48 protein-coding genes, 2 pseudogenes and 1 riboswitch (1 of these 51 only partly in view) are annotated in these 56,847 nt (G+C 74.2%); of the genes and pseudogenes, 17 read left to right on the plus strand and 33 right to left on the minus strand.

Annotated features, from left to right (window positions below):
• From K7G60_RS22670 to K7G60_RS22690, 5 genes and pseudogenes are all read right to left on the minus strand, one after another.
• A pseudogene (locus K7G60_RS22670) lies at nt 1-2,569 on the minus strand (hypothetical protein); the annotation flags it as partial.
• A 73-nt stretch (nt 2,570-2,642) separates the two neighbouring features.
• Entirely contained in the window at nt 2,643-3,545 is a 903-nt protein-coding gene (locus K7G60_RS22675; protein WP_225802762.1) for a DUF4057 domain-containing protein, read from the minus strand.
• Entirely contained in the window at nt 3,542-4,345 is an 804-nt protein-coding gene (locus tag K7G60_RS22680; protein ID WP_225802763.1) for a hypothetical protein, read from the minus strand. The genes K7G60_RS22675 and K7G60_RS22680 overlap by 4 nt, the downstream gene beginning before the upstream one ends.
• Entirely contained in the window at nt 4,342-5,886 is a 1,545-nt protein-coding gene (locus K7G60_RS22685) for a hypothetical protein (protein ID WP_225802764.1), read from the minus strand. Before K7G60_RS22685 ends, K7G60_RS22680 begins: the two co-directional genes overlap by 4 nt.
• A gap of 88 nt (nt 5,887-5,974) precedes the next feature.
• Nucleotides 5,975-6,685, minus strand: a complete 711-nt coding sequence (locus tag K7G60_RS22690) for a GntR family transcriptional regulator (RefSeq protein WP_225802765.1) — start codon at nt 6,683-6,685, stop codon at nt 5,975-5,977.
• Nucleotides 6,686-6,848: 163 nt separating this feature from the next.
• Between K7G60_RS22690 and K7G60_RS22695 the strand changes: the two genes are divergently transcribed.
• The 5 genes and pseudogenes from K7G60_RS22695 (at nt 6,849) to K7G60_RS22715 (ending at nt 10,813) form a co-directional block, all read left to right on the plus strand.
• Nucleotides 6,849-8,129: an MFS transporter gene (locus K7G60_RS22695; protein WP_225802766.1), complete on the plus strand. Its 1,281-nt coding sequence runs from the start codon at nt 6,849-6,851 to the stop codon at nt 8,127-8,129.
• A 56-nt stretch (nt 8,130-8,185) separates the two neighbouring features.
• Nucleotides 8,186-8,512: pseudogene (locus K7G60_RS22700) on the plus strand (D-glutamate cyclase family protein); the annotation flags it as partial.
• A 59-nt stretch (nt 8,513-8,571) separates the two neighbouring features.
• On the plus strand, nt 8,572-9,336 hold the full coding sequence (locus K7G60_RS22705) for a LamB/YcsF family protein (RefSeq protein ID WP_225802767.1): 765 nt from the start codon (nt 8,572-8,574) through the stop codon (nt 9,334-9,336).
• Complete coding sequence (locus tag K7G60_RS22710) at nt 9,333-9,953, plus strand: allophanate hydrolase subunit 1 (RefSeq protein WP_225802768.1); 621 nt, start codon at nt 9,333-9,335, stop codon at nt 9,951-9,953. The genes K7G60_RS22705 and K7G60_RS22710 overlap by 4 nt, the downstream gene beginning before the upstream one ends.
• Nucleotides 9,950-10,813: a biotin-dependent carboxyltransferase family protein gene (locus K7G60_RS22715; protein ID WP_225802769.1), complete on the plus strand. Its 864-nt coding sequence runs from the start codon at nt 9,950-9,952 to the stop codon at nt 10,811-10,813. Before K7G60_RS22710 ends, K7G60_RS22715 begins: the two co-directional genes overlap by 4 nt.
• 3 nt (nt 10,814-10,816) lie before the next feature.
• Here the strand turns inward: K7G60_RS22715 and K7G60_RS22720 are convergent, their stop codons facing one another.
• The 6 genes from K7G60_RS22720 to K7G60_RS22745 all read right to left on the minus strand — a co-directional run bounded on the left by K7G60_RS22720 (nt 10,817) and on the right by K7G60_RS22745 (nt 20,115).
• A complete protein-coding gene (locus K7G60_RS22720) occupies nt 10,817-14,410 on the minus strand; it encodes a hydantoinase B/oxoprolinase family protein (RefSeq protein ID WP_225802770.1) in 3,594 nt (1,197 codons plus the stop codon).
• A complete protein-coding gene (locus tag K7G60_RS22725) occupies nt 14,407-15,381 on the minus strand; it encodes an SGNH/GDSL hydrolase family protein (protein WP_225802771.1) in 975 nt (324 codons plus the stop codon). Before K7G60_RS22725 ends, K7G60_RS22720 begins: the two co-directional genes overlap by 4 nt.
• Complete coding sequence (locus K7G60_RS22730; protein ID WP_225802772.1) at nt 15,378-16,562, minus strand: glycosyltransferase; 1,185 nt, start codon at nt 16,560-16,562, stop codon at nt 15,378-15,380. The genes K7G60_RS22725 and K7G60_RS22730 overlap by 4 nt, the downstream gene beginning before the upstream one ends.
• Complete coding sequence (locus tag K7G60_RS22735; RefSeq protein ID WP_225802773.1) at nt 16,559-17,680, minus strand: glycosyltransferase family 1 protein; 1,122 nt, start codon at nt 17,678-17,680, stop codon at nt 16,559-16,561. The genes K7G60_RS22730 and K7G60_RS22735 overlap by 4 nt, the downstream gene beginning before the upstream one ends.
• Before the next feature lie 370 nt (nt 17,681-18,050).
• Nucleotides 18,051-19,466 carry a HEAT repeat domain-containing protein gene (locus K7G60_RS22740; protein WP_225802774.1) on the minus strand — a complete coding sequence of 472 codons (1,416 nt, stop codon included), beginning with the start codon at nt 19,464-19,466 and terminating at the stop codon, nt 18,051-18,053.
• Between the two features lie 256 nt (nt 19,467-19,722).
• Nucleotides 19,723-20,115 (minus strand): ankyrin repeat domain-containing protein, encoded by a 393-nt coding sequence (locus tag K7G60_RS22745; RefSeq protein WP_225802775.1) that lies wholly within the window; start codon nt 20,113-20,115, stop codon nt 19,723-19,725.
• Nucleotides 20,116-20,424: 309 nt separating this feature from the next.
• Here K7G60_RS22745 and K7G60_RS22750 point away from each other — a divergent pair, with 309 nt between their 5' ends.
• Both K7G60_RS22750 and K7G60_RS22755 read left to right on the plus strand, forming a co-directional pair.
• Entirely contained in the window at nt 20,425-20,619 is a 195-nt protein-coding gene (locus K7G60_RS22750; RefSeq protein WP_030691317.1) for a hypothetical protein, read from the plus strand.
• Nucleotides 20,620-20,656: 37 nt separating this feature from the next.
• Complete coding sequence (locus K7G60_RS22755; protein WP_225802776.1) at nt 20,657-22,414, plus strand: hypothetical protein; 1,758 nt, start codon at nt 20,657-20,659, stop codon at nt 22,412-22,414.
• Nucleotides 22,415-22,486: 72 nt separating this feature from the next.
• On the opposite strand, the gene K7G60_RS22760 is transcribed toward K7G60_RS22755, so the two are convergent.
• Nucleotides 22,487-23,986 carry a PLP-dependent aminotransferase family protein gene (locus K7G60_RS22760; RefSeq protein WP_225802777.1) on the minus strand — a complete coding sequence of 500 codons (1,500 nt, stop codon included), beginning with the start codon at nt 23,984-23,986 and terminating at the stop codon, nt 22,487-22,489.
• A 108-nt stretch (nt 23,987-24,094) separates the two neighbouring features.
• Here K7G60_RS22760 and K7G60_RS22765 point away from each other — a divergent pair, with 108 nt between their 5' ends.
• The 4 genes from K7G60_RS22765 to K7G60_RS22780 all read left to right on the plus strand — a co-directional run bounded on the left by K7G60_RS22765 (nt 24,095) and on the right by K7G60_RS22780 (nt 27,662).
• Entirely contained in the window at nt 24,095-24,859 is a 765-nt protein-coding gene (locus tag K7G60_RS22765; protein ID WP_225802778.1) for a YitT family protein, read from the plus strand.
• Nucleotides 24,856-25,620, plus strand: coding sequence for a glycerophosphodiester phosphodiesterase (locus K7G60_RS22770; RefSeq protein ID WP_225802779.1), 765 nt, complete (start codon nt 24,856-24,858; stop codon nt 25,618-25,620). The genes K7G60_RS22765 and K7G60_RS22770 overlap by 4 nt, the downstream gene beginning before the upstream one ends.
• A gap of 41 nt (nt 25,621-25,661) precedes the next feature.
• Nucleotides 25,662-27,032, plus strand: a complete 1,371-nt coding sequence (locus tag K7G60_RS22775; protein WP_225802780.1) for an MFS transporter — start codon at nt 25,662-25,664, stop codon at nt 27,030-27,032.
• 255 nt (nt 27,033-27,287) lie between these two features.
• A complete protein-coding gene (locus tag K7G60_RS22780) occupies nt 27,288-27,662 on the plus strand; it encodes an RNA polymerase-binding protein RbpA (RefSeq protein WP_015032218.1) in 375 nt (124 codons plus the stop codon).
• Nucleotides 27,663-27,771: 109 nt separating this feature from the next.
• Here K7G60_RS22780 and fxsA read toward each other — a convergent pair whose 3' ends face one another.
• The 4 genes from fxsA to K7G60_RS22800 form a co-directional block, all read right to left on the minus strand.
• Complete coding sequence (fxsA, locus tag K7G60_RS22785) at nt 27,772-28,365, minus strand: FxsA family membrane protein (protein ID WP_225802781.1); 594 nt, start codon at nt 28,363-28,365, stop codon at nt 27,772-27,774.
• Between the two features lie 114 nt (nt 28,366-28,479).
• On the minus strand, nt 28,480-29,256 hold the full coding sequence (locus K7G60_RS22790; protein WP_225802782.1) for a polyprenol monophosphomannose synthase: 777 nt from the start codon (nt 29,254-29,256) through the stop codon (nt 28,480-28,482).
• A gap of 432 nt (nt 29,257-29,688) precedes the next feature.
• Entirely contained in the window at nt 29,689-31,317 is a 1,629-nt protein-coding gene (locus K7G60_RS22795; RefSeq protein WP_225802783.1) for an amidohydrolase, read from the minus strand.
• 76 nt (nt 31,318-31,393) lie between these two features.
• Nucleotides 31,394-31,834 (minus strand): Lrp/AsnC family transcriptional regulator, encoded by a 441-nt coding sequence (locus K7G60_RS22800; protein ID WP_030691308.1) that lies wholly within the window; start codon nt 31,832-31,834, stop codon nt 31,394-31,396.
• Between the two features lie 225 nt (nt 31,835-32,059).
• On the opposite strand from K7G60_RS22800, the gene K7G60_RS22805 reads away from it, so the two are divergent.
• Nucleotides 32,060-32,428 (plus strand): hypothetical protein, encoded by a 369-nt coding sequence (locus K7G60_RS22805; RefSeq protein ID WP_225802784.1) that lies wholly within the window; start codon nt 32,060-32,062, stop codon nt 32,426-32,428.
• A 9-nt stretch (nt 32,429-32,437) separates the two neighbouring features.
• Here the strand turns inward: K7G60_RS22805 and K7G60_RS22810 are convergent, their stop codons facing one another.
• Together K7G60_RS22810 and K7G60_RS22815 are read right to left on the minus strand one after the other, a co-directional pair.
• Nucleotides 32,438-33,529, minus strand: a complete 1,092-nt coding sequence (locus K7G60_RS22810; protein ID WP_225802785.1) for a phosphotransferase family protein — start codon at nt 33,527-33,529, stop codon at nt 32,438-32,440.
• 10 nt (nt 33,530-33,539) lie between these two features.
• Nucleotides 33,540-34,601 (minus strand): hypothetical protein, encoded by a 1,062-nt coding sequence (locus K7G60_RS22815; protein WP_263986208.1) that lies wholly within the window; start codon nt 34,599-34,601, stop codon nt 33,540-33,542.
• A 417-nt stretch (nt 34,602-35,018) separates the two neighbouring features.
• Here K7G60_RS22815 and K7G60_RS22820 point away from each other — a divergent pair, with 417 nt between their 5' ends.
• Nucleotides 35,019-35,204 carry a hypothetical protein gene (locus K7G60_RS22820; RefSeq protein ID WP_225802787.1) on the plus strand — a complete coding sequence of 62 codons (186 nt, stop codon included), beginning with the start codon at nt 35,019-35,021 and terminating at the stop codon, nt 35,202-35,204.
• Here the strand turns inward: K7G60_RS22820 and K7G60_RS22825 are convergent.
• The 3 genes from K7G60_RS22825 to K7G60_RS22835 form a co-directional block, all read right to left on the minus strand.
• The gene (locus K7G60_RS22825) at nt 35,167-36,339 is read right to left on the minus strand and encodes an acyl-CoA dehydrogenase family protein (protein ID WP_225802788.1); all 1,173 of its coding nucleotides are present in this window, start codon (nt 36,337-36,339) and stop codon (nt 35,167-35,169) included. The genes K7G60_RS22820 and K7G60_RS22825 overlap by 38 nt on opposite strands.
• A 221-nt stretch (nt 36,340-36,560) precedes the next feature.
• Nucleotides 36,561-36,707 carry an SCO1431 family membrane protein gene (locus K7G60_RS22830; protein ID WP_225802789.1) on the minus strand — a complete coding sequence of 49 codons (147 nt, stop codon included), beginning with the start codon at nt 36,705-36,707 and terminating at the stop codon, nt 36,561-36,563.
• Between the two features lie 425 nt (nt 36,708-37,132).
• Nucleotides 37,133-38,536, minus strand: coding sequence for a peptidase C39 family protein (locus tag K7G60_RS22835; RefSeq protein ID WP_225802790.1), 1,404 nt, complete (start codon nt 38,534-38,536; stop codon nt 37,133-37,135).
• A gap of 224 nt (nt 38,537-38,760) precedes the next feature.
• On the opposite strand from K7G60_RS22835, the gene K7G60_RS22840 reads away from it, so the two are divergent.
• Both K7G60_RS22840 and K7G60_RS22845 read left to right on the plus strand, forming a co-directional pair.
• Complete coding sequence (locus K7G60_RS22840) at nt 38,761-39,390, plus strand: uridine kinase (protein WP_225802791.1); 630 nt, start codon at nt 38,761-38,763, stop codon at nt 39,388-39,390.
• Between the two features lie 319 nt (nt 39,391-39,709).
• On the plus strand, nt 39,710-41,629 hold the full coding sequence (locus K7G60_RS22845) for an AAA family ATPase (protein ID WP_225802805.1): 1,920 nt from the start codon (nt 39,710-39,712) through the stop codon (nt 41,627-41,629).
• Between the two features lie 81 nt (nt 41,630-41,710).
• Here the strand turns inward: K7G60_RS22845 and K7G60_RS22850 are convergent, their stop codons facing one another.
• The 11 genes from K7G60_RS22850 to ribD all read right to left on the minus strand — a co-directional run bounded on the left by K7G60_RS22850 (nt 41,711) and on the right by ribD (nt 51,560).
• Entirely contained in the window at nt 41,711-42,841 is a 1,131-nt protein-coding gene (locus K7G60_RS22850) for a CapA family protein (protein ID WP_225802792.1), read from the minus strand.
• Nucleotides 42,842-42,924: 83 nt separating this feature from the next.
• Nucleotides 42,925-44,010, minus strand: a complete 1,086-nt coding sequence (locus tag K7G60_RS22855; protein WP_225802793.1) for a hemolysin family protein — start codon at nt 44,008-44,010, stop codon at nt 42,925-42,927.
• The gene (locus tag K7G60_RS22860; protein WP_225802794.1) at nt 44,007-45,470 is read right to left on the minus strand and encodes a hemolysin family protein; all 1,464 of its coding nucleotides are present in this window, start codon (nt 45,468-45,470) and stop codon (nt 44,007-44,009) included. Before K7G60_RS22860 ends, K7G60_RS22855 begins: the two co-directional genes overlap by 4 nt.
• A gap of 240 nt (nt 45,471-45,710) precedes the next feature.
• Nucleotides 45,711-46,163, minus strand: a complete 453-nt coding sequence (locus K7G60_RS22865; RefSeq protein ID WP_225802795.1) for a PH domain-containing protein — start codon at nt 46,161-46,163, stop codon at nt 45,711-45,713.
• 74 nt (nt 46,164-46,237) lie between these two features.
• Nucleotides 46,238-47,086, minus strand: coding sequence for an ATP phosphoribosyltransferase (gene hisG / locus K7G60_RS22870; protein WP_030691289.1), 849 nt, complete (start codon nt 47,084-47,086; stop codon nt 46,238-46,240).
• Between the two features lie 58 nt (nt 47,087-47,144).
• The gene (locus K7G60_RS22875; RefSeq protein ID WP_030551960.1) at nt 47,145-47,417 is read right to left on the minus strand and encodes a phosphoribosyl-ATP diphosphatase; all 273 of its coding nucleotides are present in this window, start codon (nt 47,415-47,417) and stop codon (nt 47,145-47,147) included.
• Nucleotides 47,418-47,452: 35 nt separating this feature from the next.
• Nucleotides 47,453-47,938 carry a 6,7-dimethyl-8-ribityllumazine synthase gene (gene ribH, locus K7G60_RS22880; RefSeq protein WP_024760819.1) on the minus strand — a complete coding sequence of 162 codons (486 nt, stop codon included), beginning with the start codon at nt 47,936-47,938 and terminating at the stop codon, nt 47,453-47,455.
• A 31-nt stretch (nt 47,939-47,969) separates the two neighbouring features.
• Nucleotides 47,970-49,247, minus strand: a complete 1,278-nt coding sequence (locus K7G60_RS22885; RefSeq protein WP_225802796.1) for a bifunctional 3,4-dihydroxy-2-butanone-4-phosphate synthase/GTP cyclohydrolase II — start codon at nt 49,245-49,247, stop codon at nt 47,970-47,972.
• A complete protein-coding gene (locus tag K7G60_RS22890) occupies nt 49,244-49,879 on the minus strand; it encodes a nicotinamide mononucleotide transporter family protein (RefSeq protein ID WP_225802797.1) in 636 nt (211 codons plus the stop codon). Before K7G60_RS22890 ends, K7G60_RS22885 begins: the two co-directional genes overlap by 4 nt.
• Nucleotides 49,876-50,484, minus strand: coding sequence for a riboflavin synthase (locus tag K7G60_RS22895; RefSeq protein WP_225802798.1), 609 nt, complete (start codon nt 50,482-50,484; stop codon nt 49,876-49,878). Before K7G60_RS22895 ends, K7G60_RS22890 begins: the two co-directional genes overlap by 4 nt.
• Before the next feature lie 2 nt (nt 50,485-50,486).
• The gene (gene ribD, locus K7G60_RS22900; protein WP_225802799.1) at nt 50,487-51,560 is read right to left on the minus strand and encodes a bifunctional diaminohydroxyphosphoribosylaminopyrimidine deaminase/5-amino-6-(5-phosphoribosylamino)uracil reductase RibD; all 1,074 of its coding nucleotides are present in this window, start codon (nt 51,558-51,560) and stop codon (nt 50,487-50,489) included.
• Nucleotides 51,561-51,731: 171 nt separating this feature from the next.
• Nucleotides 51,732-51,862: riboswitch (FMN riboswitch) on the minus strand.
• A 245-nt stretch (nt 51,863-52,107) separates the two neighbouring features.
• On the opposite strand from ribD, the gene K7G60_RS22905 reads away from it, so the two are divergent.
• Nucleotides 52,108-54,480 (plus strand): chitinase C-terminal domain-containing protein, encoded by a 2,373-nt coding sequence (locus tag K7G60_RS22905; RefSeq protein ID WP_225802800.1) that lies wholly within the window; start codon nt 52,108-52,110, stop codon nt 54,478-54,480.
• Nucleotides 54,481-54,637: 157 nt separating this feature from the next.
• Here K7G60_RS22905 and K7G60_RS22910 read toward each other — a convergent pair whose 3' ends face one another.
• Nucleotides 54,638-55,762, minus strand: coding sequence for an ROK family transcriptional regulator (locus tag K7G60_RS22910; RefSeq protein ID WP_225802801.1), 1,125 nt, complete (start codon nt 55,760-55,762; stop codon nt 54,638-54,640).
• A 118-nt stretch (nt 55,763-55,880) separates the two neighbouring features.
• On the opposite strand from K7G60_RS22910, the gene K7G60_RS22915 reads away from it, so the two are divergent.
• Nucleotides 55,881-56,847, plus strand: partial view of an MFS transporter gene (locus K7G60_RS22915; RefSeq protein ID WP_225802802.1) — the 5' portion only. Its footprint extends 278 nt past the window's final position; 967 of the gene's 1,245 nt are visible here — the first part of the coding sequence; it begins with the start codon at nt 55,881-55,883; its stop codon lies beyond the right edge, outside the window.

Below are 56,847 nucleotides of genomic sequence, written 5' to 3' on the forward strand. Positions count from 1 at the left end.
CGAAGGGGCAGTCGGCACGCCAGGCGCCGATCCGGGACGCGAGGGCGCGGTCGCCGGCGAGGCGGGCGGCGAGGGTGCGGATCTCCTCGTCGCGGGCGGCGGCGCGGGCGCGCAGCGCGTGCCGCTCCTCGTCGGCCGCGTGCTCGTCGTGCATGGCCGGGTTCGGCGGTACGAGGAAGACACCGGTGTCCTCGGCCGGCTCCTGTGCCGGTACGGGGGCGAGGAGGGCCGCGGCGGTGCCGACGGCGACGGCGGAGCGGGGCAGCAGGGCGGCGGCGGCGAGGACCTCGCGGGCGCGTCCGTACGAGACGGGGTCGGTGATCACGACGCCGTCGACGAGCTCGGGGCGGGCGGCGAGGACCCGGGCGTGGTCGGCGGGGTCCACGGCCTGGGCGAGGTAGCGCCAGCCGGGGAGGGCGGGGATGCCGTGCTCGCCGAGGTACTCGACGGTGGCGAGGACGTCGGGGCCGGGCGGCAGCAGGCCGCCGTCGCCGAGGGCGCCGAGGATGCGGGAGTCGTCGGCGGCGGCGGTGCGCAGCTCGAAGAGGCGGCTCTCGGCGGAGGCGACGGCCTGGTCGAGCAGGCCGCGCAGCTCGTCGGCGTACCGGTCGAACTCGGTGACGGTGAGCGGGCCCTGGGGCGCGGTCCCGGGGCCCGCGTTCCCCTCGGGGGCCTCGGCGTCGGAGCCGGCGGCGGTGCGCGGGCCGGGGAGCGGGGAGCCGGAGGACGGCAGGCTCAGGAGTTCGGCGAGGCGCTCCTCGGAGGCGAGGGACTCGGCGGCGCGCCGCTCCGCGTCGTAGGCGTTCCCGGCGGCCTCGGCGGCGTCCGCGGCGCGGGCTGCGGCGAGTTCGGCGCGGGACTCGGCGCCGGCGGCCTCACGCGCGCGTTCGGCCGCGGTGCGGGCGGCCTCGCGGGCCGTGTCCCAGGCGGCGACCGTCGTCTTCTCCGCGTCGCTCGCGGCGAGGGCGGCGCGGGCCGGGTCGGCGTCCGGGGCGGTGTCGTCGAGCCAGCCGGCCCGGACGGCCTCGGCGGTCTCCTGCTCGACCTCGGCGAGCCGCTGGCGCAGGTGGCCGGCCTCGCTGCGGGCCCGCTGGGCCTCGGTGGCGGCGGCGGTGGCGTCCCGGTGGGCGGCCTCGCCCACCTCTTGGAGGGCGGTGGAGCGTTCCTCCTCCTCCGCCGCGTGGCGCTCGCCCTCCTCGGCGGCGGCGGCGAGGGCCCGTACGAGATCGGCGGCGGCCTTGGCGCGGGCGGCCAGGGCGGGGGCGGCGTCGCGCTCGGCCTCGCGGATGGCGGCGGCCACGCGCGCGGAGCGGTCGCCGGCGGCCCGGTGGCGCAGCACCGCCTCGGCCGCCTGCCAGGCGGAGTGCAGGGTGCGGGCGTCGATGAGTTCGCGGCGCTGGGCGGCGGCGCCCTTCTCGGCGGCGGTCAGCGCCAGGGAGGCGTGCCGGTAGGCGAGTTCGGCGGCGATGAGGGAGCTGCGGCCGCGGGCGGTCTCGGCCTCGGCGACGGCGTGGCCGGCCGAGGTGACCTGCTGGGCGAGTTCGGCGGCGCGGCCGCGCTCCTCGGCGGCGCGGGCGGAGAGCCGGCGGGCGAGCGTGCGGGTGCGGCGCTCGGCGCCCGCGTGGACCTCGCGCGCGTGGGCACGGGTCCCGGCGGCCTCGACGATCCGGCCGAGGAGGTCCACGGAGCCGGCCGTGAAGTCGCGCTCGGCGGTCAGTTCGGCGCGGCGGCCGAGCTTGTTGCCGAAGCCGCCGACGAGGTCCGCGAGGCCGTCGGTGTCGCGGGTGTCGGTGACGGCGCGCAGCAGCAGGTCGGTGAAGTCGGAGTCCTTCTTGACCGCGAAGAGGCCGGCGGCCTCGCCCTCGTCGGCGTTCATCTCGCGCTGGTAGCGGAAGAGTTCGGGGTCGAGGCCGAGGTCGCCGAGGTGCTCGTTCCAGCGGTCGTGGATCTCCTCCCAGACCACCTCCAGGTGCGGGTACGCCTTCCCGGCCTCGGTGAGCGCGTCGCGGAAGCCCTTCATGGTGCGGCGACGGCCGGTGGCGCCGGAGGCGCCCTCGGCGGGCGGGCGGACGGAGGTCGCCTCGGCGACGGGGAGGTTGTCCAGGCTGAGTCCGGGGCCGGGACGGAAGGAGTACCAGGCCTCGGCGAACTTCCGCGGATCGTTGGAGACCTGACGGCCGCGCCACTCGCTGGCCTTGCCGACGACGACGAGTTCGCCGGTGAGGGTGTGCTGCCACTCCAGGGCCACGTGGCCGCAGTCGTCGGCCAGGAGGAACTTGCGCAGCACGCCGGAGCTGGCGCCGCCGAGGGTGTTGCGGTGGCCGGGGAGCATGACCGAGAAGATCAGCTTGAGGAGGACGGACTTGCCGCCGCCGTTCTCCAGGAAGAGCACGCCCGCGGGGGCCGGGCGGCGCGGCGGGCCGACCGGCTCCTCCTCGAAGAACTCCGCCTGGGTGGGGGCGGGGTGGGGCACGGGTGCGCCGACTCCGCGCAGGTCCAGGACGGTGTCGGCGTAGCGCGCACCGGCGGGACCGATGGAGTAGAGGCGGACCCGGGACAGCTCGTACATGGCGAGGGACTCTCGTGCTCTCGTGCTCGTCGTGCTCAGGAAGGTCGGTTGCGCGGGGTGTTACGCGGGGCGGTCACGCATGGAACGGCAGGCCGGCGTCGGCGGCGAGTTCCAGGTCGTCGCCCTCGGGCGGCGGCAGGAGGGTCGCGGAGCCGTCGCTGACGGGGACCACGCCGAGGTCGAGGAGCTCGGCCATGGCGGCGGAGCCGGCCATGTCGCGGACCTGGAGCTGGTAGCGGGCGGTGGTGCGGTAGGAGCCGCCGCCCTCGTCGCCGGTGCGCTGGAGGAAGCCGGAGTCGGTGAGGAAGGCGGCGGCCTTGCCGACGATGCCGGTGGTGGAACCGGCGAGGCGGCGGGCGTCCTTGGTGGCTCCGGTGGCGCTGCGGCGGGCGTAGGTCCGCCAGGCGGCCTCCAGGCCGGGGGCGTCGGAGGCCGGGTCGGTGTTCTCGCCCTGCTCCTCGGCGCGCTGCTCGAGACGCAGACAGGCCTGGCGTACGAAGGCGTCGACGCCGTTGACCGTGAACCGGCCGATGTACGCGTCGTCGGCGAGGTCCTCGGGCCGGGGGAAGGCCATGGCGGCGACCGCGAGGTGGGCGAGGCCGTGCAGGAACCGGTCGGCGGAGTCCGTGGAGGCGCGGCGGGCGTAGTCGCCCATGCGGACGGCGAAGACGGAGTCCTCGCCCGCGGTGACGGCCATGCCGGCGCGCGGGGACACCTCCAGGACGACGAGTCCGAGGCCGGTGGCGACGGCGTCGGCGAGGCGCGCGAATGCGGGGTCCTCGCGGTAGCGGCGCAGGAGCTCGGCGTACTCGGCGTCGCGGGCCGGGAGCAGCTTGGGCTGGAGGCCGAAGGAGACGAGCCGGGCCGCGTCGGCGGCGTCCGCGGGGGTGACGGCGGAGGCGGTGGACGCGGCCGGGGGCTGCGGGGGCTCCTGCTCGCTCCACGCGTCGGTGTACTCGGCGTGGGTTTCGCTCACGGCTGGGGCTCCTCGGTACGGCTCTCGGTCGGTACGGCGCGGGGGGCGGGGCGGGGCACGGGCAGCGGGACGGGGGTGACGGCCGCCGGTGCGACGGCGGGGCCGGAGCGGTCGACGGGCGCGGGCGGTTCGTCCGTGAGCCGCACGGCGCGCACGGACGGCAGGCCCCGGCGCCGCGCGGGCGGGATGCGGGCCGGTTCCGGCACCGCCACGGTCCCGAACCGCGGCCGTCCGGCGGCTGCCGGGGCGGGCGCCGCGTCGGCGGCTGCCGGAGCGGGCGACGCGTCGGCGGCCCGCACGGGATCCGACCGGAGCACGGCTTCGGGCTCGGGCACCGCTTCGGGCTCGCGTACGGCTGCGGACTCCGGGGCGACCTCGGGCTGGGGCACGGCTTCGGGCTGCGGGACGGCCTCGGATTCGCGTACGGCTGTCGGCGCCGGGACGGCCTCCGGCTCGGGTGCGGCCTCGGGCTCGCGTACGGCTTCCGGCGCCGGGACGGTCGTAGGCATCGGGGCGCCCTCGGGCTTCGGTACGGCCTCCGGCTCGGGTGCGGCCGTAGGCACCGGGGCCGCCTCGGGCTCGGGTGCGGCTTCCGGCTGCGACGCGGCCCCGGGCTCGCGTACGACCGTCGGCGCCGACGCGGCCCCGGGCTCGCGTACGGCTTCCGGGTTCCGCGCGGTCTCGGGCCGGGGTGCGGTGGCGGGGGTCGGTATGGGGGCGTCCGTCGGGCCGCTGGGAGCCGGTGTGTCGGGGAGGGCGGGGTCGGTGGCGGTCGTCGGGGCCTGGGGGACGAGGGTCACGAGGCCTCCGTGCGGTCCGCGGCCATGCCCGCCGCGTCGAGCATCGCCGTACCGACGATGAGGTCGGCGCCGCCGAACTCGGGGTCGTCGAGCGGGGTGCCGTCGTCGACGGCGAAGAGGAGGCGCTCCTCGCCCTGGCGGTAGGCCGTGCCGACCGGGGGGCTCGCCGCGTGGACGGCGAGGAGGGCGACGAGGTACGGAAGGTCGGGGTCGAGGCGGCGGGCCTCGGCGAGCAGGCCGGAGAGGCGGCGCGGGGCGTCGTGCTCCAGGTCGAGCAGGCGCAGGGCGCTCGCGAGCTGCTCCTCGCTGAAGCGGGAGTCGTCGGGGGTGGCGATGAGGTCGGGCTCGGGCATCTCCGCGCCGAGGTGCTCGCGCTCGACGGGCGGGGTGAGGAGCAGGTCGACGAGGTCGCCGAGGCGCACGGAGGCGGGGGTGCGCAGTCCGGTGCCGTGGGCGAAGAAGGCGTCGGTGACGCGGGTGGCCTGTTCGACGGGGAGCGGCAGGACGGGGGCGACCAGCTGGCCGTACAGGTCGAGTCCGGTGTACGCGGTGGGGGCGGCGAAGGCCTGCCGGTCCTGCTCGGCGCGGAAGAGGGGCCCGGCTTCGAGGAGGCGGGACTGGAGCTGGGTGTGGCGGCGGATGCAGTCCTTGACGATGTCGACGAGCTCGGCCGCACGCCGCTTGTGCTCCGCGGTCTTCGCGTCGTTCGTGGCCTCGGCCTCGTCGCGGGCCTTGCGGATGTTGGTGAGGATCGCGTTCTCGTGGCGGTAGCGGTCGGCCACGTGGTCGAGCGCCTCGGCGATCATGTCGGGGACGGTGTGGAGCCAGTCGACGGCGCGGACGTTGCGCCGGGTGGCCTCCAGGGTCTTGCGGAGGGTCTCGGCGTACTGCACGGTCCGGTAGCGCGCCTGCTCGGCGGCGAGCTGGGCGTCGGCCAGGCGGCCCCGGTTGATGAGGACCTCCAGCTTCACCTCGGCGGCGATCTGGGCGCTGGTGACGTCGGTGTCGAGGGCTCCGACGAGGACGTTGACCGCTTCGTCGGTGGTGCGGAGGTAGACCCCGCCGCCGTAGCCCGGGACCTCTTCGATGAGCTTGAAGTCGTAGTCCCGGCGGACGTAGACGCCGTCGGTGCCGAAGGTTCCGTAGACGGCGCGGAAGCCGCGGTCGACGCTGCCGACGTTGATCAGGTTCTCCAGGACCCAGCGGGCGACGCGCTCGTGCTCGGCGGCGGGGCGGGTGGGTGCCTGGGCGGCGACGCGGGGCAGCAGGCGGGCGACGATCTGCTCGTGGTCGGCGCCGGTGTCGAAGTCCATGTTCAGCGTGATGAGGTCGATCGCGGCGAGGGCCACCTCGGCCATCGCGTAGACCGTGTACTCGCCGGCCAGGTTCGCCTTGCGCGCGTCGAGGTCGTGCAGCGGGGCGGTGCACGCGAGCGCGCGGAGCCGCCGCGCGAGCCCTTCGTCGGCGGCCGGGCCCTGCGCGGGGCGCGGCCCCGCGCTGAGCTGGGGCGGAGCGAGGTCCGTCGAGGCAGGCGAAGTCACGGTGCACAGATTAGGTCCTCACCCTGACAACGGTCGAAACGGCGCAGATACGACCGGTTCTCCGGGTAGCCTCGCACGGGCTCTGCCGTCAGCCGGCGGGTGCCGTCGGATCGTCGACGGCCCGGGCGTAGGCGGCGGCGACCCGGGTGCGGGAGTCGTCGAGGTAGCGGGCGAGGAGTCGCTCCGCCGAGGCCCGTTCACCGGCGCACAGGGCGTCCAGAATCTCCCGGTTCCTCCGGAGATAGGGCTCGTGCAGGGCGCGCGGGTCGTCGACGACGTGGAAGGCGAGGCGGAGTTCGGCGAGGACGCCGCGCATCAGTTCGTCGGTGCGGGCGCTGCCGGCGAGGGCGACGAGTTCGCGGTGGAAGTGGATGTTGGCCGTGGAGACGCCCGTCCAGTCGTCGGCGCGGGCCGCGGTTTCGCCCTCGGCGACGGCTGCGGCGAGGCCTTCGACGGCGAACGGCGGCTGCCCCAGGCCCCGCACGACGGCGCACTCGACGAGCCGCCGGGTGCGGTAGATGTCGTCCACGTCACCCACGGCGAGGACGCGGACGAAGACGCCCCGGTTGAGTTCGTGGACGAGCAGGCGCTCGTGGGTGAGGAGCCGGAAGGCCTCGCGGAGCGTGTTGCGGGACACACCGAGGGCGCCGCCGATGCTCTCCTCGGAGAGCCGGGCGCCGGGCGGCAAGTAGCCCTCCGCGATCCGGGTGCGCAGGATGTCCGCGACCCGCTCGGCCGTGCTCGTACGCCCCAGGAGTACGCGGTCGTCCGTCAGTCCGCCGGCCCCACTCACGTCCACAGCGCCTCGCCCCTTCCGTAGTCCGCGGCCGAGTCAACCGCAGAATCGGGGAGGCGACAACACTCCTCTTGTCGGATCGTTCAACAATCCTCTACCTTGACCGCACCGCACGGTTCCTCGGTACGTCTCTCAGGCACGCTCCTCCTTCTGCTGCGAGGTGCAGATGAGCACGAGTCAGACCCGGCACCACTCCCAGGGCGAACGGCCCGTCGACACGGGCGCGTTCGCCTGGCTGCGCGGCCTCGGGCCGCGCGGCCGGCGCGCCTTCGGCGGCGCGTTCGGCGGTTACGCCCTGGACTCCTACGACTTCTTCACGCTGCCCCTGTCGATGGTGGCGATCGCCGCCCACTTCGGCCTCGACAAGGGCCAGACCGGCCTCCTGACCACCGTCACCCTCGTCGTCTCCGCGGTCGGCGGCGCCCTCGCCGGCGTCCTCGCCGACCGCGTCGGGCGGGTGAAGGCCCTGATGATCACGGTCGTCACCTACGCGGTCTTCACCGTGTTGTGCGGCTTCGCCCCGAACTACGAGACCCTGCTGGTCTTCCGGGCGCTCCAGGGCCTGGGCTTCGGCGGCGAGTGGGCGGTCGGTGCGATCCTGGTCGCCGAGTACGCCTCCGCGAAGCACCGGGGCCGGACGCTCGGCGCCGTCCAGAGCGCCTGGGCGGCCGGCTGGGCCCTTGCGGTGCTCGCGTACACCCTGGTGTTCCAGTGGGCCGACGCGGACCTCGCCTGGCGGATCCTCTTCTGGACGGGAGCGCTGCCCGCGCTCCTCGTCGTCTACGTGCGGCGGAACGTGGAGGACGCCCCGCAGGCCGCCGAGGCCCGCAGGGCCGACGCCGGACGGGGCTCGCTCGGGGCCGTGTTCCGTCCCGGTCTGCTGCGCACCACGCTCTTCGCGATCCTGCTCTCGACCGGCGTCCAGGGCGGCTACTACACACTCGCCACCTGGGTCCCGACCTTCCTGAAGACCGAGCGCGGCCTGACCGTGGTCGGCACCGGCGGATATCTGACCCTGCTGATCTCCGGGGCCTTCACCGGCTACCTGACCGGCGGGTACCTCACCGACCGGCTCGGCAGGAAGAAGAACATCGCCCTCTTCGCCGTGCTGTCCGCGGCGTCCGTCCTCGCGTACACCCACATCCCCGCCGGGGCGAACACCCTGCTCCTGCTCCTCGGTTTCCCGCTCGGCTTCTGCATGTCGGCCATCTTCAGCGGCTTCGGCTCCTTCCTCGCGGAGCTGTACCCGACGCCGGTGCGCGGCACGGGGCAGGGGCTCACGTACAACACGGGGCGCGCGGTCGGAGCCGTCTTCCCGACCCTGGTCGGCTTCCTCGCCGAGGGCTGGGGCGTGGGCGGGGCGCTGGTCTTCGGTGCCGTCGGCTACGGCCTGGCCGTGCTCGCCCTGTTCGGACTGCCCGAGACCCGCGGGAGGGAACTCGCATGAGCGGGGCGGTGGTTCCCGATCCGCGCGAGGCACGCGCGCGTGCCCGGGCCGGGACGGCGGGGCGGCTGCACGGCCCGATGGCGGTGTCGATGCGGCCGGTCCCGGCGGAGCTCGTCCCGGTGGCGCGGCGGATCAGCGGTCCGATGCCGGTCGTCCACGGGGCGCCGGCGCACGCGGGGGATCCGGCGGCGCTCGGGATCCGGGACCCGGACCGGCCCGGCTTCGGGGACGCGGTCGAGGCCGAGGCGGGCGACGCGCCGGTCTTCTGGGCCGGCGGGGTCACCCCGCAGGCGGCCGTGACGGCCTCGCGCCCGCCGTTCGCGATCATCCGTGCCCCGGGCCGGATGTTCGTCACCGACGTCCGGGACGACCACCACCGCATCGCCGTCCGAACGGCGCCGGCACGTACCACCGCACCACCAGGTGAGAGAGGAAGCACCACATGACCCGGGTCCCGATCGATCTCAACGCCGATCTCGGCGAGGGCTTCGGCCGCTGGACGCTGACCGACGACGAACAGCTCCTGTCCGTCGTCACCAGCGCCAACGTGGCCTGCGGTTTCCACGCCGGGGACGCGGTCACCATGCGGCGGGTCTGCGAGCTCGCGGCGGCCCGCGGTGTGCGGATCGGGGCCCAGGTGTCCTACCGCGACCTGGCGGGCTTCGGGCGGCGGGCGATGGACGTCCCGGCGGCGGAGCTGGCCGCCGAGGTGGCGTACCAGATCGGCGCCCTGGAGGTCTTCGCGCGGGCCGCGGGCGCGCGCGTCTCGTACGTGAAGCCGCACGGGGCGCTCTACAACCGGGTGGTCCGGGACGCGGAGCAGGCGGCGGCGGTCGTCGACGGCGTGCTGCTCGCGGACCGGACGCTGCCGGTCCTCGGGCTGCCGGGGTCCCGGCTGCACGAGGCCGCCGCGGCGGCCGGGCTCCCGGTCGTCGCCGAGGCCTTCGGCGACCGGGCCTACCGGGCGGACGGCTCCCTGCTGCCACGGGGGCAGGAGGGGGCCGTCGTCACGGATCCGGACGAGGTCGTCGAACGGGCGGTGTCCATGGCCCGGTTCGGCGTCGTCACGGCACACTGCGGGAGCTCCGTCGCCGTGCGGGCCCGGTCGCTCTGCCTGCACGGGGACACCCCGGGCGCGGTGGGCCTGGCCCGGCGGGTCCGGGAGCGGCTCGAGGCCTCCGGCGTGCGCGTGGAGGCCTTCGCGTGAGGGTGCTGAGGGTGGGCGACCGGGCCCTCCTGGTGGAACTGGAGGGCGGCGACGCGACCGAGGCCTTCCACGCCGAGCTGCTGCGGCAGCGGGCGGCCGGTGCGCTGCCCGCAGTACGGGAGATCGTGCCGGCGGCGCGGACGGTGCTCCTCGACGGGGTGGACGATCCGGAGCGGCTCGCGGCCGAGCTGACCGACTGGGAACCGGCGCCGCTCCACGCGCGCGTGGGCGAGGCCGTCGAGGTGCCGGTGCGCTACGACGGGCCCGACCTGCCGGAGGTCGCCGCGCTCTGGGGCGTGTCCGTGGAGGCGGCGGTGCGGATCCACACGGCGGCCGAGTTCCGGGTCGCCTTCTGCGGGTTCGCGCCCGGCTTCGGCTATCTGACCGGGCTCGGCGAGCGGTACGAGGTGCCCCGCCGGGCCACGCCCCGGACGGTGGTCCCGGCAGGGTCGGTCGCCCTGGCCGGCCCGTACACGGGGGTGTACCCGCGCTCCTCCCCCGGCGGCTGGCAGCTGATCGGCACCACGGACGCGGTGCTGTGGGACGCCGGGCGGGACCCGGCCGCGCTGCTCGCGCCCGGCACCCGGGTCCGGTTCACGGCGGGAGGCGGGCGATGAACGACCGGGCGGTCGCCGTGGTCCGGGCCGGGGCGCTGACCACCGTCCAGGACCTGGGGCGCACGGGGTACGCGCACCTCGGCGTGCCCCGCTCGGGCGCCCTCGACCCGGCGGCCGCACGGCTCGTCAACCGGCTGGTCGGCAACGCGGAGGACGCGGCGGTCCTGGAGACCACGGTCAGCGGATGCGCGCTGCGGCCCCGGTGCGCGGTGACCGTGGCGGTGGGCGGCGCGCCGTGCCCGGTCCGGGTGGACGACCGCCCGGCCGCCTGGGGGGCGGCGGTCCGGGTCGGCGCCGGATCCGTCCTTGAGGTGGGCGCGGCCGTGCGCGGACTGCGTTCGTACGTGGCGTTCGGCGGCGGGATCGCCGTCGCGCCGGTGCTCGGCAGCCGCTCAACCGACCTGCTGTCGGGCCTCGGCCCGGCGCCGCTCGCGGAGGGGACGGTGCTGCCGCTGGGAGCGGACACGGCCGTACGGGGGGCGGTCGACGCTCCTCCCTGGCCGGGGCCGCCGGACGAACTCGTCCTGCGGGTCCGGACGGGCCCCCGGGACGACTGGTTCACCGCCGCGGCCCTGCGCGCCTTCACCACGCGCGCGTACCGGGTGTCGCCGGCCAGCAACCGGATCGGCCTGCGGCTGGAGGGCCCGGCCCTGGAGCGGGCCGTGCCGGGTGAACTGCCGAGCGAGGGCATGGTCCTGGGCGCGGTGCAGGTGCCGCCGGACGGGCGCCCGGTGGTGTTCCTGGCGGACCATCCGACGACCGGGGGCTATCCGGTGGTCGCGGTGGTCCGGGAGGCCGACCTGGGCACGGCGGCGCAGGCGGTCCCGGGGACGCCGGTGCGGTTCCTGCCGGTGCGGTGACGGTCACGGGGGCGGCGGGCCGTAGCCCCCGCCGCCGGGGGTGCGCAGGACCAGGACGTCGCCGGGGCCCACCTCCGTGGTGGCGGCGCCTCCGAGGTGCTCGACGGTGCCGTCGGCGCGTTCCACGAGGTTCTCGCCGAGGGCGCCCGGCTCGCCGCCGGCCATCCCGTACGGCGGGACCCTGCGGTGGCCGGTGAGGAGGGCCACCGTCATCGGCTCCAGGAAGCGCAGGCGCCGCTCCACGCCGCAGCCGCCGTGCCACCGGCCGCGCCCGCCGCCGTCCTCCCGCACCGCGAAGGCGTCGACCCGGACGGGGTGGCGCCACTCCAGGATCTCGGGGTCCGTGAGCCGGGAGTTGGTCATGTGGGTCTGGACGGCGTCGGCGCCGTCGAAGCCGTCGCCCGCGCCCGAGCCGCTCGCGACGGTCTCGTAGTACTGCACGCGCGCGTTGCCGAAGGTGACGTTGTTCATGGTTCCGGAGCCCTCGGCCTGGACGCCGAGGGCCGCGTAGAGCGCGCCCGTCACGGCCTGGGAGGTCTCGACGTTCCCGGCGACGGTGGCCGCCGGGTGGACGGGGGCGAGCATGGAACCGGGCGGGACGCGGACCTCCAGGGGCTCCAGGCAGCCGCTGTTGAGCGGGATGTCCTCGTCGACCAGGGTGCGGAAGACGTACAGGACGGCGGCCATGACGACGGCGGTGGGCGCGTTGGCGTTCCCGGGCAGCTGGGCGGAGGTGCCGGTGAAGTCGATGAGGGCGGAGCGCCGTTCGCGGTCGATCCGGACGGCGACCCGGATCACCGCGCCCCCGTCGGTCTCGTAGCGGTACTCGCCGTCCTCCAGGCGGGCGACGATGCGCCGTACGGACTCCTCGGCGTTGGCGCGGACGTGCCGCATGTAGGCCTGGACGACGTCGAGCCCGAACTCCCCGACCGTGCGCCGCAGTTCCTCGATGCCCTTCTCGTTGGCGGCGATCTGGGCGCGCAGGTCGGCGAGGTTGGTGTCCGGGTCGCGGGAGGGGTGGCGGGCGCCGGTGAGCAGGGCGCGGGTCTCGGTCTCGCGGAGGTGTCCGTCGCGTACGAGCAGCCAGTTGTCGAAGAGGACGCCCTCCTCGTCGACGGTCCGGCTGAAGGCGGGCATGGAGCCGGGGGTGATGCCGCCGATCTCGGCGTGGTGCCCCCGGGAGGCGACGAGGAAGAGGAGTCCGTCCCCGCGGTCGTCGAACACCGGCGTGACGACGGTGACGTCGGGGAGGTGGGTGCCGCCGTGGTACGGGTCGTTGATCGCGTACACGTCGCCGGGGCGCAGGTCGTCCCCGCGCCGGCGGAGCACCTCCTTGATGGACTCCCCCATGGAGCCGAGGTGGACGGGGATGTGGGGCGCGTTGGCGATCAGGTTGCCCTCGGCGTCGAAGAGGGCGCAGGAGAAGTCGAGGCGTTCCTTGATGTTGACCGACTGGGCGGTGTTCTCCAGGCGGACGCCCATCTGCTCGGCGATGGACATGAAGAGGTTGTTGAAGACCTCCAGGAGGACGGGGTCCACGTCCGTGCCGGCGGCCACGCGCGCGGGGCGGGGGACGACGCGGCGCAGCAGGAGGTGACCGCCGTCGGTGGCGGTGGCCCGCCAGCCGGTGTCGACGACGGTCGTGGCGTCGGCCTCGGCGAGGATGGCGGGCCCGTCGACGCCGTCGCCGGGCCGCAGGTCCTCGCGCCGGTGGAGCGGGACGTCGTGGGGCGTGCCGGCGCTGTGCATCCGGACGGTGGCCACGGCGGCGAGGGGGCCGTCGCGCTCCGCGGTGCCGACGAGGACCGGTCCGTGCGGGCCGGCGCTCCCGACGGCCTCGACGGTGACGGCCTCGACGACGAGCGGCCGGTCGAGGGTGAACGCGTACCGCGCTCGGTGGGCGTCCGTGAACGCCGTCCTCAGCTCGTCGGGCGGTGCGAGGTCGACGGGGAGGCTCGCGTCCGTGCCCGCGTAGCGCAGGAGCACGCGCGCGTGCGTGGTGATCGCCGCGTCCGGCAGTCCGTCGGCGCGGAGCTCCTCGCGGGTGCGGGCGGCGAGCTCGGCGCACAGGGCGGTCACGCGCGCGTGGGTGCCGGCGGCGTCGAGCTCGGCCTCCACGGACCGCTCCCGCATGGCGGTGGCGTCGGCGAGCCCGATCCCGTACGCCGAGAGCACTCCGGCCAGCGGGGGTACGAGGACGGTGTCGACGCCCAGGGCGTCGGCGACGGCGCAGGCGTGCTGGCCGCCGGCGCCGCCGAAGCTGGTGAGGGCGTACCGGGTGACGTCGTGGCCGCGCTCCACGGAGATCTTCTTGACGGCGTTGGCCATGTTGAGGACGGCGATCTCCAGGAAGCCCGCGGCGACCTCCTCGGGGGTGCGGCCGCCGCCGACCTCCTCGGCGAGGGCGGTGAACCGCTCCCGTACGACCTCGGCGTCGAGGGGACGGTCGCCGGTCTCGCCGAAGACGGCGGGGAAGTGGGCGGGCTGGACGCGCCCGAGCATGACGTTGGCGTCGGTGACCGTCAGGGGTCCGCCGCGGCGGTAGCAGGCGGGGCCGGGGACGGCGCCGGCCGAGTCGGGGCCGACCCGGTAGCGGCGCCCGTCGTAGTGGAGGACGGAGCCGCCGCCCGCCGCGACGGTGTGGATGCTCATCATGGGCGCCCGCATCCGCACCCCGGCGACCTGTGTGCCGAGTTCGCGCTCGAAGGTGCCCGCGTAGTGCGACACGTCGGTGGAGGTGCCGCCCATGTCGAAGCCGATGACGCGGTCGTGCCCCGCCTGCGCCGAGGTGCGGGCCATGCCGACGACGCCGCCCGCCGGGCCCGACAGGACGGCGTCCTTGCCGCGGAAGTGGGCCGCCTCGCGGAGTCCGCCGTTGGACTGCATGAACATGAGGCGGATGCCGGCGAGTTCGCGGGCGACCTCGTCGACGTACCGGCGCAGGATCGGCGAGAGGTAGGCGTCGACGACGGTGGTGTCCCCGCGCGGGACGAGCTTGATGAGCGGGCTGACCTCGTGCGAGCAGCTGATCTGGGTGAAGCCGGCGGCGCGGGCCGCCGCCGCGACCCGGACCTCGTGCTCGGGGTGCCGGTAGCCGTGCAGCAGGACGACGGCGGCGGAGCGGAAGCCGTCGCGGCGCGCGGCGGCGAGCGCTCCGGCGACGGCGGGCCCGTCCAGCGGACGGACGACGCGGCCGCGGGCGTCGACCCGTTCGGGAACCTCGATCACGCGCGCGTACACCGCCTCGGGCAGCACGATGTGCCGGTCGAAGAGCCGGGGCCGGTTCTGGTAGGCGATGCGGAGCGCGTCGCGGAAGCCCTCGGTGATCAGGAGCACGGTCGGTTCGCCGCGCCGCTCCAGGAGGGCGTTGGTGGCGACGGTGGTGCCCATCTTGACGACGGCGATCCGGTCGGCGGGTACGGGTTCGCCGGGGCCCAGGCCGAGGAGGAGGCGGATGCCGGCGACGGCCGCGTCCTGCCGGCGGGCGGGGTCGTGGGAGAGCACCTTCCGGCTGACGAGCCGGCCGTCGGGGCGTCGCCCGACGACGTCGGTGAAGGTGCCGCCCCGGTCGATCCAGAACTCCCAGCGCCCGTTCATCTCCCCATTGTGGCCGCGAGCGCGGCCGTGAGGGCGTCGTCCGCGCGCGCGTCGAGGGGCGCCGTGCCGGTGCCGTCGGCCCAGTGGCGCAGTTCGGTGCCGGCGAGCAGGAGGAGCTGTGGGAGCAGGTCGCGGCTGCGGCGCAGGACCCAGCCCGTACCGGCGGTGGCGAGCCACAGCAGGGTCTCGGTACGGGTCGGCGGCGGCTGGGCGGGCTTTGCCGAGGGCCGTGCGCCGTGGGCGAGTCCCCGTGCGGCGAGGAGCCGGTGGAAGCCTGCGGCGACGGCCCGGTGGCCGCGCTCGCCGGGGTGCAGCCGGTCGGCGCTCCACAGGGTGCGGTCCTCGGTCCAGACGGGGTCGGCCAGATGCAGATGGACGGCTCCGTACCGGGCGGACAGCGCGTGGACGACGGCGTTGACGGAGCGCTGGCGGCGGGCGAGCGGGCGCGCCAGGGGCGGGGGCAGGCCGAGCATCCGGCCCGGATCGGGGAGGCAGGCCGTCAGGAGTACTGCCCCGACGGCGTGGAGATCGGCGCAGACCCGGTCCAGGCGGCGGGTGAGGAGCTCGATGTCGAAGGTGCGGCGCAGGGTGTCGTTCACGCCGACGACGACGGAGGCGAGGTGCGGCCGGAACTCGAGGGCGCGGGGTGTCTGCTCGTCGGCGACGTCCGCGCCGAGCGCCCCGCTGACGGCGAGGTTCAGGAAGGCCGTCTCACGCCCCTCGGCCGTGAGTCCCTGGGCGAGCAGCGCCGCCCACCCCCGCCAGGCCCCGCCGGCCCGGTCCCCGACGCCCTCGCTGAACGAGTCCCCGAGCACGGCGAACCGAAGGGGCCCGGCGTCGCCAGCCGCGGCGGGGCCGGGCGCGGTCGGCGCGGGCTCCACGGCGGCCGGGGCGGTGGGCGTCTTCGCGGTGGGCGTCTCCACGGCGGCCGGGGCGGTGGCCGTCACCGCCTTCGCGGCTCCCCCTGTCATCGGCGGGCCTCCTCGGGGACGAGCGGCCGGACCGCCGGGAGGGCGTCGTGGGCGTGGAGGAAGGCGGTGACGGCGCGGTTCCAGGAGAAGACCTCCGCACGCGTGCGTGCGGCCCGGCGGCGGACGCTCTCCGGGACCGCGAGAAGGCCCTCCACCCCGGTGGCGAAGGCGCCCGGCGTGTCGGCGGCGGCCGCCCCCGCCGTGCCCACGACCTCGGGCAGGGCCGAGGAGGCGCTGACCACGACGGGCGTCCCACAGGCCAGGGCCTCCAGGGCGGAGAGGCCGAACGTCTCCGCGGGCCCCGGGGCCAGGCACACGTCGGCCGCCGCCTGGAGGTCCGCCAGCGCCTCCCGGTCGGCCACGTGCCCGAGGAACCGCACCGGGAGCCGCCGCTCGCGCGCCCGCCGTTCCAGGGCGCCCCGCAACGGCCCGTCCCCCGCCACCACGAGCGCCGCCGCGGTCCCCGAGGCCCGCAGCTCCTCCAGCGCGTCCAGGGCCGTGCCCGGCCGTTTCTCGACCGAGAGGCGGGAGCACAGCAGGAGCAGCACCCGCTCCCCGCCGGCGTACCGGGCGCGCAGCACGGTGCTGCGGCGGCCGGGCCGGCAGCGGTCCAGGTCCACGCCGAGCGGGGCCCGTACGACGTTGCGGGCCCCGATCCGCGCGAACTCGCGCTCCGCCCACTCCGTCGTGCACACGATCCGCGCGAAGGCCCATGCCGTGCGGCGGTTGAGCCGGTCCGCCGCGCCGGCCGCGAGTGCGGGCGGCACGCCCCAGGTGCGCAGCACGCCGTCCGCGGTCTCGTGGGAGACCATGACCGACGGCACGCGCGCGCGTCGCGCCCACTCCCCCGTCCACCGCAGCGTGGTGCGGTCCGAGACCTCGATCCGGTCGGGGGCGAGTCCGTCGAGGAGCCGGCGGACCCGGCGCCGGTCGGCGAGGACCCGGTAGCCGCCGGTGCCGGGTAGCACGGGGCCGGGGAGCGTGACGACCCGGCCCTGCTCGGTGTGGTGGTCGCTCGCGACGTCACCGGGCACGACGAGGACGGGCTCGTGGCCGGCGGCCAGGTAGCCGCGGCCGAGCTGGTCGAGGGCGGTGCGGAGGCCGCCCGAGGTGGGCGTCACGAAGTTCGCGAGCCGCACGATCCGGAGTCCGGTGCCGTCTCCCGTACGGACGCCGCTCACGCCGCCACCGCCGTCCGCTCGCGCAGCACCTCCAGGTAGTGGCCGATCAGTTCGTCCCCGAGGGCCTCCCAGGTGCGTCCCGCGACGGCGGCCCGTGCGGCCAGGCCGAAGGCGGCGCGCGTCCCGGGCGTGGCGGCGAGCTCGGCGACGGCCTCGCGCAGCGCGTCCGGGTCGCCCGGGGGGACGAGCAGCCCCGTGCGGCCGTGGTCGACCAGGTCCAGGGGTCCGCCGGCGGCCGGGGCGACGACGGGGACCCCGCTCGCCATGGCCTCCTGGACGGTCTGGCAGAACGTCTCGTACGGGCCGGTGTGGACGAACACGTCGAGCGACGCGAAGATCCGGGCGAGGTCCGCGCCGGTGCGGCGGCCCAGGAACCGGGCGCCCGGCAGGGCGGCGCGCAGGGCGGGCCCGCTCGGCCCGTCCCCGACGACCACGACCCGGACGCCGGGGAGCGCGCAGGCTCCGGCGAGCAGGTCCACCCGCTTCTCGGGGGCGAGGCGGCCCACGTAGCCGACGAGGAGTTCCCCGTCGGGGGCGAGCTCCCGGCGCAGGGCGGCGTCACGCAGTCCGGGGCGGAAGCGGGTGGTCTCCACTCCACGTCCCCAGAGCCGGATGCGGCCGATGCCGTGGGCCTCCAGGTCCCGCACGGCGGCCGAGGACGGGGCGAGGGTGCGGTCGGCGGCGCCGTGCACGGCGCGGAGGCGGCGCCAGGCGGCGCCCTCGCCGGTCCCGACGTACGTGCGCGCGTAGCCGGCGAGGTCGGTCTGGTAGACGGCGACGGCGGGTATGCCGAGCCGGGTGGCGACGGTCATCCCCCGCGCGCCGAGGACGAACGGTCCGGCGAGGTGGACGAGGTCGGCGCGGTGGGCGGTGATGGCCGCGGCGACCCGGCGGCTGGGCAGGGCGACCCGGACCTGCGGGTAGCCGGGGAGGGGGAGGGAGGGCACCCGGACGACGGCGCAGGGGGCGTCGGCGTCCGCGGCCGGGTCGGCGACTGCGGGGGCGATGACGAGCGGGGTGTGACCCCGCCGGACGAGGTGGCGCGCGGTCTGCAGGGCGCAGTGCGCCACACCGTTGACGTCGGGAGGGAAGGATTCGGTGACGATGACGACACGCATACGGGTGTTGTCGTCGTGTCCGGCGTGCCCCCGCCGACGTGGATCTGGACGGGGAGGGAACGTCCCGTGAGCGTTTCCCCCGGGGGCGGGTGCGTCTCCGGGCCCGGGGCCCGAGCCGGGACGCACCAGGCCCTGGGCCGGGCCCGAGCCAGGGACGCGCCGGGGACGTGCCGGGCCTCGCTCGGGCCCGCGCCGGGGACACACGGGCCCCGCGCCGGCCCCGGAGACGCGCCGGCCCCGGGGCGGGGCCACGGTCGGCGGGTTCTCCGCCGCAGGCCGCGCCGCCCCGGGGGCCGGGTGGCGGTGGCTCGGGTGCGCGAGGTCGGGCCGGGAGGGGTTGGCCGGACCTGTCGCCGCCCCGGAGCCGGGGTCAGACCTGGAGGTCCGGCCCTATCCGGTTGCGCACCGCCGTCTGGACCTCGACCTCTTCGGCCGGGTCGGCGGCGAGGCGGCGCAATCGTTCGGCGACGCGCACGTCACCGGTCTCGGCGTGCTGGGCCGCGACCTCGCGGGTGGTCTCCTCGCAGTCCCAGAGGCATTCGACGGCGAAGCCGGTCGCGAAGGTGGGATCGGTGGCGGCGAGGGCGCGGGCCACGTGGCCGCGCAGCCGGGAGGAGGTCGTCTCGCGGTAGACGTGGCGCAGCACGGGTGCCGCGCAGGCGATGCCGAGGCGTCCGGCTCCGTCGACGAGGCAGGCGAGCTCGGGGGCGTCGGGGCCTCCGGAGCGCACGGTGCCGCGCAGGGCGCCGAGGACGAGGGGGGCGTCCTGGGCGGTGCCGCGGCAGGCGAGGACCTCGGCGGCGGCCGTCCCGAGGGCGTCGGTGCGCCGGACCCACGCGCGGGCGCGGGCGACGGCGTCCTCGCCGCACATCCGCCGGTAGGCGGCGACGGCCGCGTCGGCGGCCTCGCGGGAGTCGCCGTCGGCCGCGGCCTCGACGAGGTCGAGGACGGCGGGGTCCCGTGACTCGGCGAGGTGGTGCAGGGCGGCGCCGCGGGCCCCCGTCGCGCCGTGCCGGGCGGCGGCGAGGAGCTCGGGCCGGTCCTCGGGTCCGGCGACGGCGGTCAGGCAGCGGGCGGCGGGGCCGTAGAGGACGGCTCCGCGCTCGTACCCCTCCTGTGCCCAGTCGAGGACGGCCTTGACGCTCCAGCCGGGGCGGGGCCCGGCGGGACGCATCTGGCGCTGCCAGCGGTCGAAGGAGCCCTGTTCCTGGGCGGCCCTGACGCGGGCGCCGACGGCCTCGCGCGGGTCCTCGGCCCACAGCCGCCAGGGGCGGGGCTCGAAGGCGTCGCGGACGGTGCGCGCCAGTTCGGCGTCGCCGTCCGCGTCGGCCGGGAAGCGGGCCAGCACGGGCAGGGCGAGCGCGCGGAGTCCGGCGTCGTCGTCGCGGAGGGCCAGCTCGTCCAGGGCCCACGCCCAGTTCGTGCCGGTCGCCGCGTACCGCCGGAGCAGCAGCAGGGCGTCCTGGCGTCCGTAGGAGGCGAGGTGTCCGAGGACGGCGAGCGCGAGCCCGGTCCTGGACTCCTCGGTGTCGAGGTGGTCCTCGGCACCCAGGAGGTGCGCCTCGATCTCGTCGAGACCTCCGTGGAGGTCCAGGTAGAGACGGGCGTAGTAGAGGGAGCGGTTCTCGACCTGCCAGTCGTGGCGGGGGTCGTCGAGAACGCAGTGGTTGAGGGCCGCGAGGGCCTCGGCGCGTGGCGCGGCGAGCGCGTGCAGGGTGCCGTCGCCGCGGCCCCGCTGCAGCAGGCCGAGCAGGGTGCCGCTCGGCGCTATGACTGGATCGAACATGGGAAGACGCCTCACATCAAGCTGTCGACACGACCGGGGGATACCGGGGGGAGCCCGGTCGGGCGGTACACCGCCCGTACGCCTAGGCCGTGCGGCAACATTCGGGGCCGCCCGTCGTCGTTCGCCTGCCAGTGACCATCTTCCTCAGCCTCTCGTCGGTGGCCCGTTTTGCCGGACCCGACGTCATGATGACCCACCCATTTCGCCACCGCGACCACATTTACGCCCCTGCTCCCACCTGGGGTTCAGCCGCCGTTCACCTGGCTCCGAAGAGCTCCAGGAGTTCGGTCTTGCCGAACATGCGGGCGGTGTCGAGCGCGGACGGAGTCCCTGCCTCCGGATTCGCGCCTGCGGCGAGGAGGGCGCGGATCACCGCGTCCTCGCCCTTGAAGACGGCGCCGGCGAGCGGGGTCTGGCCGCGGTCGTTGGCACGGTCGGCCTCGGCGCCGCGCTCCAGGAGGGCGGCGACCGCAGCGGCGTGGCCGTGGTAGGCGGCGAGCATGACGAGGGTGTCGCCCTTGTCGTTGGTGAGGTTCGCGGGGACGCCCGCGTCGACGTAGGCGGCGAGGGCGTCGGCGTCACCCGTGCGTGCGAGGTCGAAGACCTTGGACGCCAGCTCGATGACCTCGGGGTCCGGAGTCTCGCTCATCGGGTGGAACCGCCTCTCTCCTGCGTGGTCGGTCTGTGCACGGCCGGCGCGGCCGTACGAGTGAATCGACAGGGTACTGCCCGTCCGGCGACATGACCGTGCCCGGCCGAGGCAAAGATCACGTCGTCCCACCCCCTGTGTCCGCCCCTAGCGCACGCCGGAGATTTCGCCACCCGGCAGGGCATCCGCCGTCCGCCGGTCAAGTGAAATCAGCCGTTTTTCACCCTAATGCACCTTTAATCACATAGATACTTGCTGTGAACCTGGAAGAACTCATGGTGACTGTCCCCTCAACCAGGAGAACAACCAATGATCCTGTCCATTTCAGGCGTGGTCCTGCTCGGCATCATCTGCTTCCTGTTCTTCAAGAAGGACGGCATGAAGGCCTCACACGCCCTCGTCAGCTCACTGTTCGGCTTCTACCTCGCGGGCACCGCCATCGCCCCGAGCATCACGGCGGGCGGCCAGAGCCTCGCCGGTCTCCTGGGCGGGATCAAGTTCTGACGCCCTTCAGTCCCTTCCACCGATTCAGGAGTACTTCGTGGCCCGGCGACCACTCCCCCGCATTCTGAGCAGCGGCAGCGCACAGATCGCTCGCAGTCGAGAGATCGCGCGCACGGCCGCCGACAGCGCCACCGACGTGCTCCATCCGCTGATCACGGTCTCCCGTGGTCTGCGGAAGCTGGCCGCGACCGCGCGCGCCAGGTGGGCCGCGACCCCCAAGGAGCGGCGTGGTCCCACGCTGCTCCTGGTCGCGGCCTGCGTCCTGGTCGTCGCCCTCATGCCGTACGGGCCGCTCCTCGCGCTCGTCCTGCTCATGGCCGTGGCCGCCTGGCTGGGCCGGGAGCGCCCGGTCGTGAAGACCGGGCCCGACGACGCGGAGATCGCCCGGCTCAAGGGCCTGTACGAGGCGCTCGTGCCGTACTTCTCCGTGCCGGAGGACCCGGCGCCCCTCTTCGCCCACGGCGGCGAGTGGAGCGGCGCCTTCGGGGAGCACGCCTTCGACGAGGACGGGCGGCTCACCCGGCTGAAGATCGCTTACCCCCCGTACTTCACCGACGGCGAACCCGCCGCCCGCGCCCGCATCGAGCAGCTGCTGCACGCCAAGTCGGGGCGCGGCCGCGAGTACCGCTTCGACTGGGACGAGGAGGGCAACCAGCTCGTCATGAGCGTGCTGCCCGCCCTGCCCACCACCATCGCCGCCCAGCGCTTCGTCACGGTCCCGGGCGAGACCGTCCTCGGCTTCACCGACGCCGACGCCGTGCAGCGGACCGTGCCGGTCGTCTCGGCGGACGGCACCGAGGACGCGCCGGCCGTCGTCTGGCGCACCGGCCCCCGCTCCACGGAGCCGCACCTGCTCGCCGTCGGCCAGCCCGGCAGCGGCACCACCTCCCTGCTGCGCTCGATCGCGCTCCAGGCCCTCCCCCACGGCGACGTGCTGATCGTCGAGGGCGGCGGCACCGGCGAGTACGCCTGCCTGACCGGCCGCGCCGGCGTCCTCGCGGTCGAGTCCGGACTCTCCGGGGCCCTCGCCACCCTGGAGTGGGCGGCGCACGAGACGGAGCGGCGGCTGATCGCCGCGAACCGGGCCCGGCAGGCCGGGCAGCCCGCGCCCGAGGACACCCGTCGGCCGCTGTGGATCCTGCTCGACCGGCCGAGCATCCTGGGCCACCTGGCCGCCGCCGACGGCCGCCCCGACCCGCAGGAGCTGCTCCAGGTGCCGCTGCGGCACGGGCGCACGGCGCAGGTCACGGTGGTGGTGGCCGAGCAGTTCGACAGCACGGACATGCTGGGCGAGGCGGTACGGACCCACACCCGGGCCCGGATCGTCCTCGGCCCCGCCACCCCGGAGCAGATCGCGGCCGTCCTCGGTGCCCGGCCGCACACCACCCCGACGCCCGAGGTCCCGGCGGGCCGCGGCTACGCGCGCCTGGGCACCGGCCCGGTCCTGCGGCTCCAGGTGCCGGCGACGCCCGACCCGTACGACGACGCGACGAGCGAGACGCACCGCCAGGCGGTCCTGGAGCTGCTCCCGGAGCGCCGCGCGATCACGGCCCCGGCCGTATCCGCGGACCCGCCCGTCGTCACGGTCAAGACCCCCGCCGCGCCCGCGGACCCGCCCGTCCTCACGGTCAAGACCCCGGCGTCGGCGTCGGTCGCCTCCCAGGACACGGTGACGGTCTCGGCCGCCGCGGTCGAGACGGTCACCGGCTCGTCCCCCGAACCGGCGCCGGCGCCCCGCGTCGAACCGGACTCCGGCCCGGCCCCGTTCCACACGCCCGTCCCGGCGGAGGGCTGAGAAGGTCGGACCACGGACGTACGGAGGGCCCCACGCGCGCGTGGGGCCCTCCGTACGTCCGTGGTGAGCCGGCTACGCCACGAACGACCTCGGCGGTTCCGCTCCCCCGCCGGCGCCGGACTCGACCAGGCGGGCCGCGGCGGCCAGCCGGGCGGCCGCCTCGTCGGCGACCGGGCCGCCGACCGTGAAGGGCAGCCGGACGAAGCCCTCGAAGGCTCCGTCGACCCCGAAGCGGGGGCCGGAGGGCACCCGGACGCCGACCCGCTCCCCCACCTCGGCGAGCCGGGAGCCGGACAGCCCGCCGGTGCGGACCCAGAGGGTCAGACCGCCGCGCGGGACCACGAACTCCCACTCCGGGAGCTCCCGGCGGACGGCGGCGACGAGCGCGTCCCGGTTCTCCCTGGCCTGCTCGCGACGGAGGCTCACGGCCTCCTCCCAGCCGCCCGTCCGCATCAGCCAGTTGACGCCGAGCTGCTCCAGGACGGGGGTGCCGAGGTCGGCGTACGCGCGGGCGGCCACCAGGGAACGGATGACGTCGGGCGCGGCCCGGACCCAGCCGATGCGCATGCCCGCCCAGAAGGCCTTGCTGGCCGAGCCGACCGTGAGGACGGTGGCGCCCGCCGGGTCGAAGGCGCAGACCGGCCGGGGCATCTCCAGGTCCTCGTCCAGGTGCAGCTCGGCCATGGTCTCGTCGACGACGAGGACCGTGCCGGCCGAACGGGCCGCCTCGACGAGCTGCCGCCGCTGGTCCTCGTCGGCGAGCGCGCCGGTCGGGTTGTGGAAGTCGGCGACGACGTACGCGAGACGGGGCGCCGCGTCCCGCAGCACCTGCCGCCAGCGGCCCAGGTCCCAGCTGCCGAGGCCCTCGGCCATGGCGACGGGCACGAGCCGGGCGCCGGCCGAGCGCATCAGCTGGAGGATGTTGGCGTACGAGGGCGACTCGACGGCGATCCGCTCGCCCCGCCCCGCGAAGAGGTGACAGATGGCGTCGATGGCGCCCATGGCGCCGGTCGTGACCATGATCTGCTCGGGCATGGTGGGGATCCCGCGCGCGGTGTACCGGTCGGCGAGCATCTGCCGCAGCGCGGGCAGCCCGGCCGGGTAGTCCCCGTGCGTGTGGGCGTAGGGCGGCAGTTCCTCCAGGGCGCCCTGGACGCCCCGGGTGAGCCAGGGCTCGGGGGCGGGCAGCGCCGCGCAGCCGAGGTCGATCATCGAGCCGAGGGACTCGGGGGGCAGCGGTTCGAGCCCGCGCGCGGGCAGCGGGTTCCCGGCGGGCACGGCGGTCCAGCTGCCGGCCCCGCGCCGCGACTCCAGGAAGCCCTCGGTGCGCAGCGCCTCGTAGGCGGCGGCGACCGTGGTGCGGCTGACGGTGAGCGCCAGGGCGAGTTCCCGCTCTGCGGGCAGGCGGGCGGCGACCGGGACGCGGCCCTCCAGGACGAGCAGCCGGATGCCGTCGGCCAGGGCGCGGTAGGCGGGCGGCTTGCGGGTGCCCGGGCCGGCGGGCCTGGGCTGCTGCGCCTGGAGCTGCCGGGCGAGCTGGGCCGGTCCCACCGCCGAAGTCCACTGAGCCATGGAAATCAGTCCACCTTCCTCGAATTGGCCATGGTTGACATCCGATCCCCCGCCACAGAGTGTCACGAGTCAGTCCACTACCACCACCTTGGGGGCATTCCCTTGTCCATGGCCTCCGGTCTCCACGGCCGGCACCTCACCCGCCGGCTCGTCCAGCTGTACGTCGGACTGACGCTGTACGGGGCCAGTTCGGCGCTGCTCGTGCGCAGCGGGCTCGGTCTGGAGCCCTGGAACGTCCTGCACCAGGGCCTCGCCGAGAGGACCGGGCTGACCATCGGCGTGGTGTCGATCGCCGTCGGTGCGGTGGTGCTGCTGCTGTGGCTCCCGATCCGGCAGCGGCCCGGGCTCGGCACGGTCTCCAACGTGTTCGTGATCGGTCTGGCGATGGACGGCACCCTGGCCCTGGTCCCGGACGTCCACGGGCCGGTCGGGCAGGTGTCGCTGCTCCTGCTCGGCATCGTCCTCAACGGGGTCGCCACCGGCCTGTACATCGCGGCGCGGTTCGGGCCCGGCCCGCGCGACGGCCTGATGACCGGTCTGCACCGGCTCACCGGCCGGTCCATCCGTCTGGTGCGGACGGCGATCGAGGTCGTGGTGGTCGCCACCGGCTTCCTGCTCGGCGGCTCGGTCGGTGTCGGCACGGTCCTGTACGCGCTCGCGATCGGACCGCTCGCCCAGTTCTTCCTGCGCCGGTTCGCCGTCCCGGAGCCGGCGGGATCCGAGAGCGCGGAATCCGCCTCCGAACCCGCTCCCGGCAGCGTCGCGCCCGTCGCCGAACCCGCCTCCGGCAGCGCCGCGCTCACCCCCGAGCCGGTCTCCGTCCCCTCCTCGGTCGCCGCCGGGACACCGGAAGGCGCCATACTGCGGCCGTGACTCGCGTACGCCACCCCTATCTCGACCATTCCTCCCCTCTCGCGTTCGCCCATCGCGGCGGCACGGCGAACGGCCTGGAGAACACCGCGGCCGCCTTCCGCCAGGCCGCCGCGGCGGGCTACCGCTACTTCGAGACCGATGTGCACACGACGTCCGACGGGGTGCTCGTCGCGTTCCACGACGCGACCCTCGACCGGGTGACGGACGCCTCGGGCCGGATCCGCGACCTGCCCTGGGCGGCGGTGCGGGAGGCCCGCGTGGCCGGCAAGGAGCCGCTGCCGCTCTTCGCGGACCTCCTGGAGGAGTTCCCCGAGGCCCGCTGGAACGTGGACCTCAAGGCGGAGTCGGCCCTCCACCCGCTGATCGACCTGATCCGCAGGAAGAAGGCCTGGGACCGGGTCTGCGTGGGCTCCTTCACCGAGTCCCGGGCGGCACGGGCCCAGCGGCTGGCCGGTCCCGAGCTCGCCACCTCGTACGGGGTGGGCGGAGTGGTCGGGCTCCGGCTGCGCTCCTGGGGGATCCCGGCGGCCGTGCGGGCCGGAGCGGTGGCGGCGCAGGTCCCGGAGCGCCAGGCCGGGGTCCCGGTGGTCGACCGCCGGTTCGTGCGGGAGGCGCACGCGCGCGGGCTCCAGGTCCACGTGTGGACGGTGAACGATCCGGCCCGGATGCACTCTCTCCTCGACCTGGGAGTCGATGGCATCATGACCGATCACCTGGAGACGCTGCGCGGCGTGCTCACCGACCGGGGAGCGTGGATCTGAGCCGCGTCCCGGCGACGGGGACGAACGAGGAGGGCGCGGCCGTGACCGCTGACACCACCGAGCCGGAGGAGTGTGCCACCGGCCCCGCCGAGCGGCGGCGCGAGCAGCGCGGCTGGTACTTCTACGACTTCGCGTGCTCGGTGTACTCGACGAGCGTGCTCACCGTGTTCCTCGGCCCGTACCTGACCTCGGTGGCCCGGGCCGCGGCCGACGCCGAGGGGTTCGTGCACCCGCTGGGCGTCCCGGTGCGGGCGGGCTCCCTCTTCGCGTACGCCGTGTCGGCCTCGATCGTGGTCGCGGTCCTGGCGATGCCGCTGGTCGGCGCGGTCGCGGACCGCACGGGCCGGAAGAAGCCGCTGCTCGCGGCCTCGGCCTACCTGGGGGCGACGGCCACGGCGGGGATGTTCTTCCTGGCGGGCGAGCGGTATCTGCTCGGGGCGTTCCTGCTGATCGTGGCGAACGCCTCGCTGTCGGTCTCGATGGTGCTCTACAACGCCTATCTGCCGCAGATCGCGGAGCCGGACGAGCGGGACGCGGTCTCCTCGCGCGGCTGGGCCTTCGGCTACACGTCGGGTGCCCTGGTCCTCGTCCTGAACCTGGTCCTCTACTCGGGGCACGACTCCTTCGGCCTCACCGAGGGCGAGGCGGTCCGCATCTGCCTGGCCTCGGCGGGCGTGTGGTGGGGCGCCTTCACGCTGGTGCCGCTGCGCCGGCTGCGCGACCGGCGGACCGGCCCGGAGGAGGGCGGCCGGACCGGCGGGGGCGCGGTCGGCAGCGGCTGGGGCCAGCTGCGGGCCACGCTGAAGGACATGCGCCGGCATCCGCTGACACTCTCCTTCCTCCTCGCGTACCTCATCTACAACGACGGCGTGCAGACGGTGATCTCGCAGGCCTCGATCTACGGCTCGGAGGAGCTGGGCCTCGACCAGACGACGCTCATCACGGCGGTCCTGCTCGTCCAGGTGCTCGCGGTGGCGGGTGCCCTCGGGATGGGGCGACTCGCCCGGTCGTACGGCGCCAAGCGGACGATTCTGGGCTCGCTGGCGGTCTGGACGCTGATCCTGGCGGCCGGCTACTTCCTGCCGGCCGGCTCGCCGGTGTTCTTCTACTGCCTGGCGGCCGCGATCGGCCTCGTCCTGGGCGGCAGCCAGGCCCTGTCGCGTTCGCTGTTCTCGCATCTGGTGCCGCGAGGCAAGGAGGCGGAGTACTTCTCGGCGTACGAGATGAGCGACCGGGGGCTCAGCTGGCTGGGTCCGCTCGTGTTCGGTCTCGCGTATCAGCTGACCGGAAGCTACCGGGATGCCATCATCTCCCTGGTGATCTTCTTCGCCGTCGGCTTCGCACTGCTCGCCCGGGTGCCGGTCCGGCGTGCGGTGGAGGCCGCGGGGAACCCGATACCCGAGCGTATTTAGACGTGGCGATGAAAGGGCGGTAGTGTACGCGTTTGGCCTGCCAGGCGGACCGTTACTGCGTGCTGCTTTGGTGAAGACACCGGGTCGCATCTGCCGTCAGATGTGACAAAACGGGCACTGGTGGGTACAACAAGGGGCGGCACGACGGGCGACGCATGACCCGGCACGGGAATCTTTACCGCCGACCGGACGTTGACCGGATAACGACGACAGCGACACCTGTCCTGTGGGCGACAAGCCCGGGAGGCACGATTCATGAGTGAGCGAGCTCTTCGCGGCACGCGCCTCGTGGTGACGAGCTACGAGACCGACCGCGGCATCGATCTGGCCCCGCGCCAGGCGGTGGAGTACGCATGCGAGAAGGGACATCGTTTTGAGATGCCCTTCTCGGTCGAGGCGGAGATTCCGCCGGAGTGGGAGTGCAAGGTCTGCGGAATCCAGGCACTCCTGGTGGACGGGGACGGACCCGAGGAGAAGAAGGGCAAGCCTGCGCGTACGCACTGGGACATGCTCATGGAGCGGCGTACCCGCGAGGAGCTGGAGGAGGTCCTCGCCGAGAGGCTGGCCGTCCTGCGCTCCGGCGCCATGAACATCGCCGTGCATCCGCGCGACAGCCGCAAGTCCGCCTAGCGGACCGCCGCAAGAGCACCACGCCGCGGGGCCCGGTACACGATGGGTGTACCGGGCCCCGCGGCGTTCCCGTGCCCCGCTCTCGGAGGAGCGGGGCACGGCCGCGTCATCAGGGCGTCAGCGGCGGACGGGGCGCCTCGGCCCGGCGGGGGCCCTGGGGCGCGTCCTCACGGATGACCTCACCCTGGACCACCTTCCCGTCCGGCCGGTGGATGCGAGCCTGCTGGAAGGCGTCCTGGAGGCTGCCGGGAGACGCGGCGCCCATCCGGCGCTCGACCGTCTTCTCCGCGTACCGCCCGAGGAACGAGCGGACCTGCGGGATCAGCAGGAGCAGGCCGGCCGCGTCCGAGAGCGGGCCGGGGATCATCAGGAGCAGGCCGCCGAGCATCAGGAAGCCGTTGCGGTCCTCCGCGCCGACCCGGTCGGCGGGCGAGGGCGCCACGCCGGTCCGCGCGGCCGTCTGGGCCTGCTGGAAGGTCGAGGTGAGGTTGCGGAAGGCGCGGCGGCCCGCCCGCTTCACGACGGCGGCGCCGAACACGGCACCGCCGACGAGCAGGGCGAGGACGGCCAGTCCGCCCGCCACGTCCGCCACCACCGTGAGCAGCCAGATCTCCAGGACCAGCCAGGCGGCGACGCCGAGCGGAAGGAACGTACGCGCGCGTGAGCGCTTGGGGGCGAGGGGAGGCGGTGCGCCGGTCGTCATGGTGCCCAGTGTGCCTGGCGCCCCGCCGGAACGGCGTAAAGGAAGGATCAGCACGGGAAGGCCCGTGCGGAGGGCCCGTACGGGGGGAGCCGTACGGGAGGAGCCGCGCGGTCGTCAGGAGGGCTTGCGGCCGAGCAGCTTGCCGACCTTCTCCGCCCGCGCCGTCAGGCCCCAGCCGGTGACCCGCCACAGCGCCTCGACGACGATGTTGCGGCTCATCTTCGAGTCGCCGACCTCGCGCTCCACGAAGGTGATCGGGACCTCGACCACGTGGAAGCCGGCGGCGACCGCGCGGCGGGCCAGGTCGACCTGGAAGCAGTAGCCCGCCGAGGCCACGTCCTCCAGGCCCAGGCCCTCCAGGGTCTCCTTGCGGAAGGCCCGGTAGCCGCCGGTGACGTCGCGGATCGGCACGTCGAGCATCACGCGCGAGTAGAGGCTGCCGCCCCGGGAGATGAACTCGCGGGACTTCGGCCAGTTCACGATCCGGCCGCCCGGCACCCAGCGGGAGCCGAGGACCAGGTCCGCGCCCTTGAGGGCGGTGAGCAGGCGCGGGAGCTCCTCGGGCTGGTGGGAGCCGTCGGCGTCCATCTCGACGAGGACGCCGTAGCCGTGCTCGATGCCCCACCGGAAACCGGCGAGGTAGGCGGCGCCCAGCCCCTCCTTGCCCTTGCGGTGCAGGACGTGCACGTGGTCGTCGTCGGACGCGATCTCGTCCGCGAACTTGCCCGTGCCGTCGGGGCTGTTGTCGTCCGCGACGAGAATGTGCGCCTCGGGTACGGCTTCCCGCACCCGCGCGACGATCGGCTTGATGTTCTCCGCCTCGTTGTAGGTCGGAATGATCACCAAGGCCTTGCCGAGCGGGCCGTAACGCCTCTGGCCACCGTCGTTCACTACTGCCCCTTCGGATACATACGCGGGCCCCCACCATAGCGAGGTCCCCGGAGTGCTCCGGCGCGGCGGGTCGAGTGGGACGGGTGACGTGCGGTGCGGGACCCGGCGTCCTTCGGTCCGACCTGGGATCCGCTGGCTGCGGGTCGACCGAGAGCCGTTGTCTACTGAACGTCCGGGCCCCACCCGGGTCGCACCTTCCGCCGGGGAGACCTTCCCTCGCCACCGAGGCGCGGGCGGCGTTCGGCTGCGGCGTGGGCTGCGGTCCGGTCGGACGTCCTGTGGTGGACGCCGTGAACCTACCCGCCCCTGGCGGGCGACTGTCAACACCGGCTTGACCTGCGGATACCTCGCAAAAGGCCAGGCCGGAGGGGAAAATCCGCAGGTCGGGGACAAGCGTGCGGGGCGACGATCGAGGTCCGAAATGGACCTATATCAGTCGTTCGGCCGTACGAACACCGTCTGCCCGTACACCACCGTCCGCAGACAGACGGGGAGATCGACACCGGGCGACAGATCGGGCAGACCGGGCGTTCCGGAGCGCGGGTCGGTGGACCAGCGGGCGACCCGGTCGTCGGGCGCCTGGACGACGAGCTCCTCGGTGCGCCAGACCGCGTAGTCGGCGGGGGCGCCGGGGACCAGCGTCCCCGCGTCGTCCCGGCCCACGGCCCGCCAGCCGCCCCGGGTGTGGGCGGTGAAGGCGGCCCGGGCGGAGATCCGGTGCTCGGGGGTCCGGTGGAAGGCGGCGGCCCGGACGGTGCCCCACGGGTCGAGCGGGGTGACCGGGCTGTCGGAGCCGAAGGCCAGCGGCACCCCGGCGCGCAGCAGCGCGGCGTACGGGTTGAGGGTGCGGGCCCGCTCGGCGCCGAGCCGGTCGGCGTACATGCCCTCCTCGCCGCCCCAGAGGGCGTCGAAGGCGGGCTGGACGGAGGCGGTGAGTCCCAGCTCGGCGAAGGCTGCGATCGTCTCGGGGGTGAGCATCTCGACGTGCTCGACGCGGTGCCGGGCGGCCCGGATCCGGGCCAGACCGAGCTTCTCGGCGGCGGCCCTGACGCCCTCGACGACCGCGGTCACCGCCGCGTCCCCGATGGCGTGGAAGCCGGCCTGGAGGCCCGCCTCGGTACAGGCGACGACGTGCAGGGCGATGGTGGCCGCGTCCAGGTGGGCCGAGCCTCTGTGCCCGGCGTGGTCGGCGTACGGCTCGTGGAGGCAGGCGGTGTGGGAGCCGAGGGAGCCGTCGGCGAACAGGTCGCCGGCCGCGCCGAGGGCGCCCAGGGCTCTCGCCCGCTCGACGTCGAGGTCGGCCCAGTAGCCCACGACCCGGGGCCCGGCCTCCTCGCGCGCGAGGTCCAGGAGGCCGGTGAAGTCCTCCTCCGAGGAGATCTGCGGACCGCCGCACTCGTGCAGGGTGCCGATGCCGAGGGAGGCGGCCCGCTGCCGGGCGGCGCGCTGCGCCTCGGTGCGCTGGAGCGGGGAGACGGCGGCGAAGGCGGCCGCGCGCACGGCGTGGTGGGCGTCGCCGGTGAGCGGGCGCTGCCCGTCGTGGAAGCCGTCCAGGTCACGGATGCCGGGCACGAGGTCGAGTAGGGCGGTCGTGACGACGGCCGAGTGGACGTCGATCCGGGTCAGGTAGAGCGGGCGGCCGCCGGTGAGCCCGTCGAGCTCGTCGCGGGTGAGCGGGCGGCGCTCGGGCCAGCGGGAGGCGTCCCAGCCGTGACCGATGAGGATGCGGTCCCCGGGGCGGGCGGCGGCGTGGGCCCGGATCAGCTCCGCGGCCTCGGCGAGCGAGGCGGCGGAGGACAGGTCGAGCCCCGTGAGGGCGAAGCCGGTGGCGGTGGTGTGCACGTGCGCGTCGACGAAGGCCGGGGTGACGAGCGCGCCCTCCAGGTCGACGACCTCGTCCACGCCGGAGGCGAAGGCGTCGGCCGCGCCCTCCGAGCCCACCCAGGCGACGTGCCCGCGCTCCACCACCATCGCGGTGGCGAAGGGGTCGGCGGGGCTGTGGACTTCTCCACCGCGCAGCAGCACGGTGCGGTGTTCGCCGGCAGACGTGGTCTCACTCATGCCACCAGGCTAGGACCTGCCGGAAGCCGGTTTGTCCGGCAGGTCCCCCGGGACGCGCCCGACGGCCCCGCGCGCGTCAGATGCGCGGCGGTCTGGCCTCGTACGGCGTGGACAGGACGACGGTCGTGCGGCTGGAGACCCCGGCCTGGGAGCGGATGCGGGTGAGCAGGTGCTCCAGCTCCAGCGGGGTGGCGACGCGGACCTTGAGGATGTAGTTCTCGTCGCCCGCGACGCTGTGACAGGCCTCGATCTCGGGGATGTCGGCGAGCCGGTCGGGGGTGTCGTCGGGGGCACTGGGGTCGAAGGGTTTGACCGAGATGAACGCGGTGAGCGGCAGGCCCACGGCCTCCGGGTCGACGACGGCGGCGTAGCCGCGGATGACCCCGCGCTGCTCCAGCCGGCGGACGCGCTGATGCACCGCCGACGTGGACAGGCCCGTGGCCTTGCCCAGGTCGGTGTAGCTCATGCGCCCGTCCTTGACGAGCAACTCCACGATCTGACGATCCAGCTCCTCCATGCGGTGACCCTATTGCTCCGTGCGGTCGGGGGCACAGCCGGGGGCGGCCCGTATGGGTCGCTATGGGCCATCACGGGGCACCTGCGACGGGCATGTGACGAACGCCACAGGTTTGCGCTCGGCCTGGGGCGCCGCCTCACGGTTATGCGGAGTTGTGCATGGGAAGTGCTTGCTGTGGTCGGGGCCGTACAGATCCGGCCGACCCAGCCGAGGGGGAGATTCCCAATGCAGGAGCCTGTTGAATCGGTCGACACGTCCGACGAGCTCGACGCGTACGACACCTTTGAGATGTTCCGGGTCGTCTGCCCGGAGTGCGTGCAGCCCATCGCGCTGCTCGCGGACGAGGACGCGCTGCCGGAGCACGCGCTCTGCCCGACGCCGTGGAACCCCTTCGTCCTGACGGTCTGCCCGGGCACGGGCCTTCCGGCCTCCGAGGCCCGCCCCGCCGACGACGTCCTGGGGGTCCAGGAGCAGGACACCGCACTGCTCCTGACGCTCCCCCGGGGACTCGACTGGCGCACGCAGCCCTTCTCGCACGTCGGCGGTCCGGGCTCGCGTCCGATCCGGGTGCCGCAGATGCGGCGCGCGGCCTGAGCCGGCCGGCTACCAGTAGCTTCCCCGCACCATCGCCGCGAGCGTGGCGTGGTGCAGGATCAGGCCGTCCGGGTCACCGGGCACCTCGACCTCGCCGAAGTGGGCCTGGCGGTACGCGATCCTGAGCATCACGATCGCGTGCCGCAGCGCCGCGTAGAGCGTGTGGAACTCCATGTCGCGCGGGGTGTGCCCGGTCAGTTCCGTGTACCGCCGTTCGACCGCTTCGCGCCGCAGGAAGCCGGGCAGTCCGGGCTGGCCGAAGCCGACGGTCAGGTCCTGGAAGAAGCGGTGCAGGTAGACGGTCCAGCCGAGGTCGACCTCTCGGGGGACGTACGCCGCCATCTCCCAGTCGAGGACGGCGACGGGCGTGAATCCGTCGTAGACGATGTTCCCGATGCGCGCGTCGCCCCAGCCGAGGACGGCGGGGCCCTCGTCGGCCGGCCAGAGTTCCTCCAGCCGGTCGAAGGCCGACTCGATGAGCGGTGAGGGCGCGAGCCCCTCCACGACCCACGCGTAGTACGCGCGTTGGGCGTCGACGTGCCGGCGCAGGGGGCTCCCGGTGCCTTCGGGCAACAGGAACTCGGCCTCCTTCGCGGGGAACTGGTCGTGCAGCCTGGCGAGTACGGAGACGGACTCGGCCTCCAGGTGGGCGCGTTCGGCGTCGGTGGCGGCGTGCAGCCAGTTCCCCTCGTACGTGTAGGGCATGACGTCCGGCGGGACGCGGCCCTCGGCGCGGGCCATCACGAAGAAGGGGGCGCCGAGCGGTTCCGGGTCCTCCTCCAGCCAGAGCACGCGCGGGACGGGGACGTCGGTGTGCTCGCCGACGAGGCGCATCACCCGGTGCTGGCGGGCCATGTCGTAGACGGGGAAGACGGTGTACGCGGCGGGATCGGCGGCGAGCCGCAGGGCGCAGCCGCGTACCGGGGCGTCGGGATGGTCGAGGTCGAAGAGCAGGGTCTCGCTCGACATGCCGTTCGAGCCGGGGACGGCGAGGCCGGTGACCCCGGCTCCGGGCAGGTGCCGGTCCAGCCAGGCGGTGAGCCGCCGGCCGAGCTCCTCGGGGTCGCGGGTGGTGGTGCGGGGGCGCGGGGCGGTGGCCAAGGGGTGCTCCTCAGATCGCGGTTGACGTGTGGTCGGCGAAGCCGCTGGGGTCGTGGCGGCCGAAGGAGCCGTGCTCGAAGATGCCGTGGCCGGTGTGGCCGTCGAGGGTGAAGCGGGCCGCGTGGTCGGTGACCCCGTAGGCGGCCATGGGGTGGGCGGCGGGGTCGGAGAGGTCGTAGACGCGGCGGTCGGTCCAGCCGCGGCCCTGCCAGGTCCCGTGCTGCCAGTCGGTGGCGGGCGGGTACCCGGCGCCGACGGCGAGCGGTGAGGAGGCGAGGATCTCGACGCCGATCTCCAGGGGTTTGCCGGCCGGGTCGGTGAGGTGGACGGTGGCCCGCTCGGGGTGGCGGGTGCCGGGGCGGTACGTGATCTCGGTGCGGGGCCAGCCGAGCTGGGTGTCGCGGCGGCCGTGGCGCACGAGCAGAGCCTCGTTGAGGGTGCGGTAGCCGTCGGCGTCCTCCTGGGCGACGACCATGAGGAAGCGGTCCTCGAAGCGCATCGGGATCCAGAGCCAGTGGAAGCCCTCGGGGCGGAACTCGGCGGCGCGGCCGGGTTCCTCGCCGGGGAGGGGACGGACGCCCCAGCTGCGGTCGCGGGTGCCGGTCCACTCCCCCGCCGTGACGGCGAACTCCTCGCCGCCGGCCCTGATGGTGCCCGCGCAGCGCCCGGCCTGGACGAAGCGGCGCCCTTCGAGGGTGAGCCGGCCGCCGTGGCGCTGGGTGTGGTGGGGTTCCCAGACGGCGGGGAAGTCGCCGGTCCAGGTGAGGTCGAAGGAGAGCCCGTCGGGGTCGGCGGGGTCGGCGGCGCAGTGCAGGGAGAAGCGCTTGAGGGGTTCGTCGACGATGATGGCGAGCGGGCCGACGGAGAGGTCCATCCGGTCGTCGCCGAGCGCGTCGGAGGCGCGGACGGCGTGCAGCCGGTCGCCGGTGCGCAGGGTGGCGTAGGCGTCGACGACCCCGGTGTTGGGGTAGACGCCGAGACCTGCGATGAGCAGGGCCCGGCCGGTGTGGTCGAAGACGTGGAAGATGCACCGGTCGTAGGCGTTCCGGTCGCCGCTGACGTGGTGCTTCATCGAGAGCGGTGCCTGGTGCACGGGGTATTCGTCGAGCGCGACGGGCCGGTCGTCGTCCACTGCTGACCTCCTGAGCCACGAAGGGGATCTGACGGTACGTCAGTTCTCGTCCTGGGGGCCAGAGTCGTGCACCGGGTACCGGGCGAACTGCCGCTCGAATCCGCTCGGCGGTGACCCCGGCCGCCGGGACGCGTTGGTCCGGGCATGACCACGCTGTACACCACTCCCAGCGGTTACGGTCGGCACCGGCAGGCCGAACCGCGCGGTGAAGAATCGGTTCCTCAGTCGCCGTCGACGGAGCCGGCACCGGCTCCGTCACCCACCCCGGCCCCGGCGCTCGCCCCGGCCCCGGCGCCCGCGCCGCCCCCCGTGCCCGTCCCGGTCCCCGTACCGGCGCAGGGGCAGGCACAGGCCCAGGTGAAACCCCCCGTCCCCGCCGACCCGCCCATCTACCGGGACGTGCTCTCCCTCTGGGCCAGCCAGGGCCGCACCCTGCCGGGCCGCCGCGACCAGGAGTGGACCAGGCTCGCCGCCGGACCGGTCTGGGCGGACCGCACCGTGCGCGTCAGCGGGACTCTGGTCCGACCAGGTGACGGGCGATGACCACGCGCTGGATCTGATTGGTCCCCTCGACGATCTGGAGCATCTTCGCCTCGCGCAGATACCGCTCCACGGGGAAGTCCGCCGTGTAGCCGTAACCGCCGAGCACCTGCACCGCGTCCGTCGTGACCTGCATGGCGGCGTCCGTGCAGAAGAGCTTGGCCATCGCCGCGCACCGGCCGAAGGGCCGCCCCTCGTCCCTGAGCCGCGCCGCCTCCAGGTACAGCGCCCGGCCCGCCTCGATCCGGGTCGCCATGTCGGCGAGCAGGAAGCGGAGCCCCTGGAAGTCGGCGAGCGGCCGGCCGAACTGGCGGCGCTCCCGCGCGTACGCCACGGCCTCGTCCAGGGCCGCCTGGGCCAGCCCCACGGCACAGGCGGCGATGCCGAGCCGCCCCGAGTCCAGGGCGTCCAGGGCGATCGCGAAGCCCTGCCCTTCCCCGCCCAGCCGCCGGTCGTCGCCGACCCGCACCCCGTCGAAGTGGAGCTGCGCGGTCGGAGACCCCTTCATGCCCATCTTCCGCTCGGGCGGTGCCGCGCTCAGCCCCGGCGCGTCCCCCGGCACCAGGAAGGCGGTGATGCCGCGCGCGCCCGGCCCGCCGGTGCGGGCCATGACCGTGCAGAAGTCCGCGATCCCGCCGTGGGTGATCCAGGCCTTGGTGCCGTCGACGACCCAGGCGTCGCCGTCCCGGACGGCGCGGGTCCGCAGGGCCGCCGCGTCCGACCCGGCGGAGGGTTCGGAGAGGCAGTACGCGCCGAGGAGACCGCCGCCCAGCATCGCGGGCAGGTGCGCGGCCCGCTGCTCGTCGGTGCCGTAGCCCGCGAGCGCGTGGCAGGCCAGGGTGTGGACGCTCACTCCGAGCCCGACGGTGAGCCGGGCGGCGGCGAGCTCCTCCAGGACCTGGAGGTAGACCTCGTACGGCTGACCGCCCCCGCCGTACTCCGGGTCGTACGGCAGTCCGAGCAGCCCGGAGCGGGAGAGCAGCGCGAACAGCTCGCGGGGGAACCGGCCGGCGGCCTCCTCCTCGGCGGCGGACGGGGCGATCTCCCGCCGGGCGATGTCCCGCACCAGGGAGAGCAGTTCCCGGGCCTCGTCGGTGGGCAGTCGGCGTTCCACGCCGTCCGCGGTGCTGTCGGCCATGGCCGGACGCTCCTCCCTGCCGGGCGCGCGGGTGCGCGCGGAGTGCCGAGGTCGCGGGGAGTATGCCCGTTCCGGCCCGGTGGATCACACGGGCGCCGGGGATGCACACGGTTGCCGGGGGCACGGACGCCGGGAGGCCCATAGTTGCCGGGGGAGGGCACACAGCTGCCGGGGGGCACACAGCTGCCGGGGACCGCGCGGACGCCCGGGGGCGTGGCCGCCTACATGAGGCCCGCCCGGGTGACGAGGACGGCGAGCAGGACCACCAGGGTCCAGCCGAGGACGTGCTCCAGGATCTTGGGGCCGTCGTCGCGGGGGCCGCCCGTCCGTGCGCGGGTGAGGAGGTGGGAGTGGGTGGTGGAGGTCATGGCGACCACCTTGCGCCACGGGGGCGGCCCGGGGGTAGAGACGTCGGTCACGTCCCCCGGGGCCGCCGGGCCGCCCCGACGGTGCCGAGGGCCTCCCATGCCTTGCGCGGGGCGGCCGAGGGGCGGTCGGGGAGAAGAGGCAGCGGCCCCCTCCTGTGCCGGACGCCACTTTCCCGCTCGGGGCGGAGGCTCGGCCTCGGCGCGGAGCCGGATGCTCTCCGAACGCCACGGCCGCCCGGCCGGGCGGCCGGGCCAGGTCTCGACGCACACGCCTTTCACGCCGCCACCGGTGTCGCTGCCGATCCGCTCGTGCACGTGTCCCGGGCGTGGTCGTCACCCGTGGTGGCGTCGACCAGGCGCGGGACCATGCTCCGGCTGACGGACACCCCGACGACGCGGACGAACTCTCGCGGGGCCGCGCATGCTCACGCCAGGCCGAGCGCCCGCAGCGCGCGGTGCTGGCTCGGGGTCGGCCTGGCGGGCCAGTAGACGTAGCAGACCCCGCCCGTACCGCTCCTGACCCTGCCGTTCGCGTCGTACCGCTTCGTGCGGAGCCAGATGTTCTCCCACTCGCGCCGCCGGTAGACCCGCCGGACGGCCTCGTTGCTGGGGGATGCGGGGTCGTTGGCGATGACGTCGCCGGTCTCCGTGAAGCCGATGACGGTCATCAGGTGGCCCGAGGTGCCGTAGCCGGCTCCGGTCAGTTCCTCCTTGCGGAAGGACTGGGACGTTATGGCCGGGATGCCGACGCGGACCAGCGATTCCAGCTCCGTGAGCGAGCGCAGCCGGGTGACCACGGCGCTCATGTCGGGGTAGGCGGCCGCGTAGGCGGCGTTGAAGGGCCAGTTGCCGCAGCCCTGGTACTGGTGGTCGTAGGTGAAGCGGGCCGCGTGGCAGACCTGCGGGTCGGCGAAGGCCGGGTCCACCCAGGCCAGTTGCTCGGCGGAGGGGCGGCGGCCCCAGTACTCGACGATCATCTGGGAGGAGGTCGGGCTGCACCAGGCCTCGCCGCCGTTGTCGTACTCGGGGTACTGGCCGACGTGGGTGTTCTGGGAGTAGCGCGGGACGACGAGTTCGTGGTCGAGCCCCGGCTCGGAGGCCGGGACGGTGAAGCGGTCCGGAACGTCCGAGGCCATGGCGCCGAGCCGCCAGACCGTCGGGGTGAGGTCGGTCCCCGGGGTCCGGTAGAGGGTGAGGCGCAGCCGGTACGAGCGCAGCCGCAGGCCGCTCGCGGCGTCGTCGATCGCGAAGGTGTCGGTCCAGACGGTGCTCCTGCCGTCGGTCTGGTCGTCGACCGAGGTGCGGCGGATGTCGCCGTCGCCGGAGGCCCAGCGGCCGAGCACGTACCAGGGGGTGGCGGTGGCGTCGGAGTACGTGCCGGACAGTTCGACCTGGAGCCAGGTGCCGGGCGGGGTGGCCGCGTTCCAGGAGGCGATGACCTCGGTGGCGGGCACGGTCGGGGTGTGGACGGGCGAGGTCCAGCTCGCGTACTCCCAGGCGGAGGTGCGGCCGGTGTGCGGGTCGGTGTAGTCGACGCGCCCGGCGGGGGCGGCGAGGACAAGGCCGGGGCGGAGGCCGGCGACCGCCTTCGTGCCGGCCGTCGCGCCGCACCTCCAGTCCGTGTACGAGGACCAGAAGCGGTTGTCGACGAGCCCGGCGGCGGGGACGTGGCCCCGCTCGGCACCGTCGGCCGCACGCTCGGAGGCGGTGCGGTCGGGGCCGGCGGCGGTCGTGGGGTCCGCCGCGGCGGCGGGGCCGGCGGCGGCCGTTCCCGCGGCGGCCGCGAGCGCCGCGGCGAGGACGGTCCTGCGTGGGGTGGAGCTGGTCATGGGCGGTGACCCCCAGTCGAGAACGGTGGGCGTGCGACGGTGCCGAGGCAGGGTGTACCGCTTCTGCACCGGTGGACGGGTGGGGCTGCGCGGGCCCACTATCCCGGCTTCCGCGGGGCCTCCGCCAGCACTTCGGCTCGCGTCGCCGCACCAATATTGGTCTCCACCACTGGCGGCGGTACGGCGCTGACCTGCGGCGGTCCCCGCTCCCCTACGCTGGGGCCATGAACGACCTCGACCGCGCGGCCCGCGCGCTGCTCCGGCTGCCGCCCTCCTGCGGACCGGTCCGGCTGGTGGCGGTCGACGGCCACGCGGGCTCCGGCAAGTCCACCCTGGCGGCCCGTCTGTCCGCCGCCCTCGGCGACGCCCCCGTCCTCCACCTCGACGACCTCGCCACGCACGAGGAGCTCTTCGCGTGGACCGGCCGGCTGCGGGAGCAGGTCCTGGAGCCGCTCTCGCGGGGCGAGACCGCGTGCTACCGCCCGTACGACTGGCGGCTGCGGCGCTTCGGGGAGGCGCGGGAGCTGCCCCCAGCCCCGGTGGTCCTCGTGGAGGGCGTCGGCGCCGGCCGGCGGGTGGTGCGGCCGTTCCTGGCGTGGCTGCTGTGGATGGAGCGCGGCGCCGGGGACTCCTGGGCGCGCGGACGCCGGCGGGACGGTCCGGAGCAGGCTTCCTTCTGGGACGGCTGGACCGTGGCGGAGACTCGCCATTTCACCGAGGACCCCTCCCGGCCCTTCGCCGACACCCTGGTACAGGAGTGCGAGGAGGGGTACGACTGGATTCCAGGGCCGTCCGCGACAGCGGGCGCGCACCAGATCATCACGCACAGTGACGGGTTCCTGTCCGTGATCTGAGGGAGTGGAAGTCCGCTTCCGCAAGTACCTCAACTTCGCTTGACCGAGGGGGCGTACAGGTCTTACGTTCTGAATGTGCGGCTTTTCGAAGCCGCCGTGGACACGAAGCCCCCGGTTGTTCCCCCGTGACCGGGGGCTTCGTTCTGCCCTAGGAAGCCCCTCCGGGCCCCCTTCCGCCCCCTCCGCACCCCCTGACGATCACCCAGGGTCACCGCTTCCGGATCATGCGCTTCTCCTTAAGCGCGCACCCCCTGCGCAGGTACGATGCCCCCAGGTGCGGTCAAATCCCGTCCATGCGATGACGGTTGTGGGGGACTCGATGGACATCGGCACACAGGGCTCACAGGCCCCCGCCGAGCTCGCCTGGCTGCGCGGAGTCGACGCCTACACGATGGGCGCGTATCCGCAGGCGGAGGACGAGTTCCGGACGGCGGTACGGATCGACCCCGGGATGGCGGACGCCTGGCTCGGGCTGCACGCCCTCCGGGTCGACACCACGACCGCGCTGCTGCGCATGTACCGCAACCGCGAGCGCTTCGGCGAGCAGCGGACCCGGCACCGACGCACCCTCAACTCCTGGTACTGGCTGGGCTGGTGGGTGCAGCCGGTGCTGGAGAGCCCCCGCGACCTGCTGCTCGCGCACGCCTCCCACTGGCTCGACGGCCGCCACGTGCCGGAGCTCGACCGGGCCCTCGCGGGCCTCCCCCCGGTCGACACCGATCCGCAGGTGCGTTTCCTGCACGCCTGCCGTGCCTATCTCGTCAAGGACTGGGACCAGCTCGTCCGGCACACCGAGACCCTCGTCGACGACCCGCTGCTCGGCATCGAGGCCGGTCTCTTCGGCGGCATGGCCCGGGTGCGCCTGGAGATGTACAGCCAGGCCGAGCCGCTCCTCTCGGCCTCGCTGATGCGGTGCCGCAGCGAGCAGCCGCAGCGCAAGGAGCTGCGCTACTGGCTCGCCCGCGCCCACGAGGGCACCGGGCGCAGCGCCGCCGCGCTGCCGCTCTACCGGGCCGTGCACCGGATCGACCCGGCCTTCATGGACACGGCGGCGCGACTCGCGGCGATCGCCGAGTACGACGGCTTCGAGGGCTACGACGGGGTGGACGACCCCGCCGGGCTCGCGACGGTCGCGATGGGCACCCTCGGCGGGGGCCTCGGGCAGGACACGGTGGACACCGTGCCGGGCGCCGAGCCCGAGGCGGGCGGACTCGGCGACGGGCTGCGGCTCGCGCCCGAACCGGTGCCGCCGGCCGCCACCGTCACACCGCCGGAGACCGTACGGCAGAAGGCCCCCCTGCCCGGCCAGCCGGCGCCGCCGCGCTTCCCGGCCGGGCCCACCGATCCGGTGCTCCTCGCGGAGGCGCTCGCCGAACTGGAGGGCATGGTCGGGCTCGAACCGGTCAAGCGCCAGGTCAAGGCGCTCTCGGCACAGCTGGAGATGGCACGGCTCCGGGCCGGACAAGGCCTTCCGGTCCAGCCGCCCAAGCGCCACTTCGTCTTCTCCGGTCCCTCGGGCACCGGGAAGACCACGGTCGCCCGGATCCTCGGGCGGGTGTTCTACGCCCTCGGGCTGCTCGGCGGCGACCATCTCGTGGAGGCCCAGCGGGCCGACATGGTCGGCGAGTTCCTGGGCCAGACCGCCGTCAAGGCCAATGAGCTGATCGACTCGGCGGTCGGCGGCGTGCTGTTCGTCGACGAGGCCTACGCGCTCTCCAACACCGGCTACAGCAAGGGCGACGCCTACGGGGACGAGGCCCTCCAGGTGCTCCTGAAGCGGGCCGAGGACAACCGCGACCACCTCGTGGTCATCCTGGCCGGCTACCCCGAGGGCATGGACCGGCTGCTCAGCACCAACCCGGGGCTGTCCTCCCGGTTCACCACCCGCGTCGACTTCCCCTCGTACCGTCCGCTGGAACTCACCGCCATCGGCGAGGTCCTCGCGGCGGCCAACGGGGACGGCTGGGACGAGGAGGCCCTCGACGAGCTCCGCTCGATCAGCGGGCACGTCGTCGACCAGGGCTGGATCGACGAGCTCGGCAACGGCCGCTTCCTGCGCACCCTGTACGAGAAGTCCTGCGCCTACCGGGACCTGCGCCTCTCCGGGTACCCGGGGACCCCGAGCCGGGAGGACCTGGCCACCCTCCGGCTCGCCGACCTCATGCAGGCGTACGGCGAGGTCCTGTCGGGCCGCGGTCCGGTCGACCGCGGCCCGCAGCAGGAGCCGCCGGGCTACTAGCCTTCGGGCCGCGCGGGTGGAACGGGCGGCCCGACGATGCGTCCGCCGTCGGGCCGTCGCAGGACCGGGCTGCCGGGGCGGTCACAGGGGACGGGCCGTCAGGGCCGGGTCGGCGTGCTCCTCCTCGGACAGGGAGTCGATCCGCATGCCGAAGGGGCGGCTGATCCGGCCGAGCACGTCGTGGAGCCATCGCACGTCCTGCCACGGGGGCCGTTCGAGCCGCAGCCGTCGGCTGCGCAGCGGCACGAGCCGCACCTCCACCAGGGCGCCGTCCTCGTCCCGGACGGTGACGAAGTACAGCAGTCGCAGGTCGTCGCGGTACTGCTCCTGCCCGGTGATCCCCTCGTAGTCGTTGACGAGGTCACCGCATCCGTGCAGGACGAGTCTGCCCCGGTACGCCTCAAGCGGCCGCGGGTGGTGCGAGGAGTGCCCGTGCACGATGTCGGCGCCCGCGTCGACGAGGGCGTGCCCGAAGACGACCTGGGCACGGTCGGGGGAATAGCCCCAGTTGGAGCCCCAGTGGACCGAGACGACGACCAGATCCCCGGGGCGCCGGTCCGCGCGCAGCCGGTCGGCCAGCCGGAGTGCGGCTCCGTCGCACGGCCCCTCGGCGTAGTGCACCCCTCCTCGGCGATCGGTGGCGGCCCAGTCGCCGGGCACCCCGCTGGACGCCAGACCGAGCGCGTGGACGAGCATGCGGCGTCCGCCCGGCAGCGGCACCACCGCGGGCCGGGCTGCCTCCTCGGCGTCCCGCCCGGCACCCACGGTGCGCAGGCCGGCGCCGGTGAGGGCGTCGAGGGTGTCGTCCAGGCCCCGCCGCCCGTAGTCGAGGACGTGGTTGTTGGCGAGGACGACCACATCCGGGTGGACGGCGGTGAGCGCGGGCAGATCGGCCGGCGACATGCGGTAATGGACGGCCTTGCCGGGAGTCGGCACGTGGTGGTGGGTGACCGAGGTCTCCAGGTTAACCACCCGGGCCTCCGGTGCGGCATCGTCGATCAGCCGGAGCGCCTCGCCCCAGGGGTAGGTGGGGGCGGCGGGCCGGGGCACCGGTCCGGAGCGCGCCTCAGCGAGGGCCACGTAGTCGCGGGCGTCCCGCACGTACCGCTCGGGCAGGGCCGGATCCAGCGGATGGGGAAGGATCTGGTCGATTCCCCGGCCGAGCATCACGTCTCCGCAGAGGAACAAACCGGTCAGACCGCCGCCGCTCATGCTTCCAGGCTAGTCGCGGGCCGTGCAGCGCCCGGCGGGCCCGTGACGTCCTGCCTCGATGCCGGACGTCACGGGCCCACGCCCTACCGAACCCGGACGGAGGCCGGGGCCGGGACCGTGGACGGAGCGGGTCCGGACGTCGGCCGGACGCGGTGCGCGGGGTCGCGGACCTCGCCCACCAGCATCTCCAGGACGTCCTCCAGGGCGACCAGGCCGAGGACCCGGCCCGAGCCGTCCGCGACCTGCGCCAGATGGGTGGCGGCGCGGCGCATCACGGTGAGGGCGTCGTCGAGCGGCAGCTCGGCGCGGAGCGTGGCCATCGGGCGCCACAGCCGCTGCGGCACCGCCCGCTCCCGCTCCTCCAGGTCCAGGACGTCCTTCACGTGCACGAAGCCCATGAAGGTCGCCCGGCCCTCGGCGCGGACCGGAAAGCGGGAGTACCCGGTCCGTACGGTCAGCTCCTCGATCTCGCGCGGGGTGACCGACGGCGGGACCGTGACGAGGGAGGCGGGGGCGATGAGGACGTCCGTCACCGGGCGGCTGCCCAGTTCGAGGGCGTCCTCCAGGCGCTCCTGCTCGACCGGGTCGAGCAGCCCCGCCTGGCCCGCGTCCTCCACGAGGCGGCCGAGCTGGGTGCTGGTGAAGACCGCCTCCACCTCGTCCTTCGGCTCGACCTTGAACGCCCGCAGGACCAGCCGGGCGCAGGCTCCGAGCGCGGCCGTGACCGGCCGGCAGAGCCGGGCGAAGCCGACGAGGCCGGGGGCCAGCCAGAGGGCGGTGCGCTCGGGGTCGGCCATCGCCAGGTTCTTCGGGACCATCTCGCCGATGACGAGGTGGAGGAAGACGACCGCGGCGAGGGCGATGACGTAGCCGAGCGGATGGATCAGCCCCTCCGGGACGCCGATCGAGTGGAAGACCGGTTCGAGGAGCCGGGCGACGGTCGGCTCGGCGACGGCGCCGAGCGTCAGGGAGCAGACGGTGATGCCGAACTGGGCGGCGGCCATCATCTGCGGCAGGTTCTCCAGGCCGTGCAGGACCTGCTTGGCCCTGGCGCCGCCGAGCGGCTCGATCTGGCTGCGCCGGACGGAGACGAGGGCGAACTCGGCCCCGACGAAGAAGCCGTTGGCGAGGACAAGGAGGACGGCGAAGAGGAGTTGCAGGGTGCTCATCGGGCCGCCTCCGCGGGGACGGGCACCGGGGCGGCGGCCGCCGCGCCCGAGCCTGGACCGGAGGCCGGGACCCCTACCGGGTCCGCTTCGGAGGCCGACGTCCCCGCCAGGTCCGCGTCGGAGGCCGGCGTCCCGACCGGATCCGCGTCGGAGGCCGTCCTGACGATCCGCACCCGCTCGGCGCGGTAGCGGTCGACCTGGCGCACCGAGAGCCGCCAGCCGGGCAGCTCGGCCCGGTCCCCGGGGGCCGGGATGCGCCCGAGGAGGTCGGCGACGAGCCCGGCGACGGTCTCGTACGGCCCGTCGGGCACGTCGAGGCCTATCCGGCGCAGGGTGTGGACCCGGCAGGAGCCGTCGGCATCCCAGGCGGGACGGCCGTCCTCGGCAGGTGCCGCGGCCAGCTCGGGCCGCTCGTCGGCGGCGGTGTCGTGCTCGTCGCGGACCTCGCCGACGAGTTCCTCCACGATGTCCTCCAGGGTGACGACCCCGGCCGTGCCGCCGTACTCGTCGACGACCACCGCGATCGGCTGCTCCCGGCGCAGCCGCTCCAGGAGCGTCTGGGCGGGCAGCGTCTCGGGGACGAGGAGCGGCGGGACCGCGATCCGTCCGACGGGGGTGCGCAGGCGGGCGTGCGGGGTGACGGCGAGCGCGTCCTTGAGGTGGACCATGCCGACGATCTCGTCGATGCGGTCGCGGTAGACCGGGAAGCGCGAGAGGCCGGTGGCCCGGGTGAGGTTGAGGACATCGGCCGCGGTGGCGTCCCACTGGAGGGCGTTCACCTTCACGCGCGGGGTCATGACCTGCTCGGCGGTGAGACCGCCGAGGATCAGGGTCCGTACGAAGAGGTCGGCGGTGTCCTGTTCGAGCGCGCCGGCCTGGGCGGAGTGCCGGGCCAGCGAGACGAGCTCACCGGGGGTGCGGACCGAGTCCAGTTCCTCGGTGGGCTCGACGCCCAGGAGCCGTACCAGCCGGTTGGCGACCCGGTTGAGCAGGGAGATCACCGGCCGGAACAGCGCCGAGAAGCGGCGCTGCGGGGTGGCGACGAAGCGGGCGACCTGGAGCGGCCGGGAGACCGCCCAGTTCTTCGGGACGAGCTCGCCGACCACCATCTGGACGGCGGAGGCGAGCAGCATGCCGGTCACCACCGAGATCCCGGAGACGGCCCCTTCGGGCAGTCCGGTCGCGGTGAGCGGTCCGTGCAGCAGCCCGGCGAGCGCGGGCTCGGCGAGCATGCCGACGACCAGCGAGGTGATCGTGATGCCGAGCTGGGTGCCGGAGAGCTGGAAGGACAGCTCGCGCAGGGCGGTGACGACGGTGCGGGCGCGCCGGTCGCCGTCGGCCGCCGCCCGCTCGGCCTCGGCGCGCTCGACGGTCACGAGACCGAACTCGGCGGCCACGAAGAAGCCGTTGGCGAGGATCAGGAGGAAGGCCGCGAAGAGCAGCAGAAGAGAGATGATCATGCCGCCGCCTCCAGGGAGGGGGCGGCGCAGGTACTACCGGACGATCCGTCCATTGCCGGAGGGAGTCACTCCTCGGGTCGAAGGGTGGTCTCGCGGGCCGCGGCAGCGGCCCTGCACACGCGAGACGGTGGTGCGCCCGGCACCACCGTCTCCAGAGTAGTCACGTGAACGCCCCGAGGGGCAGGGGGTCGGCCCCGGATGGGGGACGGGCCGGGGATCTCCCGGGTCCGGATCGGGGTGTCAGCGGGTTTCCGAACCCGTCCCGTGGCTGTCCGCGAGGGCCCGCAGGGCGCGGGCGTCGCGGATCGCCGACTCCTTGGCGATGCCGGGCTGGATGCCGAGCGCCGGCAGGCTGGTGCCGTCGCTCAGGTCGAGGAAGACCCAGGGGTCGCCGGGGCGGAGGTTGACCCGGAGGATCTCCGCCCAGGCGAGGCGCCGGGTCCTGGTGATGTTGACGACCGTGACGCCCTCGTCGTCGGCGACGACCTTGGGGCGGCTCAGCAGGACGAGGACCCCGGACAGCAGCACGGCGGTGAAGACGAAGCTGGCGCGCTCCCCCGGCCCCAGCCGCTCCAGCATCATCGCGACGGCGGTGATGACCACGAACATCGCGACGCTCATGGTCAGCAGGACGGCCCGGGTGCGCCCGGGGCGGAAGGTGACCGGGAGGGCGGGCGGTGCGGTCTGGGACATCGGGGGTTCCTCGGTGCCTGATGGCGCCGGATGGCGCCGGATGGTGCCTGGTGGGCGTGCGGTCCGGCCGGCCGTCAGAGGCGGCAGGCGTGGATGGCGGTGGTGAGGATGGCGCGGGCGCCGATCTCGTACAGGTCGTCCATGATCCGCTGCGCCTCCTTGGCGGGGACCATCGCGCGGACGGCGACCCAGCCCTCGTTGTGCAGCGGGGAGACGGTCGGCGACTCCAGGCCCGGGGTGAGGGCGACTGCCTGCTCCAGGTGCTCGGCCCGGCAGTCGTAGTCCATCATCACGTACGAGCGGGCGACCAGGACGCCCTGGAGGCGGCGCATGAACTGCTGCACCTGCGGGTGGTCGTCCGAGGCGCCGTGGCGGCGGATGACGACGGCCTCGGAGGTCAGGATCGGCTCGCCGATGACCTCGAGGCCCGCGTTGCGCAGGCTGGTGCCGGTCTCCACGACGTCCGCGATGACCTGGGCGACGCCCAGCTGGATCGCGGTCTCGACGGCGCCGTCCAGGTGGACGACGGAGGCGTCGATGCCCTGGTCGGCGAGGTGCTTGGCGACGATCCCCTCGTAGGAGGTGGCGATCGTCATGCCGCCGAAGTCCTCGGGGCCGTTCGCGGTGCCCGGGCGGGTGGCGTAGCGGAAGGTGGAGCGGCCGAAGTTCAGCGGGAGGATCTCCTCGGCGCTGGCTCCGGAGTCCAGGAGCAGGTCACGGCCGGTGATGCCGATGTCCAGCTTCCCGGAGGCGACGTAGATCGCGATGTCCTTCGGCCGCAGGTAGAAGAACTCGACCTCGTTGTCGGGGTCGATGACCACGAGCTCCTTGGACTCTTTGCGCTGGCGGTAGCCGGCCTCATGGAGCATTGCCGACGCAGGTCCGGAGAGGGAACCCTTGTTGGGGACGGCGATGCGCAGCATGGGGTGAGCTTCCTTTGCCTGGGAGTTCTGGGGAGGGTGTGCAGCTTTTCTGGGGTGCTCAGAGGTGGGCGTAGACGTCGTCGAGCGAGATCCCGCGGGCGACCATCATCACCTGGACGTGGTACAGCAGCTGCGAGATCTCCTCGGCGGCCGCTTCCTTGCCCTCGTACTCGGCGGCCATCCAGACCTCGGCGGCCTCCTCGACGACCTTCTTGCCGATGGCATGGACGCCCTTGTCCACCAGTTCCGCGGTGCGGGAGGTGGCCGGGTCGCCGGTCTCCGCCTTGAGCTTGAGCTCGGCGAAGAGCTCTTCGAAGGTTTTGTTCGCCATGATGGTCCTAAGAGTACGGGGTGGGGAGGCGCCACTCAGCGCCAGGGTTCGCTGACCGTGCGCAGGGTGGTGGCGGTGGCGACGGCGGCGGTGACCGCTTCGTGACCCTTGTCCTCGGAGGATCCTTCGAGGCCGGCCCGGTCGAGCGCCTGCTCCTCGTTGTCGACGGTGAGGACGCCGAATCCGACGGGTACGCCGGTGTCGATCGAGACCTGGGTGAGGCCGTGGGTGACGCCCTGGCACACGTACTCGAAGTGCGGGGTTCCGCCGCGGATGACGACGCCGAGGGCCACGATCGCATCGTAGCCGCGCCCGGCGAGGACCTTCGCCACGACCGGGAGCTCGAAGCTGCCGGGGACGCGCAGCAGCGTCGGCTCGTCGATGCCGAGCTCGCTCAGGGCGCGCAGGGCGCCGTCGACGAGACCGTCCATGATCTTCTCGTGCCACTGCGCCGCGATGACCGCGACCCGGAGGTCGCCGCAGTTCTTCACGCTGAGGACGGGTGCGCCCTTGCCGCTCATGTCTCTCCTAGCCGATTTCGTACGTACGTGGTTACTGGTTGCCGCAGGTGGGGGCCGGGGAGCCGTCCAGCCAGGGCAGGTCGTGCCCCATCCGGTCCCGCTTGGTGCGCAGGTAGCGGAGGTTGTGCTCGCCGGCCTGGACCGGCATGGGCTCCCGGCCCTCGACCCTCAGGCCGTACCGGGTGAGGGCGTCGATCTTGTCGGGGTTGTTGGTCAGCAGGCGCAGGCTGCGGACGCCGAGGTCCCCGAGGATCTGCGCGCCGGCCGCGTAGTCGCGGGCGTCGGCGGGCAGTCCGAGCTCCAGGTTGGCGTCGAGGGTGTCGCGGCCGCGCTCCTGGAGCTCGTACGCGCGCAGCTTGGACAGCAGTCCGATGCCGCGGCCCTCGTGGCCGCGCAGGTAGACGACGACGCCGCGGCCGGCCTCGGTGATCCGGTCCATGGAGGCCTGCAGCTGGGGTCCGCAGTCGCAGCGCAGCGACTGGAAGATGTCGCCGGTCAGGCACTCGGAGTGGACCCGGACGAGGACGTCCTCGCCGTCGCCGATCTCGCCGTGGACGAGGGCGACGTGCTCGACGCCGTCGACGGTGGAGCGGTAGCCGTACGCGGTGAACTCGCCGTGCGCGGTGGGGAGCTGGACCTCGGCCTCGCGGCGGACGGTCGGCTCGGCGGAGCGGCGGTAGGCGATCAGGTCCTCGATGGAGATGATCGTCAGACCGTGCTTGCGGGCGAACGGGACGAGCTCGGGCAGCCGGAGCATGACGCCGTCCTCGCCGGCGATCTCGACGATCGCGCCGGCCGGGCGGAGGCCCGCGAGGCGGGCGAGGTCGACGGCGGCCTCGGTGTGTCCGTTGCGGGCGAGGACGCCGCCGGGCTTGGCGCGCAGCGGGAAGATGTGGCCGGGGCGGACGAAGTCGCCCGGCTCGTGGTGGCCGGAGGCCAGCATCCGCAGGGTGGTGGCGCGGTCGGCGGCGGAGATGCCGGTGGTGACGCCGTGGGCGGGGGACGCGTCCACGGAGACGGTGAAGGCCGTGCGCATCGACTCGGTGTTGTGCTCGACCATCTGCGGGAGTTCGAGGCGCTGCAGCTCCTCGTCCTCCATGGGGGCGCAGATCAGGCCGCGGCACTCGCTCATCATGAAGGCGACGATCTCGGGGGTGGCCTTCTCGGCGGCGATGACGAGGTCGCCCTCGTTCTCGCGGTCCTCGTCGTCGACGACGACGACGGGGCGGCCGGCGGCGATGTCGCGGACGGCCTGCTCGACGGGGTCGAGGGCGAGGTCGGCGGCGTCCCAGAGGGAATGCGTGTTCATGCGTGGGCTCCTTCCAGGACGGTGGTGGTGCGGGAGCGCAGCCACCAGTCGCGCATGCCCCACAGGACGAGCGCGCCGTAGACGACGTAGACGAAGCCGGAGAAGGCGTAGCCGTTGGCGAAGTTCAGCGGGACGCCGACCAGGTCGACGAGCAGCCAGGCGAACCAGAACTCGACCATGCCGCGGGCCTGGGCGTACATGGCGACGATGGTGCCGACGAAGATGTACGCGTCGGGCCACGGGTCCCAGGACAGCTTCGGGAAGGCCTCGAAGAGCAGGGCCACGCCGACGGTGCCGACGGCGGCCGCGGCGACCATGGCGGCGCGCTCGCCCCAGGTGGCGAAGCGCACGGTGATGTGCCCGTCCGTGCCCTGCCCCTTGCCCCGCTGCCACTGCCACCAGCCGTAGAGCGCCACCAGCATGACGACGACCTGCTTGCCGGCGCTGCCGGTGAGGTGGCCGAAGAAGGCGCCGAACAGGATGAGGCCGGCGAGGAACTGCACGGGCCAGGTCCAGACGTTGCGGCGCCAGCCGAGGGCGAGGGCGACGAGTCCGAAGATGTTGCCGATCATGTCGGACCAGATGATGTGCTGGTCGAGGACGGTGAACGCCTCGGAGTTGAGCCAGCTCACTTCTCGTTCTCCTTGGCGTCGGTGCCGAGCAGCCGCTCGACGTACTTGGCGATGACGTCCACTTCGAGGTTGACCGGGTCGCCGGACCGCTTGATGCCGAGCGTGGTCAGGTCGAGGGTGGTCGGGATGAGGCTGATGGTGAACCAGTCGTCGGCGACCTCGACGACGGTGAGGCTGACGCCGTCGACCGTGATCGAGCCCTTCTCGACGACGTACCGGGAGAGGTGGGCGGGCAGGCCGACCTTGACCAGTTCCCAGTGCTCGGACGGGGTCCGCTCCAGGATGGTGCCGGTGCCGTCGACGTGGCCCTGGACGATGTGACCGCCGAGGCGGCCGCCGACGGCCATCGGCCGCTCCAGGTTGACCCGGGAGCCGACCTCCAGGGCGCCGAGGCTGGACCGCTTGAGGGTCTCGGCCATGACGTCGGCGGTGAACTCGCCGTCGCCGAACTCGACGACCGTGAGACAGACACCGTTGACGGCGATGGAGTCGCCGTGCTGGGCGCCTTCCGTGACCAGGGGGCCGCGCAGCCGGAAGCGGGAGGCGTCCTCCAGCTGCTCGACGGCGACGACCTCGCCCAGTTCTTCGACGATTCCGGTGAACACGGTCAGGCTCCCTTGAGGGTGGCGGTGATGCGGAGGTCGGATCCGATGCGCGCGGTCTCGGTGATGTCGAGCCGCAACGCTTCGGTGAGGGTGGAGATTCCGGCGTCGGCGAGGGCGGCGGGGCCCGCGCCGAGGAGGACCGGGGCGAGGTAGCCGACGACCTGGTCGACGGCGCCCGCGGCGAGGAAGGCGCCCGCGAGGGTGGGGCCGCCTTCGAGGAGGACCGAGCGGACACCGCGCGCGTGGAGGGCGTCCAGGAGGGCGGGGACGGCGAGGCCGCGCCCGGCCCTGGGGAGGCGTACGACGTCCGTGAGCGTGGTCTCGGCGTCCTCGGCGATCGCGATCAGGGTGGGGCCGGCCCCGTCGAGGACCCGGGCGCCGGGCTTGACGGCGCTCGCCTCGGTGTCGACGACGACCCGCAGCGGCTGGACGGCGCCTTCGACGCCCCGCACGGCCAGATGGGGGTCGTCGGTGCGGGCGGTGCCGGAGCCGACGACGACGGCGTCGGCCTCGGCGCGCAGCCGGTGGACGTCGGCGCGGGACTCTGCGGAGCTGATCCAGCGGGAGGTGCCGTCGGCGGCGGCGATCCGGCCGTCGAGGGTGGCGGCGTACTTCCAGCGGACGAAGGGGCGGCCGCGGCGCACGGAGGTGAGCCAGGCGATGTTGCCGGCCTCGGCCTCGGCCTCCAGGAGGCCCTGCTCGACCTCGACCCCGGCGGCGCGGAGGGTGTCGGCACCGCCCGAGGCCTGCGGGTTCGGGTCGCCGACCGCGTACACGACCCGACTGATCCCGGCCTCGATCAGGGCCTGGGCGCAGGGGCCGGTGCGGCCGGTGTGGTTGCAGGGTTCGAGGGTGACGTACGCGGTGCCGCCGCGGGCCAGGACGCCGGCCGCGCGCAGGGCGTGGACCTCGGCGTGGGGGCCTCCGGCGCCCTGGTGGAAGCCTTCGCCGACCTGGTGGCCGGAGGCATCGGTGATGACGCACCCGACGACCGGGTTGGGGCTGGTGGCGCCGAGAGCGCGTGCGGCGAGCTCGACGGCGCGTCGCATGGCGGTGATGTCGGCCTGCTGGGCCACCGGGTCCTCCTGCCTCTTCGGGCACGGACTCCGGGGCCTGTCGATGTCGACAGAGAGCGGGTACGACACTTCGCGCGGGGTGCGCCGGTACGGCCGGAGGTCCCCGGGTGCGCCGACGGAATGCGGCGACCAGCGGACGTACGGCCGGCACACCCCTGGAGGGGTCGCCCGCCGCGCACTGCCTCCCATCCGGACTTTCACCGTCGGTCCAGGAATCTCACCTGGTCAACCGGCCGCTGGCTTGCGGACGGGTCGCGGACTATACCGCCGGTTCGGAATTACACCGACCCCGGAGTGCGCTGCTGCTGATACAGGGCCAGTGTGCCACGGCTCGCGGGGAACGAAAGGCCGGAACCCTGTGGGCTGACTCACAGGCTCCCAGAGGAATCCCCTTTGGTCCAGACCTATTGACGCACTGGTCTAGTCCTCTTAATCTCCGTGTCACCTCCGAGGTAACGGTCCGTCGGCGTGCGCACTCCACGGGCCCAACACGTACCACCCCCTTGTTCGTTGCGTGTTTTCTTCCCTCCCCGAGGAGGACCCGATCGTGCTGTCCCCCACGACCAAGAGAGCCTCGCTGCTCGCGTCCGGTGCCGCCGTCGCCGGGCTGCTGCTCAGCTCGCTCTCCGGCGGCGTCTCGTACGCCGCCGACAACGAGTCCTGTCGCCCCGACGGGCTCTACAAGACCCCGGGCGTCGACGTCCCGTACTGCTCGGTCTACGACACCGAGGGCCGCGAGAAGATGGGCGCGGACCACCAGCGCCGGGTCATCGGCTACTTCACCGGCTGGCGCACCGGCAAGAACGGCCAGCCCGCCTACCTGGCCAAGGACATCCCGTGGGACAAGATCACCCACATCAACTACGCCTTCGGCCACATCGGCGGCGACAACAGGCTCTCCGTGGGCACGGACGGCCCGGACAACGCCGCCACCGGGATGACCTGGCCCGGTGTCGCCGGCGCCGAGATGGACCCCGCGTACTCCTACAAGGGCCACTTCAACCTGCTCAACAAGTTCAAGAAGCAGCACCCGAACGTCAAGACGCTGATCTCGGTCGGCGGCTGGGCGGAGACCGGCGGCTACTTCGCGGACAACGGCGACCGGGTGAACTCCGGCGGCTTCTACTCGATGGCCACCAACGCCGACGGTTCGGTCAACCAGGCCGGGATCGACACCTTCGCGAACTCGGCCGTCGACTTCATCCGCAAGTACGGCTTCAACGGCGTCGACATCGACTACGAGTACCCGACCACGATGAAGGACGCGGGCAACCCGCTCGACTGGCAGCTCGCCAACGCGCGCCGCGCCGGACTCGTCCAGGGCTACGCGGCCCTCATGAAGTCCCTGCGCGAGAAGCTGGACACGGCCGGCGCCGCCGACGGCAGGCACTACCTGCTGACCGTCGCCGCGCCCTCCTCCGGCTACCTGCTGCGCGGCATGGAGACGTTCCAGATGCAGAAGTACCTGGACTACGTCAACATCATGTCCTACGACCTGCACGGCGCCTGGAACGAGTACGTCGGCCCCAACGCCTCGCTCTTCGACGACGGCAAGGACGGCGAGCTCGCCGCGGCCAACGTCTACGGCTCCTCGCAGTACGGCTCCATCGGCTACCTCAACACCGACTGGGCGTACCACTACTTCCGCGGCTCCATGCCGGCCGGCCGCATCAACATCGGCCTGCCCTACTACACCCGCGGCCACAAGAACGTGCAGGGCGGCACCGACGGCCTGTGGGGCAAGGCCTCCGCGACCACCTGCCCGGCCGGCGCCGGCCTGACCAAGTGCGGCGACGGCGCCACCGGCATCGACAACCTCTGGCACGACAAGGACACCAACGGTGCCGAGTCGCCCGCCGGCTCCAACCCGATGTGGCACGCCAAGAACCTCGAGAAGGGGATCGTCGGCGACTACGTCACCCAGTACGGCTTCCCGGCGAACACCACGCTGACCGGCACCTACGCCCGCAAGTACGACGCAACCCTGGTCGCGCCCTGGCTGTGGAACGCCGAGAAGAAGGTCTTCCTCTCCACCGAGGACGAGCAGTCGGTGGCCGCCAAGGCCGACTACGTGGTCAGCAGGGGCATCGGCGGCACGATGGTCTGGGAGATGGCCGGCGACTACGCCTGGAACGCCGCCAAGGGCCAGTACGAGATGGGCTCCACGCTCACCTCGCTGATGTACGACAAGTTCAAGGCGGCCACGCCGTACGGCGCGAAGAAGTCGAACAAGGCGCTGCCGACGCGGGCCGTGAAGATCGACGCCCAGTTCACCGAGTTCAAGCTGGGTGACTCGAACTACCCGATCACTCCGAAGATCAAGATCACCAACAACACGGCGACGACGCTGCCCGGCGGCACGGAGTTCCAGTTCGACTACGGCACTTCGGCTCCGGCCAACGCCTCCGACCAGTCCGGCTTCGGCACGAAGGTCATCAGCAGCGACCACACCGGCTCCAACGTGGGCGGCCTGAAGGGCGACTTCCACCGCGTCTCCCTGAAGCTCCCCGCCTGGCAGTCGCTGGCCCCGGGCGCGACGGTCGACCTGGCCTTCAACTACTACCTGCCGGTGTCCACGCCCTCCAACTGGACCGTGAACATCAACGGCACGACGTACGCCCTCGCCGGCGACCTGGCGCGCGGCACGACGGTCGTGGAGCCGGGCACCACCACCCCGCCGACCACGCCCCCGACGACGGAGCCCACGACCCCGCCGACGACCACTCCCCCGACCACGCCTCCGACGACGCCGCCCACCACGGGCTGCACCGCCCCGGCGTACGTGGCCGGCCAGGTCTACACCGGCGGCTCGCTCGTCTCCCACAAGGGCCACCAGTGGAAGGCCCAGTGGTGGACCCAGAACGAGGAGCCGGGCACGACCGGCGAGTGGGGCGTCTGGAAGGACCTCGGCGCCTGCTGACGCACCTCCTCCGACGACTCCCGGCGGCGGAACTCACGGCCCTTGCCGCCGCCGGGCCCACCGCGCCGCGCTCCCCTGTCCGGGGCGCGGCGCGGTGGCGTTCGCGGTCGCGCGGCGAGCGTGCGGGCCGGACCCGGCGGGAACGGTCGGACAGACCCTACGGGAACAGCTCGTCCTGGGCCGCGTCCCGTGCCCGGAGGAGGGCGCCGCGGAGGACCGCCGCGTCGCCGAGGGCGGTCGGGCGGACTTCCGCGCGGAGGGGCGAGAGGGAGGAGAGTTCCGCCTCCACGCGGGCGGCGAGCTCCGTGCCGCCCGCATGGCCGGTCTCGCCTGCGAGGACCACGCAGCCGGGGTCCAGGACGGAGACGACGGCGGCCGCGCCGACGGCGAGGCGGCGGGCCAGGGCGTCGAGGAAGGGTCCGTGGCCCGCTTCGAGCGCGTCGGCCGGGTCGAGGCCGTGGGCGGCGGCGAGGGTCCCAACGGCCGCCGCGCAGGCCAGCTCGTGGAAGCCGCCGTCGCAGCCGGTGGCCGAGGGGAGTCCGGAGGTGCCGGGGACCGGCAGGAAGCCGATCTCCCCCGCCCCGCCCGAGGCCCCCCGGCGCAGCCGGCCGTCGAGGACGACGGCGGCGCCGACGCCCTGGCCGAGCCAGAGCAGGACGAAGTCCTCGCGGTCGCGGGCCGCGCCCTCGCGGAGCTCGGCGACGGCGGCGAGGTTGGTCTCGTTCTCGACGAGGACGTGGGCGGGCAGCCGTTCCTGGAGGACGCCGACGAGCCGGCGGTGCCAGGCGGGCAGCCCCGAGGAGTCGCGCAGCTCGCCGGTGGCGGGGTCGATGAGGCCGGGGGCGCCGACGGCGACGCTGTGCAGCCGGTCGGCGCCCGCCTCCCGCACGGTCCGCTCCAGGAGCGCGACCGCCTTCTCGACGGCGGGTTCCGTGCCGCTGTCGTCGCCGACGGGGACGGAGGCCTCGGCGAGCGTGGTGCCGAGGAGGTCGGCGACGGTGACGGAGACCGAGCGGGTGCGGACGTCGAGGGCGGCGAGGTGGGCGCGGTCGGCGACGATCCCGTACAGCTTGGCGTTGGGGCCGCGGCGCTCGGCTCCGGCCTCGCCGACGACGTGGACGAGACCGGAGCCCTGGAGCCGCTCGACGAGGTCGGCGACGGTCGGGCGGGAGAGTCCGGTGAGCGTCTTGAGCTGAGTGGCCGTCAACGGGCCTTCGTCCTGGAGCAGTCGCAGGGCGAACCGGTCGTTGATGGCCCGTGCGGTGCTCGGGGATGCGGCCATGCGGTGATCCTCTCAGACGCGCGGGAGGCGGGGCCTTCTGCCGCGGTCTATTTATCAGGCAGGGTTCCTGATAGTTTACGCGGCACACCACGGCACACCACGACCACAGGGAGGGCCCATGGCGGCGGAGACCGTCACCAGCACCGATCGCCTCCGGCGGGCGCGCTTCGCCGTCGCCGCCGTCTTCTGCGTCCACGGCGCGGTCACCGGCAGCTTCGCCACCCGGATCCCCTGGATCCAGGAGCACGCGGGCGTGAGCGCCGGACAGCTCGGGCTCGCGCTCGCCTTCCCCGCGCTCGGCGCCTCCCTCGCGATGCCGCTCGCCGGCGCCGTCTCGCACCGCTTCGGCGCCCGCACGGCGCTGCGCGGCCTGCTCGCCCTGTGGACCCTCTCGCTCACGCTGCCCTCGCTGGCCCCGAACGTCTGGGGACTGTGCGGCGCGCTCCTCGTGTACGGGGCGACCGCGGGCATGTCCGACGTGGCGATGAACGCGCTCGGCGTCGAGACCGAGAACCGGCTCGGCAGGTCCATCATGTCGAGCCTGCACGGCATGTGGAGCGTCGGCGCCCTGCTCGGCTCCGCCGCCGGCACGGTCGCCGCCCACCTCGGCGGCGACGCCCGGCTGCACCACCTGATCGCCGCCCTCGTGCTCACCGCGCTCGGCCTGGTCCTCTGCCAGGGCGTGCTCGACGTGCGCGGCGCCCCGGAGGAGGAGCCGCCGCCGCGCTTCTCGCTGCCGCCGAGGTCCGCGCTGGTCATCGGCGCCATCGGCTTCTGCGGGGTCTTCGCCGAGGGCGCCAGTCTCGACTGGTCGGCCGTCTACCTCCGGGACGAGCTGGGCAGTTCGGCGGGGCTAGCGGCCGCCTCCACGACCGCCTTCGCGCTGACGATGGCGGTGGCCCGGCTGGTCGGCGACCGGGTGGTGGACCGCTTCGGGGCGGTCCGTACGGTACGGGTCGGGGGCGCCGTCGCCACCCTCGGCGGGGCCCTGGTGGTGCTCGCCCCGCACGCCGCCGTCGCGATGGCCGGATTCGGTCTGATCGGACTCGGCATCGCGGTCGTCGTCCCGCTGGCCTTCGCCGCCG

Source organism: Streptomyces sp. NK15101 (assembly GCF_020400725.1).
GTDB lineage: Bacteria > Actinomycetota > Actinomycetes > Streptomycetales > Streptomycetaceae > Streptomyces.

Coding starts and splice junctions, on each gene's coding strand:
- K7G60_RS22765 (WP_225802778.1), top strand. CDS start 24,095: ATGGCCTCCGGTCTCCACGGCCGGCACCTCACCCGCCGGCTCGTCCAG.
- K7G60_RS22855 (WP_225802793.1), bottom strand. CDS start 44,010: ATGAGCACCCTGCAACTCCTCTTCGCCGTCCTCCTTGTCCTCGCCAAC.
- K7G60_RS22910 (WP_225802801.1), bottom strand. CDS start 55,762: ATGGCCGCATCCCCGAGCACCGCACGGGCCATCAACGACCGGTTCGCC.
- K7G60_RS22735 (WP_225802773.1), bottom strand. CDS start 17,680: ATGCGTGTCGTCATCGTCACCGAATCCTTCCCTCCCGACGTCAACGGT.
- K7G60_RS22740 (WP_225802774.1), bottom strand. CDS start 19,466: ATGTTCGATCCAGTCATAGCGCCGAGCGGCACCCTGCTCGGCCTGCTG.
- K7G60_RS22720 (WP_225802770.1), bottom strand. CDS start 14,410: ATGAACGGGCGCTGGGAGTTCTGGATCGACCGGGGCGGCACCTTCACC.
- fxsA (WP_225802781.1), bottom strand. CDS start 28,365: ATGACGACCGGCGCACCGCCTCCCCTCGCCCCCAAGCGCTCACGCGCG.
- K7G60_RS22705 (WP_225802767.1), top strand. CDS start 8,572: ATGACCCGGGTCCCGATCGATCTCAACGCCGATCTCGGCGAGGGCTTC.
- K7G60_RS22850 (WP_225802792.1), bottom strand. CDS start 42,841: ATGAGCGGCGGCGGTCTGACCGGTTTGTTCCTCTGCGGAGACGTGATG.
- K7G60_RS22745 (WP_225802775.1), bottom strand. CDS start 20,115: ATGAGCGAGACTCCGGACCCCGAGGTCATCGAGCTGGCGTCCAAGGTC.
- K7G60_RS22780 (WP_015032218.1), top strand. CDS start 27,288: ATGAGTGAGCGAGCTCTTCGCGGCACGCGCCTCGTGGTGACGAGCTAC.
- K7G60_RS22845 (WP_225802805.1), top strand. CDS start 39,710: ATGGACATCGGCACACAGGGCTCACAGGCCCCCGCCGAGCTCGCCTGG.
- K7G60_RS22725 (WP_225802771.1), bottom strand. CDS start 15,381: ATGACAGGGGGAGCCGCGAAGGCGGTGACGGCCACCGCCCCGGCCGCC.
- K7G60_RS22840 (WP_225802791.1), top strand. CDS start 38,761: ATGAACGACCTCGACCGCGCGGCCCGCGCGCTGCTCCGGCTGCCGCCC.
- K7G60_RS22695 (WP_225802766.1), top strand. CDS start 6,849: ATGAGCACGAGTCAGACCCGGCACCACTCCCAGGGCGAACGGCCCGTC.
- K7G60_RS22815 (WP_263986208.1), bottom strand. CDS start 34,601: ATGAAGCACCACGTCAGCGGCGACCGGAACGCCTACGACCGGTGCATC.
- K7G60_RS22715 (WP_225802769.1), top strand. CDS start 9,950: ATGAACGACCGGGCGGTCGCCGTGGTCCGGGCCGGGGCGCTGACCACC.
- K7G60_RS22865 (WP_225802795.1), bottom strand. CDS start 46,163: ATGTCCCAGACCGCACCGCCCGCCCTCCCGGTCACCTTCCGCCCCGGG.
- K7G60_RS22875 (WP_030551960.1), bottom strand. CDS start 47,417: ATGGCGAACAAAACCTTCGAAGAGCTCTTCGCCGAGCTCAAGCTCAAG.
- K7G60_RS22795 (WP_225802783.1), bottom strand. CDS start 31,317: ATGAGTGAGACCACGTCTGCCGGCGAACACCGCACCGTGCTGCTGCGC.
- K7G60_RS22860 (WP_225802794.1), bottom strand. CDS start 45,470: ATGATCATCTCTCTTCTGCTGCTCTTCGCGGCCTTCCTCCTGATCCTC.
- K7G60_RS22800 (WP_030691308.1), bottom strand. CDS start 31,834: ATGGAGGAGCTGGATCGTCAGATCGTGGAGTTGCTCGTCAAGGACGGG.
- K7G60_RS22760 (WP_225802777.1), bottom strand. CDS start 23,986: ATGGCTCAGTGGACTTCGGCGGTGGGACCGGCCCAGCTCGCCCGGCAG.
- K7G60_RS22835 (WP_225802790.1), bottom strand. CDS start 38,536: ATGACCAGCTCCACCCCACGCAGGACCGTCCTCGCCGCGGCGCTCGCG.
- K7G60_RS22830 (WP_225802789.1), bottom strand. CDS start 36,707: ATGACCTCCACCACCCACTCCCACCTCCTCACCCGCGCACGGACGGGC.
- ribH (WP_024760819.1), bottom strand. CDS start 47,938: ATGAGCGGCAAGGGCGCACCCGTCCTCAGCGTGAAGAACTGCGGCGAC.
- K7G60_RS22750 (WP_030691317.1), top strand. CDS start 20,425: ATGATCCTGTCCATTTCAGGCGTGGTCCTGCTCGGCATCATCTGCTTC.
- K7G60_RS22825 (WP_225802788.1), bottom strand. CDS start 36,339: ATGGCCGACAGCACCGCGGACGGCGTGGAACGCCGACTGCCCACCGAC.
- K7G60_RS22805 (WP_225802784.1), top strand. CDS start 32,060: ATGCAGGAGCCTGTTGAATCGGTCGACACGTCCGACGAGCTCGACGCG.
- hisG (WP_030691289.1), bottom strand. CDS start 47,086: ATGCTGCGCATCGCCGTCCCCAACAAGGGTTCCCTCTCCGGACCTGCG.
- K7G60_RS22885 (WP_225802796.1), bottom strand. CDS start 49,247: ATGAACACGCATTCCCTCTGGGACGCCGCCGACCTCGCCCTCGACCCC.